Raw genomic sequence first — 57671 nt, forward strand, 5'->3', positions numbered from 1 at the left:
CGGCCGTAGGCCGCGGGAGATGCGGTATCGACCTTCGGTCGATACCGCATCTCCCGCGGCCTACGGCCGCTCCACATACTCTCCCTCAGTCGCGGCTACGCCGCGCCAGCTCCCTCATCAGAGGGAGCCGAGAATGAGGACATCACTCGCCGAGGGCCTTGTCGACGACCTCGGAGGCTTCCGCGAGCACCTTGTCGAGGGCTTCGGGGCTCTCGAAGGACTCGGCGTACACCTTGTAGATGTTCTCGGTGCCGGAAGGACGGGCGGCGAACCAGTTGTCCTTCGTGGTGACCTTGAGGCCGCCGATCTTGGCGTGATTGCCCGGCGCCTCGGTCAGCTTGGCGGTGATGTCCTCGCCGGCGAGCTGCGTGGCGGTCACGTCGTCGCCGGACAGGGAGGCGAACTTCTGCTTCTGCTCGAGCGTGGTCGGGGTGTCGACGCGCTTGTACCAGGACTCGCCGAAGCGGGCCACCTGGTCCTTGTGGAGCTCGGCCGGGTTCTTGCCGGTCTTCGCGGTGATCTCGGCGGCCAGCAGGTCGGGGATGAGACCATCCTTGTCGGTGGTCCACACGCGGCCGTCGCGGCGCAGGAAGCTCATGCCGGAGCTCTCCTCGCCGCCGAACGCGACTTCGCCGGAGAACAGCGGGTCGACGAACCACTTGAAGCCGACCGGAACCTCGATGACCTTCGCGTTGATCGACGCGGCGACGCGGTCGATCAGGGAGGAGGAGACGAGCGTCTTGCCGACGGCGGCGCCCTTCGGCCAGTCCGGACGGTTGCCGCCGAACAGGTACTCGACGCACACGGCGATGTAGTGGTTCGGGTTCATCACGCCCCAGTTCGGGCAGACGATGCCGTGACGGTCGGCGTCCGGGTCGGTGCCGCCGACGAGATCGTACTTGTCCCACGCGCCGGCGTTGAGCTGGTCGACGAGGCCCTTCATCGCGTACGGCGAGGACGGGTCCATGCGGATCTTGCCATCGTGGTCGATCGTCATGAAGCGCCAGGTCGGATCGACCTCCGGGCGGACCACGCCGATGTTCAGGCCGTACTTCTCGTTGATGAGCGGCCAGTAGTTGACGGACGCGCCGCCCAGCGGGTCGATGCCGAGACGCACGCCGGAGTTGCGGATCACGTCGAAGTCGATGACGTTGCCGAGGTCGGCCACGTAGTGCTCGCGGAAGTCGAAGCCCTCGACGTACTCGGACTTGACGGCTTCCTCGTAGGGCACGCGCTTGACGTTCTTGTAGTCGCCGAGCAGCTCGTTGGCGCGGGCGGCGATCGCGTTGGTCACGTCGGCCGGGGCGGGGCCGCCGGTGACGGGATCGTACTTGAAGCCGCCGTCGGTCGGCGGGTTGTGGGACGGGGTGACGACGATGCCGTCGGCCAGGCCTTCACCGGTGAAGCGCTGGGTGCCGTCGGCGGCGCGGTTGTGGGTCAGGATCGCCTGGGAGACGACTGGGGTGGGGACGAAGTCGTCGCGGGAGTCGATGCGCACGTGCACGCCGTTGGCGACGAGCACCTCGATCGCGGTCTTCTTGGCCGGGCCGGACAGCGCGTGCGTGTCGGAGCCGAGGTACAGCGGGCCGGTGACGCCGGCCTTCTTGCGGTATTCGGCGATGGCCTGGGAGATGGCGACGATGTGGGCCTCGTTGAACGAGGTCTTCAGGGACGATCCGCGGTGGCCGGAGGTGCCGAAGATGACACGCTGTTCCGGAACGGACGGGTCGGGGACGAGGTCATAGTACTTGCCGATGACCTCATCGACGTTGATCAGATCTTCTGGGGTGGCGGGCTTGCCCGCATTGTTTGCTACCATGGTTCCTATTGTGCCACGGTTTCGACGCGCGACATGGATGTTGTGTTAATTTTTGTCATATTTTGTGCGAAGTAGTCCCGTTGTCGGCCCCCTCTCGTTGACTGGCCTCTCGCTGGCCGGCCTCCCTCTGACGAGGGAGGTGTCATCGCGAAGCGATGACGGAGGGAGAGAAAAAGAGCGGCCGTAGGCCGCGAGGAAATCGAATCGGCCTTCGGCCGATGCCTTATCTCCCGCGGTCTACGGCCGCTCCTGTCTCTCCCCCACCCGGCTCCGCCGGGAGCCCCCTCGTCAGAGGGGGCCTAGGGGAACTTAGGCCCGGCGCTTGCGCCAGACCGTCAGGCCGATGCCGGCGGCGGCGGCGATGGCGGCGAGCGTCATGACCGCGGCGACGGCGGAACCGGTCGAGGACAGACCGCCCTTGGCGGCCGCCTTACCGCCTTGCTGGTCCTTCTTGTCGGACTTGTCAGCAGGCGCGGACGGCTCCGGCTTGGGTTCGGGCTTGGGCTGCTCGGACTCCGTCAGACCGTCGAAGGCGGTCTTCAGATCGCTGTAGGCGGTCTCGACTTCGGGCTGGGTGGCGTCCTTGTTCGCGAGCACGTCCTGCGCGGCCTTGAGGGCCTTGGTGAACGCGTTCCAGGAGTCATCGGTGTAGTCGCCCTTCTGGGTGTCCTTCACCTGATCGACCAGAGCCTGCAGCTTGGTCTTGTCCACGGTGGCCTCGGTGTGCTTCAGGCCGTCGAAGGCGGTCTGAAGATCGTTGAGCGCGCCGTCGACGTCGGCCTGGGTGGCGTCGGTCTTGGCGAGCACGTCCTCGGCGGCCTTGAGAGCCTTCTGGAACGCGTTCCAGGAGTCGTCGGTGTAGTCGCCCTTCTGGGTGTCCTTCACCGAGTCGACGAGCTTCTGCAGCTCGGTCTTGTCGACCTTCGGAGCCGGGGTGGACGGCGTCTCGATGTCGATGTTGTCGGTCTCGTCGGTGGACTTGACCGGCTCGACGCCGTTGAGGTGCAGCACGAGGGCCTTGGACTTCGGGGCCTCCGGGCCGGCACCGAGGTGGGCGGTGATGCTCGTGTCGCCCTTGTCGGCGAAGACCGCGGTGCCGGAGTCGGACTGGCCGGCGTCGCCGAACCACAGGTACGGGTTCAGCGCGTCGAAGGCGAAGACGTCGCTCTTGTCGGACACGGCGGAGCCGGTGGTGGACACGTTGGCGGCGGCGGAGGATTCGATCTGCACGTAGCCCTGCATCTTGGCGGTCTTGGTGTCCTTCGTGATACCGAGCGCGGAGAGCTTCACCGGCAGCAGCACGATGTTGGAGTCGGCCACGGTGGAATCCGGAATCGGCTCGGAGTCGATCACATTGCCAATCTGGTTGTTGACGACCTCGTAGGTTTCGGCCCACACGGCGTCGGTCGCGGTGGACTTGCCGGAGATGGGCTCGGCGGTGCTGATGGAGACGAAGGCGTCGACCTGACCGTCGCCGTTGGAATCCAGCAGCACTTCGGGAATGAAGTTGTTGCCGAGACGCGACCAGGTCTTGTCGGTCTGGACGCCGATGGTCAGGTATCCGGCGGACGGGTCGGACAGCTGACGGGCGGTGGAGGAGAAGCCGACGGCGCGGATGTCGCCGGCGGCCGCGGAACGGGAGGTGTCGACGCTCGTGGCCTCGTCACCTGCCGGGTCCTCGGTGAGCAGCTGCATCGGAGCGACCTGCGAGGTGTAATTCTCCTCGCCGTCGCCCTGCGCGAAGCCGGCGTCGCCGGAGAGCTTCAATGCGCCCTCCTTCGAATCCTTGGCGAATTCGAGCGAGGACTTGGTCGAGACGGACGGACGCGGCGCGGAGGAGACGGCCACGCGCAGCGGGGAGAACACGGCGTCGGAGCCCTCGGCCGGGGCGAGACGCACGATGCCGCTGGCATCGGTCACGTAGTTGCTGTCACGGGTGGCGAGGCTCGGGTTCTTCGCCGGCTGGGTGGTGTCACGCGTGTGGCGCAGCGCGGAGCGGTCCGGGATGCTCAGCGTCACGTTGAACGTGGCGGAGCCGTTGGCGGGCACGGCGAGCGTGGACTTGTCGACCGTGTAGGTGACGCCCGGGGTCTCGGTGCGCGGCACGTAGGCGACGTTGTAGGTCACGGCCTTGTCGGAGGAGTTGGTCACGGTGAAGGACTTCGTCGCGGTGTAGCCGTCGGCGGGCACCTGCACGATGCCGAACTGGCCGGTGACGGCTGTCGGGTCGTCGCTGGCGGCGACGGTGACCGGGTTGTTCACCGCGTCGAGAGCATCGATGCGGCCGGTACCGGAGCGGATCGGGCTCGTCGCGGCACCGCCCTTGCTGATCGTCACGTCATGGTCGGCGGTGTTCATCACGGCGGCCTTGACCTGCTCCGGGGTCCAGCCCGGATGCGCCTGGAAGGTCAGCGCGGCCACGCCGGAGGTGAGCGGGGTTGCCATCGAGGTGCCGCTCATGACCTCCGGCTTGGTGCCGGTGCCGGCGGACGCGGAGACGATGCCCACGCCGGGGGCGGAGACGTCGGGCTTGACGGTGCCGTCGGCGGAGCCGTGGATGCCGCGGGAGGTGAAGTCGGCCACGGTGTCCTGGAAGTCGGCGGAGTAGTCGACCTTGAGGCTCATGCGCTGGTCGGAGGAGAGCTTGACCTCGAGCGTGCCGGCGTCGAGCGCGGACTGGATCTTCTCCACGCCCGGAGCGGTGACCTGGAAGCCGGGGATGCCGGCGTTGCCGGCGATGCCGGCGGACGGCAGCTTGGACTGGGATGCGAAGATGATGGCCTTCGCGCCGGCCTTCTCGGCGTTGTTGAAGCGCGCGCCGGAGCCGCAGACCACGTTCGCGTCATCCCATTCGACCCACGCGATGTTGCCCTTGACGGCCTTCGCGTCGGCGTCGGAGTAGGCGGCGCAGCCGTTGAGGTTGTTCGGGTCGGAGACCTTCACGACCTTGCCGGTCACGGAGAAGTCCTCGAGGTTCGTGTAGTTCTGCGAGTACTGGCCGGGCAGCGCGGTGCCGGCGATGTCGCTCGGGGCGGTCGCGGTGATGGAGTCCTGCAGCGTGCCGCCGGACTGGCTGGCGGCCACGGCGAGGGAGCTGGCCGCGGTGGCCGGGCTGCCCATGATGTCCGTGAAGTCGCCGTCGTTGCCGGCCGCGACCACGGAGAGCACGCCCTGCTTGGTGAGTGCGTTCACCTTGGCGGTGTCCGGGTCGTCCGGGGTGCCGTAGCCGCCGCCGAGGGACATGGAGAGGATGTCGATCTTCTTGCCTTCGGGCGCGTTGACGAGGTTCTTGGCGACCCAGTCGAGGCCGGCGCCCACCAGACCGGTGGAGCCGCCGTTGTCGCCGAACACCTTGACGGAGTAGATGCCCGCCTGCGGCGCGGAGCCGGGGGCGACGGTCATCGCGCGCACGTCGGCTTCGGAGATCTTCGTGTAGTCGGAGTCCTTGGCGCTCGTGCCGTCGGCCTTCACGCCGTAGCCCGCGGCGGTGCCGGCGACGTGGGTGCCGTGGTGGCCGCCCTTGCCGTCGATCGGGTTCTCGTCCGGGTTCGGGGTGACGTGCACGTTGTCGTTCGGGTAGTAGTCGGAACCGGCGAGATCGGTGCCGCCGAGGAACTTGTTCGTGTCGGCGAGGCCGGCGGGCACGGTCGTGGAAGCGAGCGCCTGCTCGTAGGCCGCGGTGGTGCCGGGGCCGCCGAAGTCGGCGTGCGTGTAGTCGAGACCGGTGTCCATGATCGCGATGTTGACGCCCTTGCCGGTCTTGCCGGTCTGCGTCCACGTGCTCACGGCGCGCACGAGCGCGTCGTTGTTCGCGTTGGCCGGGTTCGCGTTGGTGCCGGCCGCGGTGGTGTCCGCCGTGCTGGCGGTGGTCGCGGTCTTCAGCGTGATCGGGCTGATCTTGACGACGTCGCCGTTATTCCCGGCGAGCGTGCGCAGCGCGTTGGCGTCGGCGTAGACGGCGACGCCCGGAACGGTGTACGAGGTGGTGTACACGAGCTTGGCGTTCGGGTCAAGCTTCTTGAGCTGGGCGAACACGTCGTCGGCGGTCGCGGCGGACTGCTCGGCGGCCGCGTTGGCGGCGGCCTTCATCGACGTGCGTGCACGGGTCGAACCGCCGTTGTTGCTGTAGACGGACAGACCGCTCTTGCCGACGGTCTGGATGAACACGAGCTTGGTGCCGGTCGCGTCGGCGAGACGCGACGAGATGTTGGCGTACTGCAGCGGGGTGCCGGTCGCCGGTGCGGCCGACGCGGTGGCCACGAACGACCCCGCGGCCACCGCCGCGCAGGCCGCCGCGGCGGCCCAGCGCATCCATGTGGGTTGCTTCATACCTCTCCTTTTCAGGTGTTCTGCGACCGGATGCGTCGAACGCGCGCGGGGGTATGGCGGAACGCGGATGCGTCGAGACGCTCCCGTGTGATTCAGCTTCGAGTCCCCCGTGCGCGTGCGTGAACCGCCCGCGATAAACGTCTGCATTGTATGGACGCGATTGTTTCCGTCGCCCGTTCGTCCGATTGGTGACACGGTGCCCGCCATGCGGCGATGCCGTGGCCCGCGGCCCGCCGCCGGCATCGTTTTCGTTGCCGTTTCAGCGTTTTCAGGCTTCTTTCACATCGTTGTCCGGGCTGTGCCGGATTGCCGCGATACGACGTTTTTCTGGACGTTTCTGAAGATTTTCTTGCATGAATCCTGCATAATTCACATACGCATGGAACCGTTGCCGCGCATGGCATGCACGATGATTCCGATGCCGGTCGTCAGCCGGAATCTTTCATTGTTTTTACAAGCCTGTAACACGATTCTCGTTTTTCCGTCACGAGCCCTGTCGCCTCCCTCTGACGAGGGAGGTGTCATCGCGAAGCGATGACGGAGGGAGAGAGGAGGAGCGGCCGCAGGCCGCGGGGGTATCGCATCGGCCGAAGGCCGATTCCGTTTCCTGCGGCCTACGGCCGCTGTCTCTCCCCCCAGTCGGCCTCCGGCCGACAGCTCGACCGTCAGAGAGCCGCCCTCATTTTCGTCCTGATTCTCCCTGCGATTGCGATGATGATACCGTTCGTGGCCATCATCCCGGATAGGGCGTGGGCGCATCCAATCCCGGTGGCATGTCCAACATGGGGCATGAAGTATCCATCTGGGATGGAAATGATTCCGACCGGCACGTTTCTCGTCGACCCCACTCACAGACCATTCACGTTCGACAATCACAACGTGGTCACCAACTGCTGTTGAGTGGAATCCGTGTATCTTTTCGTAGAAATAACTGGTCCTGTGCCCGAACACCCGTCAAAGCGATAACGACATGTCGAATTGGAGTAGTGACTTCTGGTGGACGGATGCGAACGGCGGTCTGTGCGCGACGGAGAGATTTGCCTCTGCGGCACGTCAGTGTCGAAACTGGCCTCCGACCAGCGGTTCAAACCGAACATCATTTCTTCCGGTTATCCAGCGCTCTCCGACAGGGCGGGTAAAATCTGGCTGATGACCGCTCTGAGAAGCGGCAGCCTCTCCATCACGAAGATCAACTCGACAAAGGCCGAATCTGGCTGCCCCCATCGGCTCACCCGTCTCCGACCTCATCATCCCCGTCGTGATTACGCCGCCGGCATGACCGGGCTAGGACTGGTGGTCAGCCGGAGACATCGGCGTCGGACGTGAATGTCGGAGGATTCGTTATTGGCCGCATCGGTTCGCCATGTGATGTAGCGAACCGATGGTTGGTGCTTAGTTTCCATTCGCCGGGCTTCCTTATCTGCTTGGGAACGTCGCCGAAGACCCGTTGCATGGATGCGCAGTATTTGTCGTACAGGTTTGGGATGCGGCAGTGGAATCCAATCGTAGCAATTCCCGTGGTTTCCTCCTCGTCAAACAGTAGGGGCATGATTTCCTCCGCAATCAGCATGCCTCCGCCGTTGCGTTTCGCCGACGTGAAGTCGTCGAACATCACAGTGTGCCCGTCCGTGCAGGTTCCCCGGATACAGACAGCAATCTCCGTGGCATGCCCCTTACCTTGGTTACCTTTGGTGTCGCGGCCTTCGCCCCGGTAAACGATGAGGAAACTGGGACCGCCTGCGAACATTGTGTTCCGTGAACAATACCAGACGACTACTGGGGCCAATGCCAATAGCGCGACCAGTACGAGAATCGAGATCAAGGGGAACACCGTGAATGCGGGCCGGAACCATCCCGGCCATCCGAAACACAGGATCAAGGCCACAAGAAAAATCAGTCCCGCGGGTATGGTGATGCATCGCATTTGCACGAGCTTCCATCCGGTGAACTTCCAGGCATCCCGGAGCCGTTCGCATTGTTGCTTCGCCGTTTCCTTGGAATCTTTGTGATGCACTTTCACCGTTCCTGTAACCGGGAAGTTTCCGTGCTGTTTTGGGGTTCCGTCGAACCCCGGCTGGTGTTCAACGCGTTGCCGAAGTACTTTCGACAATGTTCCGGCCAGAGCTTCGGCCGGCTGCCTTCCCTCGCTCATATCCGTTTTCTCCTCGCTAATCGGGAAGTCTTCGAGTCGGGGCCGAGCATACCGGGTTCCGAACCATGATTCAGCAGCCGTTTCGAAAAGAGGTCATCCGCCACGGCCAGTCGAGCATTGACGTGGAGGTCGCAATCGGTTGTTGTCGCGGACATACATAGATTGTGGTCGGACTCTTGTAGAGTCTCCTCCCGTAAGGATTTTCAGGTGTTTTTGAAGTCCGCCCAGCACGCTTCCCCCTAGAGGGGGTGCGAGAAGTCGGCAGGTGCGAAGCGCATGGCCGTTTCTCTTGCTCCCCACGGATGTGGGAGCTGTCGCATGAGCGCGACCGAGGGGCTATCGGCTGGCTGAAGGCGATTACAAGGATTCCTCTTTCCTGATTGTCGCATCGTCATCGCTATTAGAATGGTGGGGTATTTTGACAGTGAAGGACAGTTGTGTTCTGTGTGGTGAGTAAATCTGACATTCGTGGATTCTGCTCTACGGCATTCATCGGAGGTATCTATACTACATATCAAGAAAAGATATAAAGAAGGATGTTCAGATGGGCAAAAATAAATATCAGAATCTATTATGCGTTTTACTTGGTGCAACCATTGGGTGGTTGAGTATCAATGCGAAGATGAAGCGGAATGAGCAAGTTGGAGATTTCGAGGGGAAAGTCAGGCAGTCGTCAGATGATTCAAGGGTGATTTGCAATGGTGATTCTAGTTCTTCCTCGGAAGGTAGGCGGGAAAAGATAATGCTCAAGAAACAAGCAAAACGGGCGAAGAATGTGAGACAGTCCAATCAGATGGCCGGCGGGGTAAATCTGAGACAAGGGATGAAATATGAGGCAGATACTTGGCTTTCTGAAATTGTTATTGCGGGGTATATTGGGCTGGTGCTCGCTTTAGCTTGTGGAGTACGACGATCAAGTTTCGGGCAAGGTCCTCGCGAATTTCTTAAATCCGTCTACTATGCAACTCCATCGTTTGGAGATGATGGTTATTCATCTATTCTGGCGTTACTTGGAGTGGCGGCTGGCATTGCGATTGGTCTGGTGATTGAGAATAATAGTCTTGAGAAGACGATTAGATTTCATGCTATGGCGCGTGCGCTTCGTCTAACAACGCTGTTTGCGGCACTGATGCTGGGGATGATATTGCCCTGTATGACTATCGAGAAGGGTAAGTTCTTCGGAGTTGTTCTTGCATTAGGGCCGTTCGCAATCCTTACGAAGCTGCATGGATTGAGCCGACTGTCTGAGGATATTTCCAAGGAGATTGAAACATTGGATGAATGTATTGAAGAAATTGATGAGGAATTGAGGTATATGTCAACGAATTCACAAGCAATTTCATGTCGTATTTATAGAAGTAGACTTTGGTGGATTGTCGCTACTGTTTTTGGAAGCCTATTTGTTTCATTTATTTTCACGATGGTTATACGATTTTTTGCAAATAATTCGCTTTCAATTATGAATTGGTTGATATGGGCGTGCTTTGTGGTTTGTGCATTAATTCTTCAAGGTCTTGGGCAGGAGTTGCTTGTTGAGGAGTATCTTACTGCTCTGTCCAATGAAAGCATACAGAAAAGAATTTACGTCGGATTCCATATCGTGCTTTGTGTGGCGACTGTGTCTTTGTTTATATGTTCTCAATATGCTTTTGATAAAGCAACGCCATCGTGGTGTATGTGGTTGTTGGGTGTAGTTATGTCAATCATTCAAATCGCACAGTTCCTTTTTCTGAAGCTTAACAGGGGAAGGGTATTTCCCAAAACTCGAGCTACATATCTTGGTAAACGGAGAAGTTTGATGCTGGAATCGAAATCCAAAGCCGAAATAAGATTGCGTGTATATGTAGACAAAGATTCCGATGAGGTCTGATGGGATTTGGGTGAGCTGTGAGTCGTCGTTGCAAAAGTAGAGAGTAGTCTTTGCTGTTATTTTTTGTTTCGTTTGTAAAGCCTGATGTTAATTAGGCTGACGGATTGCACGAGACGAAGGCGACCGTGTCGCTCAAGGCGGCTGGTTCCGACCTGACCACGATTGGCGTGACCGCGAGCAAGCAGTTCACGGTCTGACCGACGGATCGTGCATGCCCCTCGGCGCGGATTCCATGTGATTGCGCATCGAGGGACAGGAATCCTTGCCCCTCGGTGCGCAATCGGCTCCTATTCGTATCGAGGGGTGACGCGCTTCCGATGTCCGACGTAACCGCATCCCTAGAAACGGCCATTTTCCGATGATCCGCTGATTGGCTTCACGGGTCGGGGCCTTGGAACTCGCCCCTCGGTGCAGAATCATCCATAAGCCGCGTCGAGGTGCAAGTTTTCCTGTCCCTCGACGCGAATAGTGCATGATTCCGTATCGAGGGGCGAGCGTCGTCTCCCCCTAGGGGTGAGGGGTGCGTAGGATTTCCCCCTCAGTCCGGTCTGCGGCCGGCCAGCTCCCCCTGAAGGGGGCGCAGGAAAATCGACATGCGCGAAGCGCATGACCGTTTCCTTGGCTCCCCCACGGATGTGGGGGAGCTGTCGCGCGGGGCGCGACTGAGGGGGTGCCCGGCCGGCGGTTTCATACCGTGGAGGCGATTGTAAAAATTTTCTTTCATAATTCGCGCGCCGTCGGGCATCTTGGAATGACGGGGTTGCGCGGGCCGGAACTACCGGCCCGCGCAACCCCGTTCCTTGATTGTTTTTACTTCGGCGCAACATGATGTTCTTCCGTTTCGAGAATTTTTCATAACATGGGGCCACTTTGATCGGGAAACCTGGATGCGCGCACCTTGGCAGTCAAGGAAAGGGGAGTCGCGGCAACGGGCGGGGAAGGATCGAAGCGTCACTCGGAAGGGAGTCGAGAACATCATGAACATCACCACCACGCGCAAGGCCCTGGGCGGGCTGTGCGCGGTCGTGCTCGGGCTGACCAGCCTGGGCGCCGGGACGATGACGGCCATCGCCCAGACCGCGCAACCCGGCCAGACGCAGGCCGCGACGGCACAGGCCGTGACGTCGCAGACCGCCGCCAAGTCCGCCAAGGACGACTACACGCTCACCGGCGCGGACGGACAGGCCGCCCCCGTGCAGTCCTCGAACGGCGACGACGCGCTCAAGGCCGCTACCACGCCGCAGCAGGGCGCGCCGGACCTCAAGAACACGAAGACCCTGCCGGACACGGTCAAGCTGAACGACATGTTCCGCTACGAGGCCGCGTCCACGTCCGACGCCAAGCCCTCCGACGCCGACGCGTTTGCCGCGAACGGCGTGGCAGACACCGGCACCGGCGCCGCAGACAGTGCCCCGGCTCCGGCCTCCGCAACCGCTGCCAAGGCCGACATGACCCTGTTCCCGCAGACGGTCACGCACAAGGAGCTGTCCGACCGCCGCGCCATCGCCATCCACGCGTCCGGCTTCGCCGCGGGCGAGGCCATCGCGTACGAGGTGGCCGGTCCCGGCGACCCGCTGTACAACATGACCAAGTACTTCGCCGGCTACGCCGACAAGAACGGCAAGTGGATCAACACGATCAGCTACCTGAACGCCGACTACGCGCGCAAGGGCGACTACACCGTCAAGCTCACCGGCATGAAGAGCGGCGCGAGCGTCGAAGGCAGGTACACGATCACCGACGACCCGGCCGAGCTGGCCGCCGGCACCGCGAAGATCGAGACCGCATCCAGCACAATCACCCAATACGACATTCGCTTCACCGGCATGAAGTTCACCGCCTCCGGCTTCAAGGCCGGCGAGGAGGTGAAGATCTACGCGGTGACGTCCCTCGGCGATGCGCAGGCCATCGACGACTACAAGGCCTCCGCCGACGGCACCGTCTCCGACGCCATCGTCACCCGCACCTCCGTCGGACTGACCGGCGTGTTCCAGCTGGTCGCGGTCGGCTCCGAATCCGGGTCCGCGAAGGTCGACTTCACCATCGTCGCCAACGACGACCCGTTCGCCGACGCGGTGGACAGGAAGGCCGCCGACACGGTCAAGCTCACCATCGACCCGAAGCGCATCTCCCAGTACGCGCTCGGCCTGCAGGGCATGAAGTTCACCGTCGACGGCATGCAGAAGGACGAGAAGGTCGAGTTCATCCTCACCGATCCGGACACCGGATTCCAGCAGGCGTACACGATGCTGCCCACCACCTACCCGAAGCCGGTCGAGGGCCAGTACTCCTCGCCGCTGTACGACACGTCGCTCGCCGCCAAGCCCGGCACCTACGCGGTCAAGGTCGTCGGCGCCAAGTCCGGCTACGTGACCGGCAGCTACGAGGTCTACGACGACACCAGCATCACGATCGACCCGAAGATCGTGCCGACCGGCGAATTCGCCAAGCACGTCAAGGACGGCGTCGCCACGATGACCCAGTCCGAGCTGCTGGCCGACGGCGCGATCACGTTCAAGGCCACCGGCTACGTGCCCGGCGACTACACGGAAAGCTACATCATCAATCCGAACGGCTCCCAGATGCCCGGCGTCAGCGGCCTGACCGGTAGCGACGGCACCTACGTGGACGACGGCAGCTACTGGAAGGCCCCGAACAACTTCGGCGGCCGCAGCGGCTACAACAACGCGCTCGTGCCCGGCACGTACACGCTCGTCGTGGCCGACCACTACGCCAAGAGCCGCATCTACAGCCAGATCGCCATCAAGGTGACCGACGACTCCAAGACCGCGCCCCGCGGCAAGGTCGCCGTCTCCGCGAACACGATCAGCGCCTACGACCTCTACAAGAACGGCCTCAAGCTGGACGTCAGCGGCTTCAACGCCTCCGAGCTCGGCAGCCTGCTCATCACCACGCCGAACGGCACGCCCGCCATCGCCAGCCCGATGACGCTCGGCGCCAACGGCAACTACGAGGGCACGTTCAAGGCCAACGATCCGGAGACCGCGCAGACCGGCGAATACAAGGTCGCCTTCTACACCAACGACGCGGACCACCCGAAGCAGGAGGCCACGTTCACCGTGACCGACGACCGCGCGCCCGAAGCCACGATCGGCGTGACCCTCTCCGCCGACAAGCTCACCCAGTCCGACTTCGCCAAGACCGGCCTCGACCTGAGCGCCACCGGCCTCGACGCCTACCAGTACGGCGACGTGCGCATCACCGAGCCCGACGGCACCACCGTGATCGCCACCACGCTGCAGGCCGACGCCGACGGCGACATCAAGCTCGCCGCCCCGCTCAAGCGCGCCACCGACACCGCGCAGTCCGGCGAATGGACCGTTCAGGTGAAGACCAAGGACTACCACCACGGCGAGGCCACGTTCGCCGTCACCGGCGACAACAAGCCGGCCGGCGTCGACAAGACCGAGCTCAAGCGGCTCGTCGACAAGGCCGCCGCGCTCAAGGAATCCGACTACACGGCGGAATCCTGGGCCGGTCTCGCCGCCCCGCTCGCCGCAGCCAAGGCCGTCCTCGCCAAGGAGAACGCCACCCAGGCCGAAGTGAACACCGCGTGGGGCGACCTCAACGCCGCGATCGACGCGCTCGTCGCCGCCGCCAAGCCCAGCACGGCCGACAAGACCAAGCTGCAGGATCTCGTTGCCAAGGCCGAGACGCTGGACTCCTCCAAGTACACGGCGGAATCCTGGGCCGGTCTCGCCTCGCCGCTCGCCGCGGCCAAGGCCGTCCTCGCCAAGACCGACGCCACGCAGCCGGAAGTCGACGCCGCCTACCGCGACCTCGCCGCCGCGATCGACGCGCTCGTCGCCAAGAGCGCGCCGACGCCGCAGCCCGGTGACGGTGCGGGCGCGGGTGCCGCGAACGCCGGCACCGGCGCGGCCGCGGCATCGCCGCTGGCCTCGACCGGCGCGTCCGTGAGCCTCCTCGCGGTCGGCGCGCTGCTGACCCTCGCCGGCGCCGCGATGCTCGCCAAGGCGCGTAAGGAGCGTGCGTGATGGAACACTCGGATAAGGAGAACAAGATGAACGCAACGCGCGCGACGATGTCGCGTTCGAAGAAACTGGGCGTCGCCGCGCTCGCCGCCGGACTGGCGTTCGCCACCGCGGCCGGCGTGATGATGGCCACCGGCTCCGCGGCCGACATGAGCGGCGTCGTGCGATACAGCGCGCCGAACGTCGCGGACTACACGGCGCAGGCCGGCGCGCTCGGCGACGGTCTCAACGCGGCCATCGCGCATGATCTCGACATGAGCGGCGCGAAGTATCTGGCGCTCGCCGACGCCGGCCGCGCCGCGGCGGCGACGGTCAAGTCGCTGGGGAGCGGCGTGAAGGCGTCATGGATCGACGGCGACGGCACGCTGCACGTCATCGCGTCCGACGCGGCGACGGCGCGACGCGCGTCCGCCGCCGGCGCCGACGCGACGACCTCCGATCCGCTGGGACGTGAGGCCGCCGCGAAACAGGCGTCCGACGCCTCCCGCACCTACTACGCCGACTACACGGACGGCACGGTGAAGTCCTACGCGAAGAAGTCCCTCAAACTCACCTCGGGCGGTCTCGCCGCGGGCGACTTCATCGGCGGCACCGGCTACATGGTGACGACCACGTCGGGCGGCAACGCGCGTTGTTCCGCCGGATTCGCCGGCACCGACGGCTTCGGCCAGAACGTGAACCTCACCGCCGGACACTGCGTCGAAGGCATCGACACCGGCGTGCAGATCAAGGCGATGACCTTCCCGGTCCCGACCATCTACCTCGACCGCCAGTGGGGTCTCGACGACGCGCGCAACGTGGTCGGCCGCGCCGTGCAGGGCCACGTCGGCGACGAGAACGACGCCGGCGTCATCAACCTGTCCGAGAACACCTACCAGTCGTTGCCGCAGGTCTCCACCTGGGGCGCCGACGGCAAGGACGCCTCCCAGTCGAAGGGCGAGGGCCTGTACTCGCAGGACGACGGCACGCCGCTCGACGTGTACGACGGCTCCGACGTGATCGTCGGCATGCCCGCGTGCAAGTCTGGTTCCACCAGCGGCTGGACCTGCGGCACCATCAAGCGCGTGAATGTGAGCGAAAGCATCAACGCGGAAGGCGTGATGAAGTCGGTCTCCGGCTTCCAGTTCGACGCATGCATGCTGTCCGGTGATTCCGGCGGCGCGATCGTCTCCGGCCACTACGCGATCGGCATGGACTCCTACGGCAACATGGACAGCTGCGCCGACCGCGACGATCCGGACGCGGTGGCCGGCGGCTTCGCGTTCATCGCCGGAGACCACAACGCCGAGAAGATGTTCGGCGACAACTTCAACCTGACCATCAAGGTCGGCGAACCGGTGATTTCGGCCGCGGACGCGCAGTCCGTGTCCGGCACGGTCGATGCGGCGACCGGTGCGAAGGTCGCGGTGTCGGTGGACGGCAAGTCGTACACGACGGTCGTCAAGGACGGCGGCAAGTGGTCGGTGCGTCTGGGCGACGGGCTGGCTTCGGGTTCGCATGAGGTGAAGGCGACCGCGTCGCTCAAGGCGGCCGGTTCCGACCTGACCACGACGGGTGCGACCGCGAGCAAGCAGTTCACGGTCTGATCGCTTTCGGGTTGTAGCCCCCTCAGTCCGGCCTGCGGCCGGCCAGCTCCCCCTGAAGGGGGCGCGGAGAACGGTCATGCGTTGCACGCATGTCGATCTCCTTGCGCCCCCTTCAGGGGGAGCTGTCGCGCGAAGCGCGACTGAGGGGGTATGCGCGGCTAGGGACGAGGAGGATGATAATGGTGGATGACCTGACCGACGAGTGGGAGGAGATGACGGCGATGGCCTACGACGAGCTGCCCGAGGTGTTCGAGGTCAGCGACCGCCGCGTGCTGCGCGTCATCACGAATCCCATCCGCTACGCGGCGCTGTCGGAGCTATTCGAAAGCCACGAGCCGCTGACCGCTACGCAGATCGCCGACGCGGTGGGCGTCAGCCCCAGCGTGATGAGCTACCATCTGCGCGAACTCGGCAAGGTCGGCATCATCCATCGCGTCCGCGGACTGCGCGACGGACGCGAGGCGCCGTGGATGCCGAGCGCCAAGCAGTACCGCATCGTCGTCAGCAAGGAGCCGAGTCATGAGGCGCGCATGAAACTGATGGACGCCGTGCTCGTCGCGATGCGCGACCGCATCGAACGCATGATCGTCGCGCGTGCCCGGAGCCGCGCCGTGCCGCCGAACGACGCCAGTCCCTACACGATGCTCTCCACCGGCAACCTGGTGCTCACCGAGGAGGAGAGCATCGCCGTGCAACAGGAGGTCCGCGCAATCTGGCGCAAATACGAACAGCTTAGCGACGGGCGCAAGCCGGGACGCTACCCGGTCAACGCCGTCTACGTGTGGTCGTGCCTGCCCGACGCGGCACGTGACGGCGCTACGCGTGACGGCCACGCGCGTGACGGCGGCAGGCGCGGCACCGGTGGACGTGCGGGCGCCTCCCGTACGGCTAGAATCGCCGGTGTGTCGCCGAAAAACGTTGGAAACAAGCCGTTTTGGGGAGTTGTTTAAAAAAGGTTTGCATATTCGTTATCGTTCTGTTATAGTGACGCACTGTCAGTTTCCTTAGCAGGGTTGCTACTCAAGATTTCGAGGCAAGACCTGAGGCGTGAGCCAAACCATAGGAACATGCACCCACAAGGTGCGGGTTCCACGGTCCCAGACTCTTGCCCCAGGTCTTTTTCGTTGTCTGGGCCAATGCCGACCTGACACGTGGGAAGCTGCGACATATGGAATGAAGGAAATGGAGAACACGATGTCGCATCAGGACGATGTCAAGGCGATCATCACCGCCGTCGGTGGTGCCGCCAACGTCAAGTCGTTGACGCACTGCGCCACCCGACTGCGTTTCGAACTCAAGGACGGGGGCAAGGTCGACCAGGCCTCCCTCGACGCCAACAAGGTCGTGCTGGGCGGCGTGCCGCAGTCCGGCGACCGCTACCAGGTCGTCATCGGCGGCCAGGTCGCCTCCGTGTACGACGAGATCATGCACCTGCCGGAGATGGCGGGCCTCGGCGCCGGCACCGTCCCGGACGACGACGGCGACGGCGAGATGTCCAACGCCGAACTCAAGGCCGCGGAACGTAAGAAGGGCATCCGTGGCAAGGTCGCCTGGCTCGACAACTTCTTCGAGTATCTGGCCGACTCCTTCCGCCCGATCCTGGGCGTCCTGCTCGGCGCGTCCATCATCATCGCGCTCGTCAACCTGGCCATCTCCCTCGGCCTCGTCGAGAACGACACCGCCACCACCGGCCTCGTGTTCATCCAGGCCATCTGGAAGGGCGTGTTCTACTTCCTGCCGATCATGATCGCGTACAACGCGTCCAAGAAGCTGAAGGTCGACCCGTGGCTGGGCGGCTCCATCATGGCCATGCTCATGACCCCGCAGTTCATGACCACCCTGCAGGATCCGAAGCAGTGGGGCGACGCCGTCAAGTGCGTCAAGGTGATGGGCAACACGCAGTGCACCACCACCGTGTTCGGTCTGCCGATGCAGATGTCCGACTACTCCGGACAGGTCTTCGTGCCGTTGCTCATGGCCGCCGTGCTCGCCCTCGTCTACCACGGGCTCAAGAAGATCATCCCGGATTCCGTCCAGCTCGTCTTCCTGCCGTTCTTCTCGATGATCATCGTCGGCGCCCTGACCGCCTACATCATCGGACCGCTGGGCGTCTGGGCCGGCAACGGCGTCGGCGTCGGCCTGTCCTGGATGAACTCCCACGCGCCGTTCATCTTCGCCATCGCCATCCCGCTGCTCTACCCGTTCCTCGTGCCGCTGGGTCTGCACTGGCCGCTCAACGCCCTGATGCTCATGAACATCCAGACGCTCGGCTACGACTTCATCCAGGGCCCGATGGGTACGTGGAACTTCGCCTGCTTCGGCGCCACCGCCGGTGTGCTGTTCCTCTCCATCCGTGACCACGACGACCAGATGCGCCAGACCTCCATCGGCGCCCTCGCCGCCGGCCTGCTCGGTGGTGTCTCCGAGCCGTCCCTCTACGGCATCCACCTGCGCTACAAGCTCATCTACTCCCGTATGCTCGTCGGCTGTGGCGTCGGCGGTGTCGTGATCGCCGTCATGGGCTGGCTGTTCCCGTCCTCCGCCGGCGTCCACGGCGTGACCACCACCACGTTCGCCTTCACCTCGCTGCTCACCATCCCGGTGTTCAACCAGATGTGGGTCTACGCCGTGTCCATCGCCGCCGCGTTCATCACCTCGATGGTTCTCATCATCACGCTCGACTACCGCACTCCGGAGCAGAAGGCCGAAGTGAAGGCCCGTGTCGCCGCTGCCGCCAAGGCCAAGGCCGGCAAGGGCAAGGCCGCCGTCGAGGCCGCTCCCGCCGCCGCCCCGGTCGCCGAGACCGCTGTTGAAGAGACCCCGGCCGCCCCGGCCGCCGACGCCGAGCCGACCACCGCCGTGGGTGCCCCGGTCGACGGCCACGTCGTCTCCCTCGACGACGCCGGCGATCCGGTGTTCGCCTCCCGCGCCCTCGGCGAGGGCGTTGGCATCCAGCCGACCGGCTCCGTGGTCAAGGCCCCGGTCTCCGGCGTGCTCCAGACCGTCGCCGAGACCGGCCACGCGTTCGGCCTCAAGACCGATGACGGCGTCGAAGTGCTCGTGCACGTCGGCATCGACACGGTCAAGATGAACGGCGAAGGCTTCGACGTCAAGGTCGCCAAGGGCGATCGCGTCAAGGCCGGCGATCCGCTCGTCGCCGTCGACTTCGACAAGGTCAAGGCGGCCGGCTACAGCACCACCACGCTGATGACGGTCCTCAACACCGCGATGCTCACGTCCGTCACTCCGAAGACGAACGTGGACGTCAAGGCCGGTGACGAGGTCCTCGCCATCGAGAAGTGATCATTCCGACGCGCCGGTTCCGGGCCCTCGGCGGATGATTCCGCCGCGGCCCGGGCCGGCGCGTCGGCTATGCTGAGCCTTATGGACGGATTCCGGCGGCGGCCTTCGGGCCGGGGCCGGTCCGGTCATGGGGTGAAAGGGATGTCATGGAAATACTTCGCGTCTTCAACAACAACGTCGTCCTCGCGAAGGACGGCACGCGCGAGGTGATCCTCACTGGCCGCGGGCTTGGCTTCAAGGCGAAACCCGGCATGACGGTTGACCGCACCAAGGTGGCGCGCGTGTTCGTGCCCGCCGACGGGCGCGACCCCGACCATCTCGCCCAATTGCTCGGCGACATCCCGCCCGAGGTCATCAAACTCGTCTCCGAAGCCATGGACCGAATCGGTCTGGGCGAGGAGGCGGGACAGAATCCCACGCTCGTCATGGCCCTCGCCGACCACGTGTGCGGGGCGCTGCGCCGCGTCAAGAACGGCATCCCGGCCATCGCCTACCCCCTCACCGAAGAGGTGCAGACGCTGTACGAGCGCGAATACACGCAGGGGAAGTCCCTGCTCAAGGCGTTGAACACACGGCTCGGCGGCGTGCTGCCCGAGAACGAGGGCGTCGCGTTCGCGCTGCACCTCGTCAACGCCGGATTCTCGACCGGCGACCTGACCCACACGTATGCGATGACAGGCGTGATCCAGCAGCTGCTCGCCGTCATCGAAAGCACGTACGGCATCACGCTCGACGAACATTCCGTCAACGTGGGCCGATTCATCACGCATCTGCGCTACCTGTTCGTGCGCATCCACCAGCACAGCCAGCTGAAGCGCGAACCCGAGGCGATCGTCGCGTCGATCATGCAGTCCTATCCGAAGGCCGCCGAATGCGCCCGCCGCATCGCCGCGCTCATCGAGCTGCGCCTCGACACCACGCTCACCGAAGACGAAATCGCCTACCTCACCCTCCACGTAGCCCGAGTCAGCGCCGCCTGACGTCCAGTTCGGCCCCCTCTCCTTGCAGGGATGGTGCCTGACGTTCCTTCTGTTCTCCCGCAGGGAGGGTGGCTGTTTTTTCTTCCCTCCCTTTGCAGGGGAGGGTGGCGGCGAAGCCGACGGGTGGGGTAGTCCGATACCCCCTCAGTCCGCCTCATGGCGGCCAGCTCCCCCTGAAGGGGGCGCAGAAGCAATGGACCCTACGCCCGGATCGGCTCCATCGTGCCGGTGGCGGACGGGTCGCCGCCGGTGATCTCCGGCACGCGCACGATCAGCGCGTTCCGGTCGACGGTGAATCGGATGTGCTGCGTGGCGGGCAGCATGTCGCCGTCCACCTGCGCGGGCGTCGGCTTCTCCAGCACGAGTTCCGCGCTCACGCCCTGCACCTGGTCGATCGTCGAATTCGTGGAGAGCGGGTTCTGCTCCGCCTTGCCGGTGATCGTCTGATGCACCACGTCGCCGAACAGGTTCGCCCATCCGATGATGCCGCCCGTCGTGTCGATGATCTCGAAATCGAGCAGGCCATCGTGGAACGAGGCGTTCGGCATCAGCGAGAACACGGGGATCTGGCCGCAGTTGCCGGCCATGAACGTGCGGAACACGAGTCCGCGCGTCGAATGCGTGCTGCCGTCCGCGCTCGTGATCGTCACGTTCGCACGGTATTTCGGCGCGAACAGGTTCTTCACGCCGCCCACGAAATACGCGAGCCAGCTGATGTTCTTCTTCAGTTCCGGATCGGTGTCGTCGATCATCGCCGCATCGAAGCCGACACCCGCGATGATGAGGAACGCGTGCGCGTGATCCTCCTCCGGGTGGTCGAGCAGCGCGAGACGGCCCATGTCCACGCGACGCGACCCGTGCGACGTGGCCACGGTGAGCGCCGCATCGATGTCGTCCACCGGAATGCCCATGTTGCGCGCGAACAGGTTGCCGGTGCCGATCGGCACGATGCCGAGCGCGTGGCCGGTGCCGGACACGGCGGACGCGACCGTGCGCACCGTGCCGTCGCCGCCCACCGCGACGACCACGTCCGCGCCGTGCTCGAGCGCTTCGAGCGCGCACGCGCGGCCGTCCTTGTCGAGCTGCGTGTCGATGAATTCGACCTCGGTGAGCCCCTTCTCCTTGCAGAACCGTTCGATATGCGCGCGGCGGGCGGCCGCCTGCGGCTTCGACGGGTTCACGATGAACGCGTAATGCACCTGGTCGTCATCGCGTGCGACGAGTTTCTCGGCGAGACGGCGGCGCCGATACGCGCGAACGGCGAACGCGACGGCGACGATGACGGCGACGACGCCGAGGACTACTGCGATGATGACTGCGGCTGTGGGCATAACCCTTATTCTGCTCACTCGGCGCTAAGATTCCCGCATCGCCACGGAATAATTGAACGATTCCTGCACGTTGCGGGGTGGGCGGCGCCGATCACGTGGTGCCGGTTCACATGGATGGCATCGGTTGCGTGCCACGGTCGCGTGTCGGCTTACGGCGGTAGGCTGGGCCGCATGCTTGATATTCAATTCATTCGCGAACACGCCGATGTCGTCAAGGAATCCCAGCGCAAGCGCGGCGAGTCCGTCGAACTCGTCGACGAGGTCCTGCGCTCCGACGAGGCGCGCCGTTCCTCCCTCAAGGAATTCGAGGCCGCCCGCGCCCAGCAGAAGGAGATCGGCAAGAAGGTCGCCGCCGCCCCGGCGGACGAGAAGGCCAAGCTGATCGCCGAGACCAAGGCGCTCGCCAACAAGGTCTCCGAGTACAAGGCCGCCGCGGACGCCGCGTCCGAGGAATACACCACCGCGATGTGGAAGCTGTCCAACATCGTCGAGCCGGAGGCGCCGGAAGGCGGCGAGGACGATTACGTCGTCGTCAAGAAGGTCGGCCAGATCCGCGACTTCGCGGCTGAAGGCTTCGAGCCGAAGGACCACCTGACCCTCGGCACCGAGGTCGCCGGCATCGACATGCGCCGCGGCGTCAAGGTCGGCGGCTCCCGCTTCTACTTCCTGCGCGGCCAGGTCGCCCGCATGCAGATCGCGATGCTCACGATGGCCGTCGACCAGGCCGAGGAGCACGGCTTCACGCTCGCCATCACCCCGACGCTCGTGCGCCCCGAAGTGATGCGCGGCACCGGCTTCCTCAACTCCCATGCTGACGAGATCTACCGTCTGCGCGAGCCCGACGACCAGTACCTCGTCGGCACCTCCGAGGTGGCGCTGGCCGGCATGCACGAGAACGAGATCCTCGACCTCGGCAACGGCCCGCTGCGCTACTGCGGCTGGAGCTCCTGCTACCGTCGCGAGGCGGGCGCCGCCGGCAAGGACACCTCCGGCATCATCCGCGTCCACCAGTTCGACAAGGTGGAGATGTTCGTCTACGCGAAGCAGGAGGACTCCTACGCGGAGCACCAGCACCTGCTCGAGATGGAGCAGGAGATGCTCGCCAAGGTCGAGGTGCCGTACCGCATCATCGACACCGCCGCCGGCGACCTCGGCTCCTCCGCCGCCCGCAAGTTCGACTGCGAGGCCTGGGTGCCGACTCAGGGCCGCTACCGCGAGCTCACCTCCACCTCGAACTGCACCGAGTACCAGGCCCGCCGCCTGAACATCCGCGAGCGCACCGAGGACGGCTCCACCCGCCCGGTCTCCACGCTCAACGGCACGCTGGCCACCACCCGCTGGCTCGTCGCGATCCTCGAGAACCACCAGCAGAAGGACGGCTCCATCGAGATTCCGAAGGCCATGCGTCCCTACATGGGCGGCAAGGAAGTCATCGAGCCCACCAAGTGGGAGGCGTGACGCCCTCGCAGGCGTGACGCCCTCGCAGGCGTGACGCCCGCCTAGCCCGCCCCACAATCCCATGGTGCGGCAACACACAATCTCCATAACGTTGGAAAATGGCCGTTTTGGCCTACCGCACCATGGGGATTTCACCGCACCATGGGATTGGTATCGGGTTTCTGTATAATGAATCGTCGTGCATGCGGCCGAAACGGGGTGTGCGCGTATACGGGTAGATGTCTGAGCGGTCTAAAGAGACGGTCTTGAAAACCGTTGAAGGGCAACCTTCCGCGAGTTCGAATCTCGCTCTGCCCGCCGTAACGAAACGGGGTTTCGGGAATGTCCGAAGCCCCGTTTCGCGTATCCGCCGACTTCCCGTCGCCCGTCGCGCTGCGCTTACCTCGCCGCGCCTACCTCGCCTACCGCCTACTTCGCCGGGCAGGCGAGCCGGTACAGCGCCCAGTCCTTGGCGTGCGGGCCGTATGTGGTGAGGTCGAGCCCCGAAACCGGCTTCAACGCCCCCGCCTTCACGTAGGCGTCGATCAGCTTCTCGTCATGGAACTGGTAGAACTGCGCGCGGTACGTGAACATCTGCAGACTTGGCGCCTGCGGGCCCATCGTGAGGAAGTACACGGGTTTGCCGGGCGTCACCGAGCATGGCGAGGCGAGCATCGTCGCCGGGTCGCCGGACGCGAAGTCGAGTTCCACATGCTTGAAGATCGCGCCGTTGAGCGTGTCCTGCGGGTTGTAGACCGGGTACAGCATGTTCGCGTCGAGCAGCGCCGTGCCGTACATCGAACCGTTGAGCGGGTCGGAGATGATGAGCGCGTCGGTGCCGACCTTGTCCACCACGCGGGTGAGCGCGTCGAGCTTGTCGCCGGTCAGCTGCTCGTTCGGGTCGATCTTGTCGAGCCGGGCCGCGTCGGTCAGCGCCGCGCGCATCTCGGTCTTGACCGGGCTGTCCGCCTGGGCGGCGACCATCGCGACGGCCAGCAGCACCGCGCCCGCCGCCGCGACGCCGCGCGTCAGGCGGTTCCGGCGTCGCGTCTTCGCCGCGCCGGAACCGTCCTCGCGCGCGTCGGCGGCCTCGTCGTGCGTACCGGCGTCGGTCGCGGTCGCGGTCGTGTCCGTCGTTTCGGTTTCGGTTCCGGTGTCTGCCGCCGCTCCATCCGACCCGTCGATTGTGGTCGTATCGGCATCCGGCGCGATGATCGCGGCGGCCGCCTTGGTTTCGGCATCGTCCGCGCCGATCCGCGCGTCGAGCCGCGCGGCGGCGAACGCGATGAGCGGGAGGATGACGTAGGGCAGGAACGTCATCGTGCGCACTTCGTTGCGGTACCAGACCGCGGTGACGATGTTCGGAATCGCGCCGGTGAACGTCGCGCTGCATTCGAAGACGAACAGGACGAACAGGAACGACAGGATCAGCGACAACGCGATCTTGCCGGTATGACGGTCGTCGACGACGGCGTGCCCGCGTCCGCGACCGTACCCGCGCCACCAGCGCGCCACCGCGACGCCCGCGACCGCGATCGATCCGATGAGCAGGATCATCATCGCCCAGCCGGCCACGGTCGGGATGTTGAACGAGATCAGCCCGTTCGCCGGGTCGCCGGAGACCATGCCGTCGGTGAACGCGTAGGTGAGCGACGTGCGTAGCGACATGTCCGGCTTGTGCGTGTGGAACCAGCGTTCCGGATGGAAGTACTTGTCCGATTTGATGAACGTGAACGCGTAGACGAAGAACGCGACCGCGCCCACGATGAGCGCCGCGAACACGCCGGCGATCAGCTTCCACGGCATGCGCACGAGCACGAACGGCAGCATGATGAGGATGTACGTGAAAATCAGTTTCGGCTGGGTGGCCGCCACGAGGAATCCGGCCAGCGCGGTCAGGGCGAGCGTGCGCAGCAGCCGCGCGCGAAGCGCCGCCGGCAGCCGCCGCTTCGCGCCCTTGCCCGCGTTGCCCAGGCCGGCGCCGCCCGCGGCAGCCGCCGCCCGTGCCTCGAACACGTCCACCAGCGCGTCCAGCAGATGCAGCGTGGCGAGCAGCAGGAAGGGCAGCAGGTTGCTGCCCAATCCGTAGGCGAGCAGCGGTCCCGCGTACAGCATCTGGTACGGGTTCGTGCCGGACGAGACTGCGAGGATCGGCATGACGAGGTTCAACGCGCATCGCGTGCCGAGCGACGCGTCGCGCAGGAAGTAGCCGCACAGCAGCATCATGCCGAGCGGCCACAGCAGCCCCGCGCCGAGGATCCACACGCAGTTCACCGCGACGACGACCGCCAGGTTCCCGGTGAGTGCGGGGACGCCGAGCGCCCCGCCGACCTTCACGATCAGCGCGGCGAGCGTGTGGAACAGCGGCGGGTAGAAGCCGTCATGCGGCTGCAGCGTGAGCAGCACGCTCGGCCCGTGATGGAGCAGCTTGCGGATGAAGTAGTAGTGCGACGGCGCGTCGATGCCCTGGATCGGCTTGTCCCACACGGCCGTCGGGAACCACGCGAGCACGATGCAGAACGCGGCGACCACGCCCAGCAGTCCCGCCACGGCCGGCGCCCATCGGATGATGCGGTCGCGCCGTTGAATCCGCTGGTGAATCATCGAAATCTGAGCCATGGAAACCAATCCCCGATCGTCGTCGGAACCGTCGTTCAACCGCGCAACAGTCTATCGCAGCAACCGCATCACACGCAGCAGCGGCTGGCGCGTGAACCGGTCCACCATCGTCACCACGAGCACGAACGCCGCCGAGAACGCGACGCCGAACACGATCGCGCCGGCGACGCCCGCGCCGCCGTGCGCGGCGAGCGACGTCATCAGCGCGGTGCAACGGTCGTGCCATAGGCCGTTCATCAGCGATTGCGCGATGTAGAAGCCGAGGATGCCGGACGCGAGGGCGGCCGCGAAACGCACGGCCGGACGCGGCCGCGCCGGACCGTCGCCGTCCGCGCGTCCGGCGTCGCGACGCGCGTCGCCGCCGGTCGCCGCCGTCATCAGCGCGAACCATGCGGCGAGGAACGAGACGAGCGACGTCGATTTGAACGACATCGCCATCAGCAGCCCGCGCACGCCGGTCACGGCGAACGCGACCTCGAGCGCCGCCGTCACGGCGACGACCACGACGAGCGCGCGCCGCCAGAACCGCGGCGACGGCGCGCGGCCCGCACGTACGTCCATGCCGAGGATGCCGGCGAACAGGAACGTCGCCAGATACGTGACGGCGCTCATCAGCTTGCGCCAGTCGGTCAGTCCGCGGCCGCCCTCCGGCGCGACGAACGCGATGTACGCGTTCAGCGCGAACACGGCCACGAGCGCGAGCGCGGCCAGCGCGTGGCGGGTTCGCGCGTCCATGCGCGCGAACAGCCACGCCGCGGCCGGCGCGACGACGACGAACACGAGATACAGCCAGACGAATTCGAGACCCATGCCCCACCATCCCGCGGTGCCGAAGCCGGCGACCGGCGTGAACAGATTGATCACGGCGCACATGGCGACGTAGAACAGCACGGACAGGACGATGATCGCGGCCCGTCGCGCCGTCGCCGCGCACTGGACGCGCAGCGGCTTCGTCGCCGCGGACGGGATGAGATAGAACCCGGAGATCATGTAGAAGATATGGTTGCCGCACGCGCCGAGCAGCGCGGTCATGCCGAGCACCCACATCGCCGCCGGACTCGCCGCGACCGGCTGCAGTTCCGCCGGCAGCCGGTCGATCGGCGTGGACGCGGCGACCACGGTGAACCACGGCTGGAACGTGTGGAACACGGCGATGCCGACGATCGCGGCGACGCGCAGCATCTCCACGCGCATGTTGCGCGCGCGGCGAGGGCGCGGGGATACGGGGGATTGCGCGGTCCCCCGCGTGGTCATCTGGACGGATTCGTCATCGGTCATTCACACGATTCTACGGTCGGCCGCCCACCGGGTCAGCTCGGTGCGGTTCGACAGCTGGAGCTTGCGCAGCACGGCGCTCATATGTGTCTCCACGGTCTTCACGGAGATGAACAGCTCGGCGGCGACCTCCTTGTACGTGTAGCCGCGCGCGATCAGGCGCATCACGTCCTGCTCGCGGCGGGAGAGGCGGTCGAGCTCCTCGTCATGCGGCGGGTAGCCATTCGTGCCGTTCGTGCCGAAGCCCGACCCCGCGGCGTCCATTCCGGCCGCACCGGCACCCGCACCGCCGCCGAACCCGCTGACCTGGCCCGCGCCTTGGAACGCGGACAGCACGAATCCGGCGAGCTTCGGCGAGAACACCGCATACCCCTCATGCACCTGCTTGATCGACGAGATGAGGTCCGCGCCGGTGATCGTCTTGGTCACGTAGCCGCGCGCGCCGGCGCGGATCACCGCGCCCACATCCTGCGGCGCGTCGGACACCGACAGCGCGAGGAACGCCGAGGCGGGGGAGTACGCCTTCGATTTGAGCAGAATCTCCGCGCCTCCGCCGCCCGCGCCGCCCGGCACGTGCACGTCGAGCAGCACCACGTCCGGCTTGGTCCGCGCGATCATCGCGATCGAGCCGTCCACGTCCGCGCCCTGGCCGACGATGTCGAACTCGGTGCGCAGCGTGGCGGTCACGCCCGCGCGGAACATCTCATGGTCGTCGACCACGGCCACGCGGATCCGCGCGCCGCCGCCCGTCGCGTTCGCCTCGCCGCCACCCGTCGTCGCGTCGTCCTGTCCGGTCATCGTTCCTCCTTCTCCGTCGCGTGCGCGCCGCCGGTCGCGCCGTCGCCTCCCGGCGCGGCCGCGACCGGCATGCGCATGCGCACTTCCGTGCCCCACCCGGGCCGCGACACGATCTCCACTGTACCGCCGCGGCGACGCACGCGGCCGACGATCGACTCACGGATGCCGAGACGGTCCGGTGGGATCGCGTCCACGTCGAAACCGTCGCCGTGGTCACGCACGTACACCTCGACCGCCCGCGCGCCCGCCTCGCAGTAGACGGACACCGGCTCGCCGCCGTGCGTGACCGCGTTGACGAGCGCCTGCCGCGTCGCGTCGAGCAGCGCGTCCGTCGCGGCGCTCGGACGCGCGTCGCCGACGGTCACGACGTCGATCGGACGGCCGTGACCGTCCTCCACCTCGGCGGCGATCGCCTTCACACCGGCGCTCACCGAACGATCCGACGTGACGCGCTCCTGGTACAGCCACGCGCGCAGCTCGCGCTCCTGCGCGCGGGCGAGCGTGAACACCATGTCCGGTTCCGCGCTGTGCAGTTGGATGAGGGCGAGCGTCTGCAGCACGCCGTCATGCAGGTGGGCGGTCATGTCGGCGCGCTCCTCCTCACGCTCCTTCATCGCGCGCTCGGCGGTCAGCGTGCGCAGCGTCGCGCCCGCCCACGGCAGGATCGCGAGCACGACGCCGACGAGCATGAGAAAACCGGCGACGATGATGCGGCGGGGGAACGGTGTACCCGAATACATGACGGTCGTCACGTACGCCACATAGGCGAGGAAGATGAGGATAAGACCGGCGACCATCGTCGGGATGCGTCCCTGCTTCGCATCGAACCGCGACCACACGGCGATGAGCCCGCACGCGGCGAGCAGCAGCGGCATGATGAGGTCGGCATGGTCCGTACCGCCCAACGCGACGCTCATCGCGACAAGCGCGAGACCGACGCACGCGACGAGCGTCGGCAGCGGGATGCGGCGGATCGCGGCGGCCACGTTCTCCGTCGAACCATGCATCGCCTCGGCGGCCGATTCGGCGCGCGTGCGGCCGGTTGCCGTGTCGCGGTTGCCGGCGGCGAGCGGTGCGCTCGCGACCGGCGTGGCCTGCGCCTGGGCGGCCGCCGCGGCCGCGGCGAACGGATCGCCCACGGGAACGAACATCCACAGGAACAGGTAGGCGGCGACGCCCGCGCCCCACAGGAACGTGAGCGCGACGAACGCGAGCCGCACCCAGACGACGGGCACGCCCAGATGCAGGGCGACGCCCCGGCAGACGCCGGCGAGCATGCGGCCGCGGGTCGGGCGCATGAGTGGGAGCTTCGCCGGGCGCAGCGGCGGGAGATTCGGTGAGGTCATGCTTCCATTGTGCCCGCTTCGGGGTGCGGAATCAGGATTCCTAGCCGGGGTTCAGGGAAGAATCAGGGGTTTCCCCGACGGCCGTGCAAACGCACGGCTGCTGTAATGGAGGCATGAACGAAAACAACAAGATTCTTCCCAAGGTGTTCGCCTGGTTCCGCGCCTCCGGCGTGGTGCGCGGCGACGACCGCTGGATCGGCGGCGTGTGCAGCGGCATCGCCGCCCGCCTCGGATGGAGCCCGACGCTCGTGCGGGCCCTGATGATCGTCTTCACCTTCCTGTTCGGCTTCGGCATGGCCCTGTACGCGTTCGCGTGGCTGATGCTGCCGGATGCGCGCGACGGGCGCATCCTCGCCGAGGAGCTCGTCGCCGGCAGGTGGGATTGGAACTGTCTGGGCGCGTTCGTGATGCTCGGCATCACCGTGCTCATCGTCGGCACCGGATGGGTGGCGATCGGCGTCGCCGCCGTCGCGCTGTGGGCCATCTGCCAGAGCGGCATGCGCCAGCAGCACGGCTACGGGTACGGCTATCGCAAGGAAGGGCCGAACGGGCCGTACACGCCGGTGCCGCCGCGCGGGTATCCGGGCGGACCTGCGGCCGGTGGCGCGTACCCGGGCGGGCCTGGACCCGCGTATCCGGGAGGATATGCGTACTCCGGCGGTCCCGCGGCTGGTCCCGTCCCCGGTACGGCGAACGGCCAGGTGCCTCCCCAAGGCGCGCCGCACGCCCCCTTTCCGGCGGACTCCGGTAGGCCGGTGAATCCGGGGCCGGTGCCGGCGGGTACCGGTCCGGTCTATGCCGCGCCGGCGATGGCCGCTCCCGTCGCGCCTCCCGCTCCCGTCGCTCCTGCGCCGCGCCGCGTGCGCCGCAAGCCGGCCGGGCCGCTGCTCGTCCTGCTCGTTATGGGATTGTCGCTCGTCTCCGGCGCGGCCGTGATGCTCGCCATGGAGCACGGGTATGCCGACAGCCACACCGGCGAGAGCATCGTCAACGCGGTCACGATGATGACCGTGTGGATCTCCGCCGTGTGCATCGCGATGGGCGTGCTTCTCGTCATCCTCGGTGCTGTGGGGCGCCGCTCCGGCGGACTCATCCCGCTCGCGCTCATCGCCGGATTCGTCGCCTGCTGCATGATCGTCGCGACCGGCGTCGCCGGCTACTCGACCTACGACATCAACAACGTCCGCAACGGCTACACCGAGGTGCGTCTGGGGGCCGGGTCGAGCGCCGGATCCGAGAACGCATATGGGATGGTCGCCGTGCAGGCGCGTCTCGATGAGAACGCCGAGCACGACTACTGGTCCGCCACCAGCGGCCTCAATGCGAACATGAACTACTGGGTCGCCGATTCCAGTCCGCAGAACTTCCACCGGCTCGAACAAGGCGTCCACTTCCAAGGCGTCGACTACGACCTGAGCGTCGCGAACATCGACCTGAGCGAATACGGCAACTGGAACTACGGCGGCGGGCAGGTGAACAAGTACAAAGCCGGATGCCCGGCCGGGCAGATCGACCTGTCCGTGCGCAACGCGCACGTGTACGTGACGCTGCCCGACGGCTGCCCGTACGCGTTCGGCTCCGGCGGATTCGTCTTCATGCAGTCCGATGCGATGGGCGGCTACAGCCAGGTCGTGCGCAACAACGGCGCGACGACGCTGGAGGTCCCGTTCCTCGAGCGCATGGCCGGAGTCCGCGACAACCATGACGACAGCATGATGAACTCGGACGGCTACCAGCCGGACAACTACGACTGGCAGGGCAACGGCAAGACCGACGAAAGCTCGTTCCTCATCAACTTCACCTCCGGCGTCTCCGGCAAGGTGACCGTGCGCTACGCCTCCGAGCCCGTGCTGCCCAGCTACGCCGACTTCGTCAAGCAGATCTCGAAGGGCGACGTCGCCTCGCTCGACCTCACGACCCGCGAACACTACGCCGTGCAGAACGGCACCACGACCGCCTCCAGCGATAACGGTTCCGGTGCGGCCGGCAAGAAGGAGCATTCCGATGACTGACGACAAGACTCTGGACACGACCACGAACATCCGGACGATGGACACGCAGGCCATGCCCGCGGGACAGGCCGCGGATGACAAGGGATTCGACGACTCGCGCAACCACTCCCTGCAGGACATCGTCGACACGCAGGCCATGCCCGCGCCCGACGGCGCCAAACCGGACATCGCCCCGCCCACCGAGCAGGTCCTCGACAAGCCGATCCCCGCCGTCGACCAGACCGCCGACACCGCCGTCCTCGCCGAGACTGAGGCGACGGACGAGATCGCAGCGACGGCTGAGACTGCGGCGACGGCGAAATCCGATGCGACGGCGAAGGACGACTCGGCCGCGAAGGATGACGCCACGCAGCCGGTCTCCACGCCGTTCGTCGACCTCAACACCCCGCTCACCCGCCTGATGGGCGTCTCCGACGACGAGCCGGAACCCGAAACGAAGCCCGGATCGACACCTGAACCGACACCGTCGGATTCCACGGTGCCGTCGGCTCCTACGCAGCCTGCGGCCCCCGCGCAACCCACAGCCGCCGCGCCCGCGACGATCACCCCGACCGGGCCGAGCGTGCCGACCATCCTGTTCGGCGTGATCGGCATCCTTGTCGGCGCGTTCGGAGTGCTGCTCGGCCTGCGGCTGCCCGACGTCACCACTTGGATGGTCGCCATCGACCCGCAGACCTTGACCGCCCTGTTCTTCGGTGGCGTCGGCGTGGTCCTCATCCTCGTCGCCATCATCTGGGCCATCGCCAAAGCCGTAACCGGTCGCAACAAGCAGTAGCGCTGGTTTGGCCCCCTCAGCCGCGCTTCGCGCGCCAGCTCCCCCTCAAGGGGGCGCAAGATAGCGAAACGACCCATGGCGCTCGGCTCCTTGCGCCCCCTTCAGGGGGAGCTGTCAGCCGTAGGCTGACTGAGGGGGTCGCCATCCCACCTATGAAGGCGTGTCCTGCGGGGGAGGGAACTAGAGTGACGCACAGTGAAACCGGTGCAATCCGCGCCGGTGCAACCATGAGGTATCGCGGAGCAGCCAGTAGAGGATCAGAGGAAAGGAGCGGGCGATGGACGCGTGGCGCACGGTGGGTCGGATCGCCGGCGTCGCCGTCGTCCTGATCGTTGTCCTCGCCGCGCTCGGCATGCTGATGATGCCGCAGTGGCGGCCCGAACCCTACACCGACCACATCACGGTCGCATCCGCGGACACATCCATCATCGCGAATCCCTCTTCCATCCCCGCCGACAACGTCACCGCCGCCGCGAACTCGGCCGCACCCAACCCATCTCCGTCATCCTTCCTCGCCGACCACCAGGGCGCCTACCGCACGCGCACACGCGAACTCACCATCCACCTGGACGACGGCGGCAGCGTGCCCGCCATCCTGCGCGAACCGGTCGACGCGCCCGGCAGGCGACCCGCGTGCCTGTTCATCCACGGCTCCGGCACCGGCACGGCCGACGACTTCGGCGACATCGCCAACGCGATGGCCTCCGCCGGCATCGTCACGCTCGTTCCCGCCAAACGCACCGCCGACTACACGCCGCTCCACCGCGACTACCAGCGATTCGCGCGCGACTACATGACCGCGCTCGACCTGCTCGAACTCATCCCCGGCGTCGACGCCGCGAAAACCGGACTGTACGCCGAATCCGAAGGCACGTGGATCTCCATGCTCATGACGTCGCAACGCCGCGACATCGCCTTCAGCATCCTCGCCTCCGCGCCCGTCTACAAAGGCCGCGAACAGATGGCGATGGCCGTGAGCGCCTACGCGCGGCAGGCCGGCGCGCCACAGCCGATCGTCAAGGACGTCGCCAAACTCCTCTCCCTCGACTTCGCGCCGTTTGACCTGCGCTACGCCGACTTCGACGCCGACACGGTGCGCGGCTCGCTCACCATGCCCGTGCTCGTCGACTACGGCGTCTACGACACCGCCATGCCGATTGAACAGGGCGCGCGCACCATCATCCACGACGCCGCGCGCCACGGCAACCGCAACGTGACCGTCCGCTACTACGCCGCCAACCATCAGATGCGCGCCGGCCGAGGCCTCTTCACCGCCGGCCTCCCGCTCGCCGACGGCTATACACGCGACCTCGCCGACTGGGTGAACGGCGTCGCGGCGGGGGTGCCGGCCGACGGCTGGACCACGCCGCGGATCGCCGGCGCGACGCCGCACCAGCAGTACGTCGCGCCGCGCGACACATCGTCCGGCATCATCGGCTCGCTCGGCGTGCTCGTCGCGCTTACCGCCGCCTCGGTGCTCTGCTTCGCAGCCGTCATCGTCATGACGATCGGCTTCGGCTGCTTCGAGATCGCGCGTCGCCGCCGGCTCGCCGCACTGCGCGCGCAAGGCGCGGCGAACGTGGCCGGCGGCCTGCGAGGCAGGTTCCCCGCAATCGGACGGCGACGGGCGAACGAATCGCGCACGCGTGACGGACGTGACGGACGGGACGGGCGCGGGAGCCGGGACGGCCGTGGGACGGACGCCGCACGGCCGTGGCCCGGCACGAGCCGCGCGTACGTGCGCAACGTCGGGTACTCGCGCGCATTGCGGCGGATCCTCGGCTGGGGAATCGCCGCGACGACGCTGACGCTCGTCGCGCTCGCCGCATACCTCTCCTACGTGGGCATGAGCGCGCTGACCGTGAACCGCGACCCGACGCTCATGGCGGCCGGATTCATCGCGCTGCGGGTCGGCGGCGTGACCTGCGCCGTGATGTGCGCATGGCTCATCGTGCGGCTGTGGGACGCGTGGCGCGTCCGCCGCGCCTACCTCGCGCACGGCCTCTACCCGACGGCAGGACTCCACTCCACGTGGCTCGTCGGCCGCTGGCACTGGCTCGCCGCGTTCCTCGCGCTCGCCGGCATGCTGCTCGCATTGGTCGTCATGGCGTTCTGGGGGCTGTTCACCCCGTGACGCCGGCGGGGCGTCCTTCGGTGCCTCTCGCGTCGCCCCGATTCGGGACGGCTGGCTTGTCTTTGGGGCCGATTGGACGGGATGGACCTGTTTGGACGCGTTCAGGCCGGCTCGGATGCGGCTATCTTCATCGAGAGGGGTACATCTCGCTCCGTCACGAAGGGCAACTGGCTTGAGAGGGGTACCGAGTGTGGTTGTTACGGGGTATTCGTGGCGGAACGACGTTGGTTATTGCCCGGATACGCCATTCGAGATACCCCTCGTAACGCGGATAGGTGTCTGCGGTAGGACGCGTGTACCCCCTGCAACGCAGATAGACCTTTGCGAGGTGATGCCTGGACGCACTGCCGCGCGCTCGCGATGGGTCGGGGCCAGCTGGCTCGCGGTGGGTGATTCATGCCGAGGCCTGCGCGGCCTCCGCCTCGTCGAGGCCCGAGAATCCGCCGAGCCGCACGGTGTGCAGCAGCGTCTCCTCGGTGATGTTCGCGATATGTTCGCCGCCGTCCGCCGCACTGGCCCCCTCTGACGAGGGGGCTGTCGGCGAAGCCGACTGGGGGAGAGACCCCGCCAGGGGCCAGTCACGGCCGCTGTCCGCCGCGCGACCCGCGATCATCGCCTCGTACAGCGCGAACGTGCGGTCCGAATATGTGCCGAGCTCGCCGCGCAGATACGTCTCGAACGAAGTCGCCATGGGCGTGTCCTCGCTGGTGGTGAGCACGCGCATCGCCTCGCCGAGCCTCGGGTAGCGTGCGCGGAAGTCGCGCGCCCACGCGACCTGCGTCGCGATGACGCGCTCCTGCCGCGCGACGCGTCTCTCGGACAGTCGTGGAATGTACGGTTCGATGTTGCGCGCATATTCGTCCGGTGCGGTCGAGGCCATCATGCGCCCGTATTTCTCGGTGACGAGATTGCGTCCGATGCGGTCCGCCTCGGCGAGGTCGTCCGCATAGGATTCGAGCAGCGGCCGGTCCCACGTGAGGAACTGGGCGAGACGCATCTGGTGGAACACCGGCCAGTTGCCCTGGCACGCGGCGCGACCGCCCTCGTTGTTCGTGCGCTGGAACTGGTCCCACTCCAATCGCACGATCCGCTCGCGCAGCACGGTGGTTTCGGTGGTTCCGGTGGATTCGGTGGTGGTTTCGCTGGGTTCGTTCATCGCTGAGGCTCCTCACAGACTATGCAGGCATGCGGCGCTGGATTCGATATGCTCCTCGACGTACGGCCGTTGCCATTCGAGGAAGGTCTCATCCGAGCGGGTGAGCCCGTCGCGTCTGAGCTCCTTGACGATGGACGCCGCCACCTCCTCGACGAGGCGTTCGATGGACTCGGCCGCCGGCGCGGAGCCCTTGCCGCCTTCGCCGAAGCCCGCGCCGCCGTAGCAGGCGGCGGAAGCGAGACGCATCACCGATTCCAGATTGCCGCACACGTCGCCGAGGCGTGCGAACATGCCGCCGGACAGCTTGCGCAGCGCGGCGAACCGCCACTTGTAGTACGGCAGGTAGCCGGCGACCATCGGCTTGTTGACGAGGAACACGAGCGAGGCGGCCGCATCCACGAACTCGGCGATCGCGAGCCAGGCGGCCGCGCCGTCGCCGCGCTTCAGACTGCGCGGCAGATTGTATTGCCCCGCCTGCGCGATCATGCCGAGCCGCTTGGAAATCAGCGCGAGACGCACGTCCTCCGGCATGTCCTTGAACCCCTGACGTGCCTGCGAGAACGCGCCGAGCGGGTCGGCGAACACCTGGCCGTTCGTCGCGGCGGCGAGCGTCGCCTCGTCGAGCATCAGCCACTCGTGCGGCGCATCGGCCGCCGGGGCCTCGCGGTATCCGGTGATCGACTCGAAGAAATCGCCGATGCGGAACACGCCGTCACGCCGGAACTCGCCCTGCGCGCGCGGCGTGAGCGGCGAGGATTCGGCCAGATTGGCCGTCGCGTCGGCGGTGGTGGCATCGTCGGTGGTGGTGTCGCCCGTGTCCGTCGGCTCGTCCGCGGCGGCGGACGGACGCACGTAGCCACGGAAGTCGCGGGGGAGCGCATCGTAGTCGGCCTGCAATCGTGCACCGATCGCCGCATAGTCGTCGTCGGTGAGCCACAGGCAGAAGCGCGGGCCGAAATCGTGATCGTGCGAATATGCGTCGTCAAAGCCGTAACATTCCGATCCGTGCCCGACGAGACCGGCGGCGATGCGGTCCGCATACTCCGGGTATTTCGCCCGCACCATCGGACGCCCGATCTCCTCCCAGTACGCTTTCGCGAGTTTGAGGCCGGAGATGGGTGATTGCGACTCAGTATGTGGTGTGGTCGATGTTGCGGTTTGCGCCGTGATTGGCGTTGCGGTCGGCGTTGCGGTGGCTGCGTGGTCTCTTCCCCAGTCGCCTCCGGCGACAGCCCCCTCGTCAGAGAACGCCACATCCCCGCTCCCGCCGGCGGGAGACAGAGGAGAGGCTCCGTCTTGTTCCGCCTTGGCCCCCTCTGACGAGGGGGCTCCCAGCGTAGCCGGGTGGGGGAGAGACTCCGCCCCCGCCTTCGCCGCGGCCTCGTTGAGGTTCGCTTCGGTGATCCGGTAGTAGTCCGTGTCCGTGCCGTAGCATTCCGCGATCACGGCGAGCGCGTGACGGTAGTACGCGACCGCGTCCGCATACCGTTCCTGCGCGTAGCGCACCTGCGCGAGTCCGGCCAGCGCGGACGCGTAGTGCGCCGAATGTTCGAGATGCCCGGCCGCGTAGATCTCCAGCGCCTTCGACGCGTGCCGGTCCGCCTCCTCCAGTTTGCGCTCCTCCAGCAGCACGAGCGCGAGGTTCGTGTGCGACGAAGCCACGTCGATGTCCGCGTCCGGGTTCACGCTCGACGATTCGATGATGCGCAGCGCCTCGCGTAGTTCGGCTTCCGCCTTGTCGATGCGTCCGGTCTCGCTGTACAGCATCGACAGATTGTTGTGCAACGCGGCGAGCCGTCGGTCCGTCGGATCATAGTTGCGTTCCGCGCACGCCAGCGCCTGCCGGTACAGGTCCTCCGACTGGTCGTAATGTTTCGCGGCGCGCATCGCGGTCGCGCAGTTGATGAGCGTCGTCGCCCACGCTTCGGTGCCTTCGAGCCCCATGTGCAGGGCGAGCTCGATGGCCCGCTGCACAATCCACTGGTTCTCCTCGTGCCGGCCCTGCGACCGGTAGAAGCCCATCGTCTCGTTGAGCACGGTGAGCAGTCCCGCCTCGTCGCCCGCGTTCTCCGCGTCGATTGCCGCCTGCTCGAGGTATGGTCCGGCCTTCTCCGCCGCGTCGTGCGCCGCGAAGATCGCGTCCAGTCCCTTGAGGAACTCGTTCACGTCGAATGAACGGCCGGCGGTGTCCTCGTTGCGCGCGTCATCGGATGCGTTGCCGCCTTCGTTCTGCGTGCTCTGTGTGCTCTGCGTGTTGTCCTGCGATGCGTCGAAATCGTGCGCGTGCTTCGCCGTCATCTGCTCCAGCGCCGCCTCCAGATCCGTGTTCATCGCGGCATTGTCTGCAAACGATTCCATCCCGTCGATCGCGTCGCCGTCCACTGCATCATCGGCCATCGATTTGTTCCCTCCATCGCGAATGTCGTCCATCACTGACTTCCAGCGTACTGTGACCGTTCCCGCCGCACGCTGTGAGTGTCGTTACACCGGGCGATTCCGGGCGGTCTTGCCATCCTACGGCGATACCGTTGCCGTCTTGCCGTGATGCGCCGCCGTGGTGTCCCGTTGTCGGGAAACAAGGCCATTGCTCCGGAATCGGGGACGCTGGTGGCGGCTCAGCGTCCCGTCGTCGGGAACACGCGGCTGTTTTCCGACAATGGGACACCGAAACGGGAAGAGCCCCGCATCTGCGGGGCTCTCCGGGAGATCGTGGTCCGGGCCTTGGAAGGTCCCGGCCAGCGGATTCGATTTCCGATTCAGTTTCGATGGAAACCGAATCACCGAAACCAGTATCAGCGCTGCTGGCGGCGACGCGCGGCGACGGTCACGCCGCCGGCAGCGGCCAGCAGCATGACCACCGCGACGATGCCCGCCACGGACGCGCCGGTGTTGGACAGGCCATTGCCCTTGGCGGTGTTGCCCTTGGCGGCGCCGTTCGCGCCGGTGCCGCCGTTGCCCTTGCCGGGCGTCGGGTTCTGCGGCGTATTGTCGCCTTGGCCGCCCTGGCCGCCCTGGCCACCGGGCTGGCCGCCTTGGCCACCGTTGGCGTGCGCCTTCTTGGCGGCGTCGATCTCGTCCTGCGTGTAGAGCAGCTGCGGGTTCACCGAAGCGACCGCGGTGCCGAACTTCGCCTGCTCATCGGCGGTCAGCGTCTTCGTCACCGTGAACTCGGAGGGCTTAGCCGAGCCGAGCTCGTTGACGCCGAAGTCCACGCCGTTGACGTACAGGCCGAGCGCGAGCGGCTTCGGTCCGTGCGCGTACACCGGCAGGTCGAACGTGAGCGTCGCCTTGCCGCCCTCGAGCGACGAGGCCGTCAGCTCAACGCCGGCGGGCGATTCGTCGCCCTTGACGCCCGGGTGCGCGCCCAGGTAGTCGATGAGCCCCTGCACGTCGACCGTGCCGGTCAGGCGAGGCGCGCCCTGCGCGGTGAATCCGGTGAACCCGTCGCCGCCGGAAAGCAGGAACGAGTTGGCGGCCACGGTGACCGTGTCGTCGTCCTTGATCTGCTTGCCGTCGACGAACACGTCGGTGACGGTCGCGACCGGCGCCTTGGTGTTCGCGTCGGGCGCGAGCGTGTAGACGAACGTCACGTTCGACGAGATGCCGAGACGCGTCACGCTGGACTTGCCGTCCTTGATCTGCCACTGCTGGGCGAGCACCGTCTTGAGCTGTTTGCCGGTCAGGTCGACCACGCTGTTGTCGTTGCCGAACGGGAGCATGCTGTACGCCTCCTTGACGGTGATCTGCTTGTTGCCGTCAAGATCGAGGTTGTCGGTGCGCAGGCCGCCCGGGTTGATGAAGCCGATGGTCGCGTTCTTGCCGACCTCCGTCTTCTTCGCGGATTCGAGCGCCGCATCCGCGTTCAGCGTGCCGAGCTGGGTCTCGGCCGACCAGTCGCCCTTCGCGAAGTCCGCAGACTTGTCGATGGTGCCGATGACCTGCTCGCCGGCCGCGGCGGAATCCGCCTGGGCCTGCTTGTAGACCTTCGCGGCCGGACCGTTGTCGTCGCCCTCGAAGCCCTTGGACGGCGCGGTGCCGTCCTTGTTCGTCACGTACGTGACGGCGTACTGCGAGGCGTTCTGCACGGTGACCTTCGAATCCTTGCCGGAGCCGTCGATGTAGAGGTCCTGCGCGGCCGCGTCACGGCCGTAGCTGCCGGCCTCGATGATCGGCGCGCCGGACTTCGTGGTGGCGCCGGACTCGTTGCGATGGCTGTGGCCCGCGTAGACGAGGTCGACGTTCGCGTCGAACCCGTCGCCGTCGGAGGCGAGCGTGTCGCCGTCCTCGTGGACGAGCGCCACGACCGCGTCCGCCTCGCCGTTGGACTGGTTGCCGTCGGACAGCTGGTCGGCGACCTTGTTGACCGCCTGGACCGGGTCGGTCACGGTCACGCCCTGCATGACGCTGGGGGAGACCACGTTCTTGAGGTCGGCGGTGATGGCGCCGACGAACGCGACCTTCTTGCCGTTGATCGTCTTGATCGTGTACGGCTTGAGGCGATCGGAGGTGAGCTTGCCGCCGGAGATGTTCGCGGCCACCCAGTCGACGCCGTACTGCGGGTCGGCGATGCGGTCGTTGAAGTCGCCCGTGCCCTTGTCGAGCTCGTGGTTGCCCAGCGCGCTCACGCTCAGACCCCACGCCTTCGCCATCTCAAGGGTCGGCTTGTCCTGGAAGTAGGAGGATTCGAACGGGGAGGCGCCCACGAGGTCGCCGCTGGAGACGAACACGCTGTTGCCCGGGTTGTGGTCGACGGCGAGCTTCTTGTACGCCGCCTCGATCCACTGGCCGGTCTCGATGTGGCCGTGGAAGTCGGTGATGTCGAACACGGTCACCTGCTTGGCGTCCTTGCCCGGCTGGTCGGGCTTGTCGGAACCGGAGCCGCCGTCGCCGTCGGAATCCGGGTGGCCGCCGTTGTCGGCGTACTGTTCGCCGATCACGCTCGGCGCGCTCGCGCCCGGCTCGACCTTGACGACGTCGCCGTTCTCGTTCAGCGTGACCTTCGCGCTCAGTGCGGCGGCCAGGTTGATGCGCTGCCAGCCGTCGGACGTGGAGTCGAGCGGGTAGCCGCCGTCGATCGCGGTCTTCGCGAGGATCGCCTCACGCTGGTCGCGGTGCAGCTTCGGGTACGCGATCTTCAGCAGGTCGGCGGAGCCTTCCGGTGCCTTGAACTCGGTGCCGGCGGTGGTCTTCGCGAAGCCGTAGGTCAGTCGGTTCGTGTAGACACGCAGCGCGGAGGCGCGGTCGGTGACCGGCTCCTTGCTCACCACGTCGACGAACGCGTTCGTGTAGCCGTTCGAGGCGTTCGCGCCGAGGTTGCCGACGCACTCACTCACGGTTGCGTAGTCGGAGTCCTGCTTGGTGGCGTGTCCGTCCGCCACGCACTTGGCGGCGAGATACGACTGCAGCTGGTCGGAGGCCGGCTTCACGTACTTGTCGTAGTAGGTGCTCCAGTAGTAGCCGTTCGCGACCTCGCCGTCGATGCGGCCGCCCATGATGTCGAGCGGGTAGTGCACGCCGAGCACGATGCGGTTGTTGCCCGCCTCGGACGTGCGGGCGAGGATCTCGGGCGCGAGCTGCGGGAACATGCCGGCCAGCGCGACGCCCCACGAGTAGGCGCCGGTCGTGTGGCCGGACGGGAACGAGCCGGATCCGGCGAGGCCGTCGTATTCGGCGGAGTGCGTGTCGCCCTGCGCGTCGGTCCAGTCGGGCACGCGCTTGATGCCGGCGGAGATGTCGGTGATCTCGTTCCTGCCGCCGTCGGTGCGGTCCTCGAACGGACGCGGGTGCTGGAAATGCTTCTTCGCGGTCGAGGTGGAGATCGTGTCGTACTTGAAGATGTCGGACACCTTGTTCAGGCTGCCGTCGGCGAGTCCGTCGGAGAAGTACTTGCCGAGGACCGGGCCGAGCGAGTCGGGCAGCGTCTCGGCGGCGCTCATGTCGGCGTCGACGAGCGCGCGCTGCTGCTGCGGCGTGGCGGTCTTGCCGTCGCCGCCTTCCGCCGCCGCGTTGTTGATCTTCTGGACGAAATCGTCGTCGTGGTCGAGCACGGTCTTGTTCAGGACCTTGCCGCCGGCGTTTTCGGTGGCCGGCTGCCAGTATGCATCGTATTCGCCGAGCAGCTGGACGAGATTCGGCTTGACGGCGGCGCGCGTGGCACCGTCGGAGTAGACGGTCGCGTCGCCGCCGGCTGCGGCGGCGTCGTAGCGGCCTTCGCTGGTGGCCGCGTACTTCGCGGCGTCGAACGCGGCCGTCGCGCCGGCGACGTCGCGCGCGTTCGTCGCGGTCTCGCCCGCGGCGGCGGTCGCGACGCCGACGCCGGACAGCGTCGCCGCGGCGACCATCGCGGCGAACAGTCTCGTCGCGATATGCGTGTTCCTCTTCATTTGCTTCACTATGATGATTCCCTTCGTCATGTCCGTCGGGTTCCGTGTGGTCATGGAGCCCGATTCATCCGGACACGGCCCACGCTACGGCCGCGACATGGCCGGGGTGGGCGACGGGGAAGAACGGGAGGTGAACTTCCGTGAAGTGTGAGCAAGCGCACGCCGCCCACGCGCGGTGCGCGGGCGGCGTGACGTGTGTGAGTGGCGTGCGCGACGGCCGCTCTCACACGTGGACTTCGCGCAGACGGTGGATGGCGTCGGTGTCGGTCTCGTAGCGCCACGAGTAGATGGCGAGCAGGGCGACGCCGAGGATGCCGAGCGGCAGGCCGGCGAGACCGGTGAACCGGTAGTTCATCGCCAACGCGTTGAGCGTCATGCCGCCGACCGCGGAACCGACGGCGTTGCCGAAGTTGAACGCGATCTGCGCGGCGGCGACGGCGATGAGCTCGCCGCCGCCCTGACCGGCTTCGGCCATGAGCAGCAGCTGGGGCGCGTTGACGAAGAACAGGCCGAACGCGATCCAGAAGGTGAGGATGGTGGTCGAGACGTGGTTGCCCGGCACGACGAGCACCATGAGCAGACCGAGGCAGGAGACCGACTGGCCGAGCGCGGCGGTGCCGGCGTGACGCCAGTGGTCGGTGACCCATCCGCCGGCCAGTCCGCCGAGGACCATGCCGAAACCGGCGAGCATCATGAACATCGGGACCAGGGAGGACTGCCAGCCGCCGGACTTCTGCAGCCACGGGGAGACGTAGCTCCACCAGCAGAACACGCCCGCGTTGCCGGTGAAGATGGCCGCGATGATGAACCACGGGCCGGGCTTGGCGAGGAAGCGGAACTGCCCCTTGATGCCGGTGTCCTTGACCGGTGCGACGGCCGGGACCCAGGCGGCCACGAGGACGACCGTCATCGCGGCCCATGCGGCGAGGAAGCCGAACGTGAGACGCCACGAGAGGAATTCGGCCAGCAGCGTGCCGGCTGGCACGCCGAGCATGTTCGCGATGGTCTGTCCGGCCACCATCAGCGAGACGGATTGCGCCTCCTTGCCCTTGTCGGCCAGCGTCTTGGCGACGAATGTGGCGGTGCCGAAGAACGCGCCGTGCGGGAGCCCTGCGATGAAGCGCGTGACGAGCAGCATGGGCGCGTTGACGGCGAACGCGGAGAGCAGGTTGCCGGCGAACGCGATGACCATGAACAGGATGATGAGCCGCTTCGGCGGGGTCTTGCGGCCGACGACGAGCATCAGCGTGCCGAAGCACACGCCGAGCGCGTAGGAGGAGATGTAGTGGCCGGCGGTCGGGATATCCACGTTGGTGGCGGCCGCGGCCTGCGGCAGGATGCCCATCATCACGAATTCGGCGGCGCCGAGGATGAACGACCCGGCTGCCAGCGCGAGCAGACTTCTCTTCATGATTCCCCTTGGTGTACGAATAAGTTTGATAAACACGTTTTCTGAATACGTTTGCATCAAACGTTATACGCAACGCTACTCCTCACCCCATACCGGATTGCGTATTCGGAGCGGCGGGCCTTCGGGGGCAGCGACAGTCAGGGAGGGAACCATGGCCAAAGAGAATAAAAAAGGAACCGCTGATTTCTCAGCGGTTCCTCAGTTGTCGGGCTGGCGGGATTTGAACCCGCGGCCTCTTCGTCCCGAACGAAGCGCGCTACCAAGCTGCGCTACAGCCCGTTTGGCAACGGGTGATATATTACATGTTTGGGCGAGCGATGCAAACGTCGGCGTGTCGCGCCGTTTTCCACGCTTTTCCCTGCGCCCCCTTCGGGGGGGGCTGGCGCGCGGAGTGCGACTGAGGGGTGTTGCGTACGGATTGCCCCGTTCCCATCCCTGCGCCCCCTTCGGGGGGAGCTGGCGCGCGGAGTGCGACTGAGGGGGTGATTCCGTGCGACCCCGTCGCACCCGCCCCATCCATTCATCCCCCTGCTCCCCGCCGTGTATCGCCTTCTCGCTAGACTGTGTGCCTATGTGTGAAACCCAAGAATCCCAAGCGAACGAGGACGAGAACGTCGAGAACGCCGTCCCCCAGATGACCACGGTGGAACGCGCGGAGATGCTGCTCAAGCAGGATGAGACCATCCGCGAGAAGATCAAGGGCGGCGCCACCCTGGACGAGGCCGTCGACCCGTCCAACAAGGAGTTCGGCCCGCTGGCCCACCCCGAGCAGGTGCAGATGCGCGTCGCCAAGCGCGCGATGATGCTCGAGTCCGGCGTCAACCCGTACCCGGTCCACCTCGATGTGACCGACACCATCGAATCCGTGCGCGCCAAGTACGACGGCAAGCTCGAGCCCGGCCAGGAGACCGAGGACATGGTGGGCATCGCCGGCCGCGTCCTGTTCATCCGCAACGCGGGCGGCCTCAACTTCGTGCAGCTTTCCGCCGGCGACGGCACGAAGATCCAGGGCATGATCTCCAAGAAGGAGATCGGCGCCGATTCCCTCAAGCAGTTCAAGCAGCTCGTCGACCTCGGCGACCACCTGTACTTGAAGGGCCGCGTCATCTCCTCGAAGACCGGCGAGCTCTCCGTCTTCGCCACCGAGTGGGCGATCGCCGCCAAGGCGCTCCAGCCGCTGCCCGCCCTCCACAAGGAGCTCAACGAGGACACCCGCACCCGCAAGCCGTACATCGGCATGATTGCGGACGAGAAGATCCGCAACATGGTGCGCAACCGTTCCAAGGCGGTCGCCTCGCTGCGCCACACGTTCGCGAACCACGACTTCATCGAGGTCGAGACCCCGATGCTGCAGACCGTGCACGGCGGCGCCGCGGCCCGCCCGTTCACCACGCACATGAACGCGTTCGACCTGGACCTCTACCTGCGCATCGCGCCGGAACTGTTCCTCAAGCGCTGCCTCGTCGGCGGCATCGACCGCGTGTTCGAGATCAACCGCGACTTCCGCAACGAGGGCGTCGACGCCACGCACGCCCCCGAGTTCACGATGGTCGAGGCCTACCAGGCGTACGGCACGTACAACACGATCGGCCAGCTCGTCAAGGAGCTCGTGCAGAAGACCGCGATGGACGTGTACGGCTCGCACAAGGTGACGCTGCTCGACGGCACCGAATACGACTTCGGCGGCGAATGGCGCACGATCAGCATGTACGACTCCCTGTCCGAGGCGCTCGGCGAGGAGATCGTCCCGAACGGCGGTCCCGAGCATCCGGGCACCTCCGTCGAACATCTCGGCGCCATCGCCGACAAGCTCGGCGTCGAGCGCGACGAGGTCGAGAACCACGGCAAGCTCGTCGAGCACCTGTGGGAGCACTTCTACGAGGACAAGCTCTACGAGCCGACCTTCGTGCGCGATTTCCCGGTCGAGACCTCCCCGCTCGTCAAGGGCCACCGCTCCAAGCCGGGCGTGGTCGAGAAGTGGGACCTCTACGTGCGCGGCTTCGAGCTGGCCACCGGCTACTCCGAGCTCAACGACCCGATCGTGCAGCGCGAGCGTTTCGTCGCCCAGGCGAAGGACGCGCTCGCCGGCGACGAGGAGGCGTGCGACATCGACGAGGACTTCCTCGAGGCGCTCGGCGTCGGCATGCCGCCGGCCGGCGGCATGGGCATGGGCATCGACCGACTGCTCATCGCCCTGACCGGCGCGACGATCCGCGAGACGATCACCTTCCCGCTCGTCAAGCCCCTCGTCGCCTGATAGCATCACTTTCGGCCCCCTCGTCAGAGGGGGCCAATTCATAGATGGGGGGAAACATCATGAATCGGGAATCATCGAACAGCGCGCACGCGTCACTGCGCCTCTGGCTGTCCGGTATCCGTCCGAAGACGCTGCCCGCGTCAATCGCGCCGGTGCTGGTCGGCGCGGCCTGCGCGTGGCAGATGCTCGGTTCGTCCGCCCGCAGCTGCATCTCGACCGACGAGGGCGTCTGGGCCGATATGGAGATGGCCAAAGGCCCGTGCTTCGACCCCTGGTACGCCTACGACGATGCGCTCGTCCGGTTCATCGGCATGATGCTCCTGTGCGCCGGCGTCGCCCTGTTCCTCCAAATCGCCGTCAACTTCGCGAACGACTACTCCGACGGCGTCCGCGGCACGGACGCGTCGCGCGGCGGCAGCGAGGCGGTGAGCGGCAAGCCGCGCCGCCTCGTCGCGTCCGGTCTGGTGCCGCCGAAACGCGTGCTCGCCGCGGCCGGCTGCGCCGCCGCGCTCGCCTGCGTGTGCGGTCTCGCCGTCGCCGTGCTGTCCGGGCAGTACTGGCTGATCGGCGTCGGCGCGTTGTGCGTCATCGCCGGGTGGTTCTATACCGGCGGCCGTCACCCCTACGGGTACGCGGGACTCGGCGAGCCGTTCGTGTTCGTGTTCTTCGGCCTCGTCGCCACGCTCGGCACGCAATTCGCGGTCGCGTGGAGTTTCGACGGTTTCGGCATGCCCGGCACGTGGCGGATCGCGTTCGAGACGCCGCTCACGGTGCCCGGTCCGATGGCCGCCGCCGGCTGGACCGTGGGTGCGATGCTGTGGACCGGCGACTACGGCGTCGACGGGACGGGGATCACCGCCGCCGTCTGCTGCGGCGTCAACGCGATGATGCTGCTCATGGTCAACAATCTGCGTGACATCGACGATGATCTCGTGCACGGCAAACGTACGTTGGCCGTGCGATTGGGTGCGAGGGGCGCGAGGATTCTGCTCGTCGTATGCGCGGCGGGGGAGTGGATCCTGTCGGTGATCCTGTATCTGGGGCCGTGCATCGGCGCCTCCGACTGGGTGTCGTACGTCTCGACCGGGCATATCGGTCGGATGCGCGGGTTGGGATTGCTGTTCCTGACGGTCGTGGCCGTACTGGGGGCGGCGTTCCTCGCCGGCGTGGTGACGAACGTGTTCCGCGGCCGGTACGGCGCCGCGCTGCGGTTCGCCGGCATCAACGCGCTCTGGTTCGCCGTCGCGTTCGCCCTGCTCATGTTCCCCGCCGCCATCGCCCCCGACGAGAGCATCACCGCCGTCACCTGATCGGTGGGCCTTACCCCCTCAGTCCGGCAAAGCCGGACAGCTCCCCCTGAAAGGGGGAGCAGAAAAAGGTCCGCGTTCGCGGGGTCCTCTTTCTTGCGCCCCTTGAGGGGGAGCTGGCGGCCGGAGGCCGACTGAGGGGGTGTCCGCCCGACCATCCGCGCGATTGTTTACCCAAACGTTGCCGAGAAACGTGGGATTATTGTTCGTGTCTGGGCCGATCTGGCGGTAGACTGGCCGTATGTCTTACAAACTGGTACTGCTCCGTCACGGACAGAGCGCATGGAACAAAACCAATCAGTTCACCGGCTGGGTCGACGTCCCGCTGACCGAGCAGGGTGAAGCCGAAGCCAAGCGTGGCGGCGAGCTGCTCAAGGAGAAGAACGTCCTCCCGGACATCGTGTTCACCTCCCTGCTGCGTCGCGCCATCAACACCGCCAACATCGCGCTGGACGCCGCGGATCGCCTGTGGATTCCGGTCGAGCGCAACTGGCGTCTCAACGAGCGTCACTACGGCGCTCTGCAGGGCAAGAACAAGACGGAGATCCGTCAGGAGTACGGCGACGAGAAGTTCATGCTGTGGCGCCGCTCCTACGCGACCCCGCCGCCCGAGATCGATCCGAACGACGAGTACGCGCAGAACCACGATCCGCGCTACACCGGCGATCCGGTTCCGGAAGCCGAGTGCCTGGCCGATGTCGTCAAGCGCGTCGAGCCGTACTTCAAGTCCGCCATCGAGCCTGAGCTCAAGGCCGGCAAGACCGTCCTGATCGCCGCCCACGGCAACTCGCTGCGTGCCATCGTCAAGATGCTCGACAACCTGTCCGAGGAGGAGATCGCCAAGGTCAACATCCCGACCGCCATCCCGCTGCTCTACGAGCTGGATGAGGACTTCAAGCCGATCAAGCCGCGTGGCGAGTACCTGGACCCGGAGGCCGCCGCAGCCGGTGCCGCCGCCGTCGCCGCCCAGGGCCAGAAGTGAGCCCGACGATTCGTCACTGAATCACGGTAATGAGAGGGGACGCTCCGAGAAGGAGCGTCCCCTCTTCGCGTATGGCGATACCCCCTCAGTCGCGCTTCGCGCGCCAGCTCCCCCTGAAAGGGGGCGCATATGACGTGGCCTGCGCCCCCTTTCAGGGGGAGCTGTCCGGCTTCGCCGGACTGAGGGGGTGCCGAACCGGCAATCCGCATATAACAAAACGACGCAAGACCAATCAAGGCCATTGCGCCGTTCCGGGTCCTCCCTAGGGAGGAAATTCGTTATCCGTCCGGACAGCCGGACGGAACCTTACTCGATCGAGCCTTCCTCGTCACGGCTCGGCTCCTTCGACGGATCGAAACCGGAGACGATGAACACGACGCGACGCGCGGCAGAGACCGCGTGGTCGCCGAGGCGCTCGAGGAAGCGGCCGAGCAGCACGACGTCGATGAGCTGCTGACGGCTGATTTCCACGCTTTCGTCAAGCGCGAACTCGAAAGTCTTGTGGTGCAGGGCGTCGAGCTTGTCATCGTTGGCGATGATGCGCTCGGCGGTCTTGGCGTCGCGGTCGGCGAGCATGCTCACCACGTCGTCGGAGGTCTCGTCCAGGAAGTCCTGCATCTGCTGGAACGTCTCCTTCGCGCCTTCCGGCAGCGCGGAGGCGGGGTAGGCGCGGCGCGCGGTCTCGGCCACGTGCTTGGCGAGATCGCCCATGCGCTCGAACGTGGTGGCCAGACGCATCGTGGAGACCACGACGCGCAGATCGGTGGCGACCGGGTTCTGCTTGGCCAGCAGCTTCACGCACTGGTCGACGACGCTCTCCTCGAGGGCGTCCAGCTCGATGTCACCGTCGATCACGGTCTGGGCGGCCTCCACGTCCTGCTTAAGCAGGGCGTCGCCGGCGCCGCGGATGGACTTGCGCACACCCTGCGCCATGCGGTCAAGGTCGTCGGCCACGGCCTTGAGCTCTTCATTAAAGATAACGCGCATTGTCTTCAGCCTTTCATCTTTCTTCGGCCATGGACGGGCGACGGTCAGGCGTAGCCCGTACCTCACGGCAACCTCTCCCATTTTATGCGAGTACTCCCGCTTTCGCGACAACGTAGCGCAATCGCCATCTGCTGTTGGCTGCATGTTCACCACTACGTTCACCGGATATTCAACTACACGGCATGTCGCCGCTTCCGACACGCCCGGTGTGGGAGAATGGAGCGCATGTATGATTCCCCGGTGCCGTCGATCATCGTGTCGTCGGTCTTCGGCGTGATGGGTCTCGCCATCGCGCTCGCCGTCCTGTTGTTCATCATCGACCATGTCGAACCGATCGTGGAGCGTCTGCTGGGAGGTGCGTCGTTCACGGAATGGCTCGGCAACCTCATCGGACGCAAAACGCGCGGTCTGCGCAAACGCCGCGACGCCGCGGACGGTGACGACGATCTCGACGCGTCGACGGAGGCGCTGCTGTCGATCCTGCCGAGCGCGTCGCTGATCGTCGACCGCGACGGCGACGTGGTGCGCGCGAACCCGCAATCGTACCGTCTCGGCATCGTCCAGGACGACAGCATCGTCAACGAGAAGGTGGTGGAGACGGTGCGCGAGGTGTTCGCCACCGGCGGCAGGCGCCGTTTCGACCTGGAGACGGAAACGCCGGAACGGTTCGTCGCGTCGGGCGACGACGACGCGACGAACCGCTCCGGTGCGGGCGTCGCGCCGGGCGCGCGGCCCGGCGTGCGGCGCCCGAACTGGCTGAAGGTGACGGTCGGGCGCGTGGGGGAGCGATACGTCGTCGTCCTCATCGACGACGTGAGCGAGACGGTGCGGTTCGCGCAGATCCGCGACTCGTTCATCATCAACGTGTCCGAGCAGCTGCTGGGACCGACCGAGGCGTTGGCGCGTCTCGCCGACGATCTCGAACACGACGGCGACGATGGGAAGGTCCTCGACCGCGCACGCATCGAGGCGGACGCGCGCGAGGTGCGCACGACCAGCAACCATCTCAACCACATGGTCTCCGACCTGCTGCTGCTCATCAAGGCGCAGGAGCCGATCGTGCCGTCCGCCGCGAACCGTCTCAATGTGATGGACGAGGTGCGTGCGGTGAAGGCGTCGCTCGCGCGTGAAATCGCCGATTTCGGCGTGGACGTGAACGTGGAGGGCGACGATTCGCTCGTCGTCAACGGCGATTCCGGACAGATCCGCACGGCCCTGACCAAGCTCGTCGAGAACGCGATCGAGTATTCGCCGTCAGGCGGGTACGTGGGCGTGTCCGTGGAGGCGGACGAGATGCGCCGCCACGCGGTGATCCGCGTGATCGACCAGGGCAAGGGCATTCCGAAGCGGGAGCAGTCGCGCATCTTCGAACGGTTCTACCGCGGCGCCGACCAGAGCGCGCGCACCGCCGACGGCGTGGGATTGGGATTGTCGATCGTCAAGCATGTGGCGCTCACCCACCACGGCACCGTCGCCGTATGGTCCGCGCCCGGCCAGGGCAGCACGTTCACCCTCACCCTGCCCGTCGCCCGCTGAGACGTTATTGGCCGAGACGCCGGTAGTCCCAGCGGTCGAAATGCTCCCAGATGAGCATGAGCACGCCGACGACGACGCCCGCCGCGCAGATGATCAGCGGCGTGGCGACGTCGAATCCGAGCGCGTCGAGGACGAAGCATGCGATCAACGCCACGGACCACAGGCCGGTGCCGATGAGGAACACGGTGCGCAGATCCACGCGCACCGGCTTGGGTGCCGGCCTGCGCACCGCGGGGTCGAGTATCGGGGCGAATCGCAATTTCACAGCGACCACCTTACCGCACGCCGCCGAGCATGCGCCGCGTGCGGTTCCGCCCCGGGTTCCGCCCCGGTCGCGCGGTTCCGGCCCGATCCGGCTACAGGTGTTCGACAACGTAGTCGATGCATCCGGTGAGCGCGGCGACGTCCGACGGTTCGACCGACGGGAACACGCCGACGCGCAGCTGGTTGCGTCCCAGCTTGCGGTATCCGGACGTGTCGACGATGCCGTTCTCGCGCAGCGCGGCCACGACGTCGGAGGCGGCGATCGCGTCGTCCAGGTCGATGGTGACGACCGAGTGGGAGCGTGCGCCCTCGTCGGAGACGAACGGCTTCGCGTAGTCGGAGCGTTCCGCCCAGGAGTACAGCAGCGACGCGGACTTGGCGCAGCGCGCGGCCGCCCAGTCCATGCCGCCGTTGTCGTTGAGCCAGCGCACCTGGTTCTCCATCATGATGAGCGTGGCGACGGCGGGCGTGTTGAGCGTTTGGTCCTTGCGCGAGTTCTCCAGCGCCTTCGTGAGCGACAGGAACGGCGGCACCCAGCGGCTCGCGCCGGGAAGACTCACGTTCGCCTCGACGCGTGCGGCGCGTTCGACGGCGGCGGGGGAGAGGACCGCGACCCACAGGCCGCCGTCCGAGCCGAACGCCTTCTGCGGGGAGAAGTAGTAGGCGTCGGTCTGGCTGACGTCGACGGGCAGCGCGCCGGCGGCCGACGTGCCGTCGACCAGCGTGATCGCGCCCTGCTCGACGCTGCCTTCGACGCGGCGCACCGGGGCGGCGACGCCGGTGGAGGTCTCGTTGTGCGCCCAGCAGTAGGCGTCCACGTCCTCGGTGGGCTCCGGCAGACGGTACGTGCCCGGCTCTCCCTTATAGATGACCGGATCCTCGAGGAACGGCGCGGCCGCGGCGGAGGCGGCGAATTTCGCGCTGAACGATCCGTACGTGCCGAACGCGGCCTGACGGGTGATGAGCGAGGCGCAGGCGATCTCCCAGAAGCAGCTGGCGCCGCCGTTGCCGAGCGCGATCTCGTAGCCGTCCGGCACGTGGAAGAAGGATTCGAGTCCTTCGCGAATCGAGCCGACGAGCTGGCGCACCGGGGTCTGACGGTGGGAGGTGCCCAGCAGCGTGGTGGCGCCGGCGTCGAGCGCGGCGACCTGTTCGGGGCGGATCTTGCTGGGCCCGGAGCCGAATCGGCCGTCCTCGGGCAGCATGTCGGAGGGGATGTTCACTGTATTGGCCATGCGCACCACCCTAGCCAATCCTTCGGTGCTCAGGTCGCGTGCTCCATATATCGACCGCGCGGCGGCCGATGGGCGGACGCGCGGAAGATGAGGGGGAGGCGAGGGAGGGAAGGACTCGAACCGGTTCGACACCCCTAGGGGATTTGCCTGAGGGTGGGGGTCGTTGTAGGGTGGCGAATTGTGACGGTGAAGGGTGCCGTCTGCAGAGGTGCCCTCCCAACCCACCAAGGAGCTGATACTGTATGAGGCATGCGGCACATAAGGCGGCCGGAACTTCCGCCAAGGGCAACGGATCGAACAGCCTGATGGGCCTGTTCTCCGGTTCCCGCGGCACCCACACGCGTGGCACCGTGATCGCCATGCAGATGGCGGGGAACAACGGCGCCGTGCTCGGTCTCGACGAGGCGGTGGCCGATAAGCTCAACGAACTCGCGCCGATGTCGCGCCGCGCCATCCGCGAGGCGGCCCGTGCGGCCGAACGTCGCAACTTCATCGTCGGCTCCGCGTCCCTCGCGGCCTTGGCCGGCACCGCGGCCACCGCGGTCGCCTTCGCCAGCCCCGCCGACGAAGGCCTGTCCGTCGCCGAGGACGCCGCGACGACCACCACGCAGATTCAGGCGGTCAAGGGCGCGGCCTCCCGTTCCGACGTGCGCACCCCGCTCACCGGCACCGGCGACACGGTCTCCAGCACCGTGGCCGGCAGCGACGCCACGCAGCAGTCCGACGCCGACGCGCAGACCCAGCAGACCTCCAACGAGGGCACCTGGTCGCTCGGCGACGCCAGCACCTCGATCGACCTCAAGCAGATGTCCAAGTCCCTCGCGAACAACGAGAACGTCGCCAAGCTCATGGACGAGGATTCCAACCTGCTGCCCGCCGGCTTCGACCCGAACCACGCCACCGGCGACGTCGGCAACGCCTATGAATTCAGCCAGTGCACCTGGTGGGTGTACGTGCGTCGTCATGAGCTCGGCCTGCCGGTCGGCTCGCACATGGGCAACGGCAACATGTGGGCCAACTCCGCGCGCGCCCTCGGCTACTGGGTCGACAACACGCCGCGCCACGTGGGCGACATCATGGTCTTCCGCGCCGGCCAGGAGGGCACCGACTCCACGTACGGCCACGTCGCCATCGTCGAGAAGATCAACGCCGACGGCTCCATCGTCACGTCCGAGTGCGGCTCCGTGATGAACGGCAAGACCTACTCGAAGACCTACACGAACGTCTCCGACTTCGAGTACATCCACTACTGATACGTCTGACTACTACTGATACGTCTGACCACTGATACGTTCGGTCTCCGATGCATCCGATGCATCGCCGGAGATTCCGCTTACCGATTCGCTTTCCGCTCCCCGGGCACCCCGGGTGCTACCGTAAGGTTCCGATGAAGAATTTGAAGCAAACCGTAATCGCATTCACCGCGGCCGTCGTAGCCTGCGCGACGTTCATCGCCGTCGCTCCGGCCGCCACCGCCGCCGACCAGACCTCCGGTGTGGTCACCTCCGAGCGTTCGTTCCCGAAGACCACGACCGCCCGCAAGAACCTGCTCAAGGAATCCACCTCCACCGATGTGGAGTCCGATTCCAACTGGGGCGGCATCGAGTCCCTGAACGTGCCGCAGACCAAGTCCCAGGCCGAAAAGGACGCCGAGGCCAAGGCCGAAGCCGAGAAGAAGGCCGCCGAAGAGGCCGCCCAGGCCGCGGCCACCGCGCAGGCCCAGTCCCAGGCCGCCAGCCGTTCCGCCAGCCGTGACGCCTCCGTCGACACCTCCAGCCTGCCGACGCCGACCGGCAACGCGCAGGGCGTCATCTCGCTCGCCCTGGCCATCGCCGCCGACGACCGTTACGTCTACGGCGGATGCAACCCGCCGTACAACATGGACTGCTCCTGCTTCGTGCAGTATGTCTTCGCCCAGAACGGCATCTCCCTGCCGCGCACTTCCGGCGCGCAGGCCACCGTCGGCACCCCCGTGGCGAGCCTCGCCGAAGCCCAGCCGGGCGACATCCTCGCCAATGCGAACCACTCCGGCATCTACCTCGGCAACGGCATGATCGTCGACGCCGAGACCTACGCGGACGGCATCCGCACCAACGCCGTCGCCTACGTGTTCGCCGGTGCCAGCTACTCCATCCGCCGAGTCCTGTAATACCGGCACCCGGCGGTTCGGTTACGGATTGCTTCCCGTTCTTGAGACAACGCGCCTCCCCTTTCCGGGGACGGCGCGTTTTCTGTTTTCCGGTCCGTTTCCACGCGACACGAGTGAACTATTTCACGAAGATGAGCCGCGATATGCGTCCATGACGGGGTATTGTGGAACGCACAGGGGGCGATGTCGCCACGGCATGACGGCATCGCGTATAACTCAAGGAGGTCGTCATGATCAACGACAAGGCCATACTCGTCGGCGTTGACGGGTCGAATGCCAGCTACAAGGCCGCTTGGTGGGCGGCGAACTATGCCAAGCATGCGGGACTGACGCTGCAGATCGTCTGCGCGTACTCCCTGCCCAGCTACGCGGCCGTCAGCTTCGACGCCACGTACACCGCGATGGGCGACGACAACGCGGCCCATTCCGACGCGCAGGAGATCCTGTCCAAGGCGAAGGCCATCGCCGACGAGCAGGGCGTCCAGGCGGCCACACTGATCGTGACCGGCGACCCGGCGTCCGTGTTCGTCGAACTGTCGCGCAACTACAACCTGATCGTCATCGGCAACCGCGGCAAGGGCGGCCTCGCCGAGCGTCTGCTCGGCACCACGTCCTCCTCGCTGCCCGCCTACGCGTACTGCCCGATCGTCGTCGTGCCCTACACCGACGACGATGGCAACCTCATGCACCTCAACAACACGATCACCAAGGTGGCGGTCGGCTCCGACGAATCCAAGTGGGGTCTGAAGGCTCTCGACATCGCCGCCTCCTTCGCGCACGCGTGGGGCGCCGAGCTCGACGTCATCTCCGCGGCGGCGCAGGTCAAGGGCGCCGACGACGAGGTGTACGCCTCCTTCATGGACGATCTGGAGACGCGCGTCAAGCCGCTCGAGGAGCAGTACCCGGATTTGAAGATCGAGAAGCGCATCGTGCCCGGCTCCGCCGTGGACGCGCTCACCAAGGCCAGCTACGACCATGACGTCGTCGTCGTGGGCTCCCGCGGACGCGGCGGCTTCACCGGCCTGCTGCTCGGCTCCACCAGCCAGGGCCTGCTGCAGCACTCGGTCGGCCCCGTCTACGTCGTGCCGCGCAAGTACGTGGAGGCCGCCGAAAGCCGCCTCGACACCGTGCCGAGCTCGCCGGCCGAAGTGCCGACGAAGCCGCTCGACGACATCAGCGGCGTCAAGGAGGTCCCGGTCGAGCCGGCCAAGCCTGAGGTCGTCCAGCAGATCGAAAAGACCATCGACCCCGAACACTGATCCGATTGAGGTCGGCCGTAGGCCGTCCGTGATTGCGGCCGGGCTGTCCGCTCCTTCTTTGGCCCCCTCTGACGAGGGGGCTGTCCGCGTAAGCGGACTGGGGGAGAGATACCGGGAACCGTTACGTTCCAGCTATCTCTCCCCCAGTCTCACTGCGTTCGACAGCCCCCTCGTCAGAGGGGGCCGATTGCGTGCGATTGGTTTACTTCTTGATCGTCACTTCCATGCGGACGGGGGTCTCCTGCACGTAGGTGTGCTTGACCGTGCAGCCCTTGTCGATGTGACGGGTGATGCGCTCCTTGAGCTTGGCCGCGTCCTCGTCGCTCAGATCGGAGCCGGTGGCGTCCACGACGACCTGCTCGTCGAAGTTGATGTACGCGTCGTTGTCCGCGTCATAGGTGCCGCCGACGACGATCTTCGCGCCCTTGCCCTCGCCCAGCGTATGCTCGATCGCGAACTGGCTGGACAGCGCCGCGCAGCCCGCCAGCGCGATCTTCATCAGATCGCCCGGCGTGAACTGGCCGCGGTCCTTGCCGAACTTGATGTGCGCGCCGTCTTCGCTGAACGCGTCCCACGAACCGTCCTTGTTGCGTTCCACCCACAGTCGCTTGGCCATGATGACTCCTCGTCTATCCGTGCGGCGCGCCTGTCGCGTCGCGACCATCTCCAATCTAGCCGAAAACCGCCGCCTTCGCCGCAAATCGCCATCCGCCGAAGCGAACCCCCCTCAGCCGGCTTCGCCGCCAGCTCCCCCTAAAGGGGGAGCAAAGAGATGATATGCGCCCTTTCCGGGGAGCAGGAAGACGGCATGCGCCCCCTTCAGGGGGAGCTGGCCGGCCGGAGGCCGGACTGAGGGGGTCACGGGCTGACCGAGGGGGTCACGCTACACTGGTGCCCATGGCTTTGACCCCGGAACAACTCGCTGACATCCGCACCCGCATTCCCGCCCGTCCCGAGACGGACGTGCCCACCCCGTACGAGGATCTCGTGCGCACGATCCTCACCGAGGGCACGCTCAAGTCGGACCGCACCGGCACGGGCACGATCTCCCTGTTCGGTCGCCAGATCCGCTTCGACCTGTCCGACGGCACGTTCCCGCTGCTCACCACGAAGACCGTGTTCTTCAAGGGCCTCGCCTATGAGCTGCTGTGGTTCCTCAAAGGCTCCTCGAACGTGCGCTGGCTGCAGGAGCGCGGCGTGCACATCTGGGACGAGTGGGCGGACGAGAACGGCGACCTCGGTCCGGTCTACGGCGTGCAGTGGCGCAGCTGGCCGGCTCCGACCCCGGACGACCCGAACCGCACGATCGACCAGATCGCCAACGTGATGGACCTCATCAAGCATCACCCGGATTCGCGCCGCATGATCGTCTCCGCGTGGAACCCGGCCGAGGTCGAGCACATGGCGCTGCCGCCCTGCCACGCGCTCTTCCAGTTCTACGTGGCCGACGGCAAGCTCAGCTGCCAGCTCTACCAGCGCAGCTGCGACATGTTCCTCGGCGTGCCGTTCAACATCGCCTCCTACTCGCTGCTCACCCTGATGATGGCGCAACAGGCGGGCCTCGAGCCCGGCGAGTTCGTGTGGACCGGCGGCGACTGCCACGTGTACGACAACCACATCGAGCAGGTCCTCGAACAGCTGTCGCGCGAGCCCTACCCGTACCCGAGAATCGCGATCGACAAGGCGGACTCGATCTTCGACTACGAATACGAGGACTTCCATATCCTCGACTACCGTCACCACCCCACCATCAAGGCGCCCGTCGCCGTCTGACATTACACTTCTGTTCCAGTCCAATCCCACTCAAGGAGTCCGAAATGGAGCATGACAGTAGCCGAAGCGGCTATCACGAACCCGAGCCCGGGGATGCCGGGCTCGACGAGACCGAGGACTGGGGCGACGATTTCCCCAAGACGTTCTCGGTGAACCTCATCTGGGCCGAAGCCCGCGACAAGGAAGGTCGTACGGGGGCCATCGGTCTGGAGGGCGGCATGCCGTGGCATCTCGCCGAGGATATGAAGCATTTCAAGGAGCTCACCGTCTCGCACCCGGTGATCATGGGTCGTCGCACCTGGGAGTCGCTGGACCTGCGCTACAGGCCCCTGCCCAACCGCGACAACATCGTCGTCTCCCATGACCACCAGTACCGCGCACCCGGCGCGACCGTGGTCGACAGTCTGGAGGACGCGCTCGACCTGGCCCGCCAGGAGGCGATCCCGGACGACGGTCTCGACCGTTCCGAGATCTGGGTGATTGGCGGCGCGCAACTGTTCGAGGAGGCGCTGCCGCAGGCGAACAAGGTGTTCGTCACCCTGCTCGATGCGGCCGTGGACGCCGACACGTACGCGCCCGACATCGCCGCGCTCGCGGACGACGACCACGCCGGCTGGCAGGTCGCCGACCGTTCGCCGTGGCTGAAGCCGAAGAAGCCGGAATCCGGTATCGCCCGGTACCGTTTCATCAAGTATGTGCGTTCCCGTTAGCCGAAAGAGAAGTATGACCGACGAGAAGAAGTACACCGTCATGACCGTGTGCACCGGCAACATCTGCCGGTCGCCGATGGGCGAGATCATCCTGCGCCACTATTTCGACGAGCGCGGCCTGTCCGACCGCGTGGACGTCGAGTCCAGCGGCGTCTCCGATGAGGAGTGGAGCCACCCGATCGACCCGCGCGCCGTGCACGTGCTGCGCGAGCGCGGCTATGGCGACGAGATCCCGCGCGACCATTTCGCGCATCGGATCAGCCGTGACGAGATCAACCGCACCGACCTGTTCCTGCCGATGACCGCCTCGCACATGCGCGCCCTGCTGCGCATGCTGCCGCCGGCGAAGCGCGCCGAGGTGCACATGTACCGCAGCTTCGACCCGAATCTGCCGAAGCCGCCGGCCGGCCGTGAAAACGAGATCGACCTGGTCGATCCGTGGTACGGCGGTCCCCACGAGTTCGAGGTCGCCATCGACCAGAT

The 57671-nt window shown here is 66.2% G+C and carries 36 protein-coding genes and 2 tRNA genes (1 of these 38 running past the window's edge); 21 read left to right on the forward strand and 17 right to left on the reverse strand.

Annotation, left to right across the window (positions count from 1 at the left end):
• Nucleotides 1–142: 142 nt before the first annotated feature.
• From pgm to AC1AYN_RS00015, 3 genes are all read right to left on the reverse strand, one after another.
• A complete protein-coding gene (gene pgm / locus AC1AYN_RS00005) occupies nt 143–1819 on the reverse strand; it encodes a phosphoglucomutase (alpha-D-glucose-1,6-bisphosphate-dependent) (RefSeq protein WP_476531326.1) in 1677 nt (558 codons plus the stop codon).
• Nucleotides 1820–2128: 309 nt separating this feature from the next.
• Nucleotides 2129–6148, reverse strand: coding sequence for a S8 family serine peptidase (locus AC1AYN_RS00010; RefSeq protein WP_476531327.1), 4020 nt, complete (start codon nt 6146–6148; stop codon nt 2129–2131).
• 1297 nt (nt 6149–7445) lie between these two features.
• Nucleotides 7446–8300 carry a hypothetical protein gene (locus AC1AYN_RS00015; RefSeq protein ID WP_476531328.1) on the reverse strand — a complete coding sequence of 285 codons (855 nt, stop codon included), beginning with the start codon at nt 8298–8300 and terminating at the stop codon, nt 7446–7448.
• A gap of 544 nt (nt 8301–8844) precedes the next feature.
• Between AC1AYN_RS00015 and AC1AYN_RS00020 the strand changes: the two genes are divergently transcribed.
• The 6 genes from AC1AYN_RS00020 to AC1AYN_RS00045 all read left to right on the forward strand — a co-directional run bounded on the left by AC1AYN_RS00020 (nt 8845) and on the right by AC1AYN_RS00045 (nt 20052).
• Nucleotides 8845–10170 (forward strand): hypothetical protein, encoded by a 1326-nt coding sequence (locus AC1AYN_RS00020; RefSeq protein ID WP_476531329.1) that lies wholly within the window; start codon nt 8845–8847, stop codon nt 10168–10170.
• Nucleotides 10171–11147: 977 nt separating this feature from the next.
• Nucleotides 11148–14186, forward strand: coding sequence for a hypothetical protein (locus AC1AYN_RS00025; RefSeq protein ID WP_476531330.1), 3039 nt, complete (start codon nt 11148–11150; stop codon nt 14184–14186).
• Nucleotides 14186–15769 carry a hypothetical protein gene (locus AC1AYN_RS00030; protein WP_476531332.1) on the forward strand — a complete coding sequence of 528 codons (1584 nt, stop codon included), beginning with the start codon at nt 14186–14188 and terminating at the stop codon, nt 15767–15769. The genes AC1AYN_RS00025 and AC1AYN_RS00030 overlap by 1 nt, the downstream gene beginning before the upstream one ends.
• Nucleotides 15770–15948: 179 nt before the next feature.
• The gene (locus tag AC1AYN_RS00035) at nt 15949–16719 is read left to right on the forward strand and encodes a helix-turn-helix domain-containing protein (protein WP_476531334.1); all 771 of its coding nucleotides are present in this window, start codon (nt 15949–15951) and stop codon (nt 16717–16719) included.
• Between the two features lie 244 nt (nt 16720–16963).
• Entirely contained in the window at nt 16964–19072 is a 2109-nt protein-coding gene (locus tag AC1AYN_RS00040; RefSeq protein ID WP_476532278.1) for a glucose PTS transporter subunit IIA, read from the forward strand.
• Nucleotides 19073–19218: 146 nt separating this feature from the next.
• Nucleotides 19219–20052: a PRD domain-containing protein gene (locus tag AC1AYN_RS00045; RefSeq protein ID WP_476531336.1), complete on the forward strand. Its 834-nt coding sequence runs from the start codon at nt 19219–19221 to the stop codon at nt 20050–20052.
• Between the two features lie 200 nt (nt 20053–20252).
• On the opposite strand, the gene AC1AYN_RS00050 is transcribed toward AC1AYN_RS00045, so the two are convergent.
• A complete protein-coding gene (locus AC1AYN_RS00050) occupies nt 20253–21383 on the reverse strand; it encodes a diacylglycerol/lipid kinase family protein (RefSeq protein WP_476531338.1) in 1131 nt (376 codons plus the stop codon).
• Nucleotides 21384–21554: 171 nt separating this feature from the next.
• On the opposite strand from AC1AYN_RS00050, the gene serS reads away from it, so the two are divergent.
• Nucleotides 21555–22841: a serine--tRNA ligase gene (gene serS / locus AC1AYN_RS00055; protein ID WP_034527232.1), complete on the forward strand. Its 1287-nt coding sequence runs from the start codon at nt 21555–21557 to the stop codon at nt 22839–22841.
• A 212-nt stretch (nt 22842–23053) separates the two neighbouring features.
• Nucleotides 23054–23138 (forward strand) — tRNA-Ser (locus tag AC1AYN_RS00060).
• 111 nt (nt 23139–23249) lie between these two features.
• On the opposite strand, the gene AC1AYN_RS00065 is transcribed toward AC1AYN_RS00060, so the two are convergent.
• The 4 genes from AC1AYN_RS00065 to AC1AYN_RS00080 all read right to left on the reverse strand — a co-directional run bounded on the left by AC1AYN_RS00065 (nt 23250) and on the right by AC1AYN_RS00080 (nt 28858).
• The gene (locus tag AC1AYN_RS00065; protein WP_476531340.1) at nt 23250–25439 is read right to left on the reverse strand and encodes a DUF6541 family protein; all 2190 of its coding nucleotides are present in this window, start codon (nt 25437–25439) and stop codon (nt 23250–23252) included.
• A 51-nt stretch (nt 25440–25490) separates the two neighbouring features.
• The gene (locus tag AC1AYN_RS00070; protein WP_476531342.1) at nt 25491–26717 is read right to left on the reverse strand and encodes a hypothetical protein; all 1227 of its coding nucleotides are present in this window, start codon (nt 26715–26717) and stop codon (nt 25491–25493) included.
• The gene (locus tag AC1AYN_RS00075) at nt 26718–27416 is read right to left on the reverse strand and encodes a LuxR C-terminal-related transcriptional regulator (protein ID WP_476532279.1); all 699 of its coding nucleotides are present in this window, start codon (nt 27414–27416) and stop codon (nt 26718–26720) included.
• Between the two features lie 92 nt (nt 27417–27508).
• Nucleotides 27509–28858: an ATP-binding protein gene (locus AC1AYN_RS00080; RefSeq protein WP_476531344.1), complete on the reverse strand. Its 1350-nt coding sequence runs from the start codon at nt 28856–28858 to the stop codon at nt 27509–27511.
• Between the two features lie 113 nt (nt 28859–28971).
• On the opposite strand from AC1AYN_RS00080, the gene AC1AYN_RS00085 reads away from it, so the two are divergent.
• The 3 genes from AC1AYN_RS00085 to AC1AYN_RS00095 all read left to right on the forward strand — a co-directional run bounded on the left by AC1AYN_RS00085 (nt 28972) and on the right by AC1AYN_RS00095 (nt 33779).
• On the forward strand, nt 28972–30870 hold the full coding sequence (locus tag AC1AYN_RS00085; protein WP_476531345.1) for a PspC domain-containing protein: 1899 nt from the start codon (nt 28972–28974) through the stop codon (nt 30868–30870).
• On the forward strand, nt 30863–31645 hold the full coding sequence (locus tag AC1AYN_RS00090) for a hypothetical protein (protein WP_476531347.1): 783 nt from the start codon (nt 30863–30865) through the stop codon (nt 31643–31645). Before AC1AYN_RS00085 ends, AC1AYN_RS00090 begins: the two co-directional genes overlap by 8 nt.
• Before the next feature lie 277 nt (nt 31646–31922).
• The gene (locus AC1AYN_RS00095; RefSeq protein WP_476531349.1) at nt 31923–33779 is read left to right on the forward strand and encodes an alpha/beta hydrolase family protein; all 1857 of its coding nucleotides are present in this window, start codon (nt 31923–31925) and stop codon (nt 33777–33779) included.
• A 394-nt stretch (nt 33780–34173) separates the two neighbouring features.
• Here the strand turns inward: AC1AYN_RS00095 and AC1AYN_RS00100 are convergent, their stop codons facing one another.
• The 5 genes from AC1AYN_RS00100 to AC1AYN_RS00120 all read right to left on the reverse strand — a co-directional run bounded on the left by AC1AYN_RS00100 (nt 34174) and on the right by AC1AYN_RS00120 (nt 43008).
• Entirely contained in the window at nt 34174–34935 is a 762-nt protein-coding gene (locus AC1AYN_RS00100; protein ID WP_476531351.1) for a DUF4125 family protein, read from the reverse strand.
• Nucleotides 34936–34947: 12 nt separating this feature from the next.
• Nucleotides 34948–37266, reverse strand: a complete 2319-nt coding sequence (locus AC1AYN_RS00105) for a DUF4037 domain-containing protein (RefSeq protein WP_476532280.1) — start codon at nt 37264–37266, stop codon at nt 34948–34950.
• 461 nt (nt 37267–37727) lie between these two features.
• Nucleotides 37728–41318 (reverse strand): 5'-nucleotidase C-terminal domain-containing protein, encoded by a 3591-nt coding sequence (locus AC1AYN_RS00110; RefSeq protein WP_476531353.1) that lies wholly within the window; start codon nt 41316–41318, stop codon nt 37728–37730.
• 223 nt (nt 41319–41541) lie between these two features.
• Nucleotides 41542–42729: an MFS transporter gene (locus tag AC1AYN_RS00115; protein WP_476531354.1), complete on the reverse strand. Its 1188-nt coding sequence runs from the start codon at nt 42727–42729 to the stop codon at nt 41542–41544.
• Between the two features lie 205 nt (nt 42730–42934).
• Nucleotides 42935–43008 (reverse strand) — tRNA-Pro (locus AC1AYN_RS00120).
• Between the two features lie 292 nt (nt 43009–43300).
• On the opposite strand from AC1AYN_RS00120, the gene lysS reads away from it, so the two are divergent.
• The 3 genes from lysS (at nt 43301) to AC1AYN_RS00135 (ending at nt 47275) form a co-directional block, all read left to right on the forward strand.
• Entirely contained in the window at nt 43301–44986 is a 1686-nt protein-coding gene (gene lysS / locus AC1AYN_RS00125; protein ID WP_476503087.1) for a lysine--tRNA ligase, read from the forward strand.
• Nucleotides 44987–45231: 245 nt separating this feature from the next.
• Nucleotides 45232–46296 (forward strand): 1,4-dihydroxy-2-naphthoate octaprenyltransferase, encoded by a 1065-nt coding sequence (gene menA / locus AC1AYN_RS00130; RefSeq protein ID WP_476532281.1) that lies wholly within the window; start codon nt 45232–45234, stop codon nt 46294–46296.
• A 238-nt stretch (nt 46297–46534) separates the two neighbouring features.
• Nucleotides 46535–47275, forward strand: a complete 741-nt coding sequence (locus AC1AYN_RS00135; RefSeq protein WP_034525883.1) for a phosphoglyceromutase — start codon at nt 46535–46537, stop codon at nt 47273–47275.
• Between the two features lie 306 nt (nt 47276–47581).
• Here the strand turns inward: AC1AYN_RS00135 and phoU are convergent, their stop codons facing one another.
• Complete coding sequence (gene phoU / locus AC1AYN_RS00140) at nt 47582–48262, reverse strand: phosphate signaling complex protein PhoU (protein ID WP_034525951.1); 681 nt, start codon at nt 48260–48262, stop codon at nt 47582–47584.
• Between the two features lie 225 nt (nt 48263–48487).
• Between phoU and AC1AYN_RS00145 the strand changes: the two genes are divergently transcribed.
• Entirely contained in the window at nt 48488–49798 is a 1311-nt protein-coding gene (locus AC1AYN_RS00145) for a sensor histidine kinase (protein ID WP_476531356.1), read from the forward strand.
• 4 nt (nt 49799–49802) lie between these two features.
• On the opposite strand, the gene AC1AYN_RS00150 is transcribed toward AC1AYN_RS00145, so the two are convergent.
• Together AC1AYN_RS00150 and serC are read right to left on the reverse strand one after the other, a co-directional pair.
• Nucleotides 49803–50057, reverse strand: a complete 255-nt coding sequence (locus AC1AYN_RS00150) for a DUF2530 domain-containing protein (protein ID WP_476503128.1) — start codon at nt 50055–50057, stop codon at nt 49803–49805.
• Nucleotides 50058–50154: 97 nt separating this feature from the next.
• Nucleotides 50155–51297 (reverse strand): phosphoserine transaminase, encoded by a 1143-nt coding sequence (gene serC / locus AC1AYN_RS00155; protein WP_476531358.1) that lies wholly within the window; start codon nt 51295–51297, stop codon nt 50155–50157.
• A gap of 242 nt (nt 51298–51539) precedes the next feature.
• On the opposite strand from serC, the gene AC1AYN_RS00160 reads away from it, so the two are divergent.
• The 3 genes from AC1AYN_RS00160 to AC1AYN_RS00170 all read left to right on the forward strand — a co-directional run bounded on the left by AC1AYN_RS00160 (nt 51540) and on the right by AC1AYN_RS00170 (nt 54705).
• Nucleotides 51540–52550, forward strand: a complete 1011-nt coding sequence (locus tag AC1AYN_RS00160) for a CHAP domain-containing protein (RefSeq protein ID WP_476503090.1) — start codon at nt 51540–51542, stop codon at nt 52548–52550.
• A 134-nt stretch (nt 52551–52684) separates the two neighbouring features.
• Nucleotides 52685–53446 (forward strand): C40 family peptidase, encoded by a 762-nt coding sequence (locus tag AC1AYN_RS00165; protein WP_476531359.1) that lies wholly within the window; start codon nt 52685–52687, stop codon nt 53444–53446.
• Nucleotides 53447–53676: 230 nt separating this feature from the next.
• On the forward strand, nt 53677–54705 hold the full coding sequence (locus AC1AYN_RS00170) for a universal stress protein (protein ID WP_476503092.1): 1029 nt from the start codon (nt 53677–53679) through the stop codon (nt 54703–54705).
• Nucleotides 54706–54907: 202 nt separating this feature from the next.
• Here the strand turns inward: AC1AYN_RS00170 and AC1AYN_RS00175 are convergent, their stop codons facing one another.
• Complete coding sequence (locus AC1AYN_RS00175) at nt 54908–55321, reverse strand: OsmC family protein (protein ID WP_034525863.1); 414 nt, start codon at nt 55319–55321, stop codon at nt 54908–54910.
• A 281-nt stretch (nt 55322–55602) separates the two neighbouring features.
• Between AC1AYN_RS00175 and AC1AYN_RS00180 the strand changes: the two genes are divergently transcribed.
• The 3 genes in view from AC1AYN_RS00180 to AC1AYN_RS00190 are tightly spaced (at most 44 nt apart) and all read left to right on the forward strand, a layout consistent with a single transcriptional unit that may run on beyond the window.
• On the forward strand, nt 55603–56478 hold the full coding sequence (locus AC1AYN_RS00180; RefSeq protein WP_476531361.1) for a thymidylate synthase: 876 nt from the start codon (nt 55603–55605) through the stop codon (nt 56476–56478).
• Nucleotides 56479–56522: 44 nt separating this feature from the next.
• On the forward strand, nt 56523–57188 hold the full coding sequence (locus tag AC1AYN_RS00185) for a dihydrofolate reductase (protein WP_476503094.1): 666 nt from the start codon (nt 56523–56525) through the stop codon (nt 57186–57188).
• A 13-nt stretch (nt 57189–57201) separates the two neighbouring features.
• Nucleotides 57202–57671 carry the 5' portion of a low molecular weight protein-tyrosine-phosphatase gene (locus tag AC1AYN_RS00190; RefSeq protein ID WP_476531363.1) on the forward strand. The gene runs 64 nt beyond the window's last position, so 470 of the gene's 534 nt are visible here — the first part of the coding sequence; it begins with the start codon at nt 57202–57204; the stop codon falls past the right edge of the window.

This window comes from Bifidobacterium sp. LH_413 (assembly GCF_056357015.1).

What these genes read in the sequence shown, in the direction of transcription:
- pgm (WP_476531326.1), bottom strand. Translation starts at nt 1,819, where the DNA reads ATGGTAGCAAACAATGCGGGCAAGCCCGCCACCCCAGAAGATCTGATC.
- AC1AYN_RS00010 (WP_476531327.1), bottom strand. Translation starts at nt 6,148, where the DNA reads ATGAAGCAACCCACATGGATGCGCTGGGCCGCCGCGGCGGCCTGCGCG.
- AC1AYN_RS00015 (WP_476531328.1), bottom strand. Translation starts at nt 8,300, where the DNA reads ATGAGCGAGGGAAGGCAGCCGGCCGAAGCTCTGGCCGGAACATTGTCG.
- AC1AYN_RS00020 (WP_476531329.1), top strand. Translation starts at nt 8,845, where the DNA reads ATGGGCAAAAATAAATATCAGAATCTATTATGCGTTTTACTTGGTGCA.
- AC1AYN_RS00025 (WP_476531330.1), top strand. Translation starts at nt 11,148, where the DNA reads ATGAACATCACCACCACGCGCAAGGCCCTGGGCGGGCTGTGCGCGGTC.
- AC1AYN_RS00030 (WP_476531332.1), top strand. Translation starts at nt 14,186, where the DNA reads ATGGAACACTCGGATAAGGAGAACAAGATGAACGCAACGCGCGCGACG.
- AC1AYN_RS00035 (WP_476531334.1), top strand. Translation starts at nt 15,949, where the DNA reads ATGGTGGATGACCTGACCGACGAGTGGGAGGAGATGACGGCGATGGCC.
- AC1AYN_RS00040 (WP_476532278.1), top strand. Translation starts at nt 16,964, where the DNA reads ATGTCGCATCAGGACGATGTCAAGGCGATCATCACCGCCGTCGGTGGT.
- AC1AYN_RS00045 (WP_476531336.1), top strand. Translation starts at nt 19,219, where the DNA reads ATGGAAATACTTCGCGTCTTCAACAACAACGTCGTCCTCGCGAAGGAC.
- AC1AYN_RS00050 (WP_476531338.1), bottom strand. Translation starts at nt 21,383, where the DNA reads ATGCCCACAGCCGCAGTCATCATCGCAGTAGTCCTCGGCGTCGTCGCC.
- serS (WP_034527232.1), top strand. Translation starts at nt 21,555, where the DNA reads ATGCTTGATATTCAATTCATTCGCGAACACGCCGATGTCGTCAAGGAA.
- AC1AYN_RS00065 (WP_476531340.1), bottom strand. Translation starts at nt 25,439, where the DNA reads ATGGCTCAGATTTCGATGATTCACCAGCGGATTCAACGGCGCGACCGC.
- AC1AYN_RS00070 (WP_476531342.1), bottom strand. Translation starts at nt 26,717, where the DNA reads ATGACCGATGACGAATCCGTCCAGATGACCACGCGGGGGACCGCGCAA.
- AC1AYN_RS00075 (WP_476532279.1), bottom strand. Translation starts at nt 27,416, where the DNA reads ATGTTCCGCGCGGGCGTGACCGCCACGCTGCGCACCGAGTTCGACATC.
- AC1AYN_RS00080 (WP_476531344.1), bottom strand. Translation starts at nt 28,858, where the DNA reads ATGACCTCACCGAATCTCCCGCCGCTGCGCCCGGCGAAGCTCCCACTC.
- AC1AYN_RS00085 (WP_476531345.1), top strand. Translation starts at nt 28,972, where the DNA reads ATGAACGAAAACAACAAGATTCTTCCCAAGGTGTTCGCCTGGTTCCGC.
- AC1AYN_RS00090 (WP_476531347.1), top strand. Translation starts at nt 30,863, where the DNA reads ATGACTGACGACAAGACTCTGGACACGACCACGAACATCCGGACGATG.
- AC1AYN_RS00095 (WP_476531349.1), top strand. Translation starts at nt 31,923, where the DNA reads ATGGACGCGTGGCGCACGGTGGGTCGGATCGCCGGCGTCGCCGTCGTC.
- AC1AYN_RS00100 (WP_476531351.1), bottom strand. Translation starts at nt 34,935, where the DNA reads ATGAACGAACCCAGCGAAACCACCACCGAATCCACCGGAACCACCGAA.
- AC1AYN_RS00105 (WP_476532280.1), bottom strand. Translation starts at nt 37,266, where the DNA reads ATGAACACGGATCTGGAGGCGGCGCTGGAGCAGATGACGGCGAAGCAC.
- AC1AYN_RS00110 (WP_476531353.1), bottom strand. Translation starts at nt 41,318, where the DNA reads ATGAAGAGGAACACGCATATCGCGACGAGACTGTTCGCCGCGATGGTC.
- AC1AYN_RS00115 (WP_476531354.1), bottom strand. Translation starts at nt 42,729, where the DNA reads ATGAAGAGAAGTCTGCTCGCGCTGGCAGCCGGGTCGTTCATCCTCGGC.
- lysS (WP_476503087.1), top strand. Translation starts at nt 43,301, where the DNA reads ATGTGTGAAACCCAAGAATCCCAAGCGAACGAGGACGAGAACGTCGAG.
- menA (WP_476532281.1), top strand. Translation starts at nt 45,232, where the DNA reads ATGGCCAAAGGCCCGTGCTTCGACCCCTGGTACGCCTACGACGATGCG.
- AC1AYN_RS00135 (WP_034525883.1), top strand. Translation starts at nt 46,535, where the DNA reads ATGTCTTACAAACTGGTACTGCTCCGTCACGGACAGAGCGCATGGAAC.
- phoU (WP_034525951.1), bottom strand. Translation starts at nt 48,262, where the DNA reads ATGCGCGTTATCTTTAATGAAGAGCTCAAGGCCGTGGCCGACGACCTT.
- AC1AYN_RS00145 (WP_476531356.1), top strand. Translation starts at nt 48,488, where the DNA reads ATGTATGATTCCCCGGTGCCGTCGATCATCGTGTCGTCGGTCTTCGGC.
- serC (WP_476531358.1), bottom strand. Translation starts at nt 51,297, where the DNA reads ATGGCCAATACAGTGAACATCCCCTCCGACATGCTGCCCGAGGACGGC.
- AC1AYN_RS00160 (WP_476503090.1), top strand. Translation starts at nt 51,540, where the DNA reads ATGAGGCATGCGGCACATAAGGCGGCCGGAACTTCCGCCAAGGGCAAC.
- AC1AYN_RS00165 (WP_476531359.1), top strand. Translation starts at nt 52,685, where the DNA reads ATGAAGAATTTGAAGCAAACCGTAATCGCATTCACCGCGGCCGTCGTA.
- AC1AYN_RS00170 (WP_476503092.1), top strand. Translation starts at nt 53,677, where the DNA reads ATGATCAACGACAAGGCCATACTCGTCGGCGTTGACGGGTCGAATGCC.
- AC1AYN_RS00175 (WP_034525863.1), bottom strand. Translation starts at nt 55,321, where the DNA reads ATGGCCAAGCGACTGTGGGTGGAACGCAACAAGGACGGTTCGTGGGAC.
- AC1AYN_RS00180 (WP_476531361.1), top strand. Translation starts at nt 55,603, where the DNA reads ATGGCTTTGACCCCGGAACAACTCGCTGACATCCGCACCCGCATTCCC.
- AC1AYN_RS00185 (WP_476503094.1), top strand. Translation starts at nt 56,523, where the DNA reads ATGGAGCATGACAGTAGCCGAAGCGGCTATCACGAACCCGAGCCCGGG.